Below are 45369 nucleotides of genomic sequence, written 5' to 3'. Positions count from 1 at the left end.
TTTTGACGTGCTCCCCGATCCTCGTTGTTTCGCCAATCACAATGCCGGTACCGTGGTCGATACAGAAATGACGCCCGATTTGCGCGGAAGGATGGATGTCGATTCCCGTTTTGCTGTGCGCGTTCGAGGAAATGATGCGCGCAATCAGGCTGAGGCCTTTGCCGGCGAGGCAGTTCGCAATCCGGTAGGAAGCAATGGCGTAGAAGCCGGGATAGGTGCGCACAACCTCGGTAAGGGTTTTGGCCGCCGGATCGCCCTCGTACATGGCTTCGATGTCTTCGAGAAGCATCTGCCGGATTTCGGGCAGACTGTCAAAAAAGTGCCTCAAAATGGCTTCGTCTTCTGCAGCATCGCGCTGCATGCGCCGGGAGAGGATGTAGCGGAAATCCGTTTCCAGCTTGCTGAAGGCTGCGCGGAAGGCGTCTTCATCCTGATAGGTGCTTGTGCTGATCTCCGGAAACAGGAAGCCGAGCAGGCGGTTGAAAAAATCGTTAACCAGCGCCGGCGACGGACACCGCCCTGCCTGCTGATGTTCGCTGTAAAGTTGGCTGAGGAAGCTTTCTGTCGGCATGGTCGTTTTTCCGAAGGGTTGAAACGCCGCGGGGTTTGTCCGGTGGCGTTTGGGGGGATGAGCTTAGTCTTCGAATACAACATCCCAGCTCACCGGGATGTTCGGATCGAGGCTTGCCCCGACTGAGCAGTATTTTTCGACCGCCAGACTCACGGCCCGCCGCGCTTTTTCCTGATTGAGCGCCCCCTTGAGCGTAAAGACGAGCTTGATCTCGGTGAAGGGCTTCACGTCGGCGCCTTCACCCCGCTTGCCGCGGGCACTGATTTGCACGTCTTCCAGCGGCTCACGCTGTTTTTGGAGGATGCTCACGATGTCGAAAACGCTGCACGAGGCTACGGCTGTGAGCAGCAGCTCCATCGGACGCATGCCCTTTCCTTCGCCGCCGATAGCCGGGGAGCCGTCGATGTGTACAGTGCTGCCGTCGGCATTGGTCGCTTCAAAATGGACGTTTTGGTTGAGTCGCTTAAGGATGATTTCCATGGTACTGACCGAAAGTTAAGCTTATGAATAAAAATTGTGGTTGCGCAAGGAGTTGGCGATGAAGTCCCCAAAAAGGGCCGGCCCCGCCGCTGAATTGTCCGGAGGGCACAGCAGCCATCACCCTGCACCTACTAATCGAATGATTCCTGAATGAGGCGGCTGACCAGCCGGCCGAAGTCGTCTTTCCGGCTTTCGGCGGTTTCTTTTACTTCGCTGTGATCGAGCTTGCCGCTGCTCACGCCGGTTGCCATGTTGGTGACCAGGGTGAGGCCGATGGTGAGGATGCCCAGGCGTGTGGCTTCAGCAAGCTCCGGGGCGGTGCTCATGCCCACAACATCGGCGCCCATGATGCGGAAAGCGCGGATTTCGGCCTTGGTTTCGTAGGTCGGCCCGCTCACGTAGAGGTAGGTGCCGTGCTGCAGCGTGATGCCCTCTGAGGCCGCAAGCTTCAGGATCCGGCTGCGCAGGGGCACATTGTCGAAGCGGCGCGTTACTTTCGGAGTGCCGCGCAGCCCGTAGCTCAGGTTCGGACCCATGCAGTCGGTAATCAGCAGCAGATCGCCGACCTGCAGGCGTGAGGTGATGCCGCCTGCCGCGTTGCTGATGATCAGCTTTTTAATGCCCAGCCGGTGGGTGATGTGCACCAGCGCGAGCGTTACTTCCTGCGGGTAGCCCTCATAGCTGTGGAAACGCCCGCCAAAAGCCAGCACCGTTTTGCCGCCGATGGTGCCGTAGTGGAAGGTCCCGGCGTGGCCGGCAACGCTTACGGTCGGCATGCCGTCGATTTCAGCGTACGGGATGTCCTGCCGGTTTTCGAGCATGGCAGCAAAGTCGCCCAGTCCTGAGCCTAAAATTACAGCGGCGTCAGCGCCTTTAATCCCCCGGTTTTGCAGTCCTTGAATAATAGTATCCAGCTTAACCTGCTTCATAGATAGGTTCAACGTTCGTGATATGGTAGCCTTTGTCGGCATCGTAGTCTGAAAGCCGGAACAAAGGATGTACAGTGTCGTGATAGGCCATGAGGATGGCGTTTTCGCGGTAAGCCCGCTCCTGAATTTCTTCGCGGAGGGCCATGCTTTTCTTGCCGTCGAAGTCGTATTTGGCCGCGTAGCGCCGGTTTATGGCACCCCGGGTGCCCAGAACGTCGCCGGCCATGATCAGCAGCTGCTTCCCGAGCCGCACTTCCGTTAGGCGGCTGAACTCGGTGTGTCCGCCAATGGTGTAGCTGCGGATGTATTCGTTGGGTTCGGCTTCATCGCCCATCAGCTCAAGGTCGCCGCGGGCTTCGATGAAGTTCACAAATTCGTCGTGCGGCACCTCTTCATCAGATGTCTGAAGCATTTTCGCCCACTCTTTTTCTGAGGCCCAGATGGTGGCATCGGGGAAGGTCAGCTCCCAGTAGCCGTTGGTTTGGTGCGCAAGCCCGCCGATGTGGTCGTAGTGGAGATGGCTGCAAAATACATCGGTGATGTCCCGCTCGCTAAGTCCCAGCTCGTCCAGGTTGTTGAGCAGAATTGCGGTGTGGTTTTCAAGCCCGAAGGTGCCCAGGCCGCAGTCGATGAGCATGTTGCGCTCAGGCGTCTGTATCAGGAACGGGTTGAGGGCAATTTTGAGGGATGCTTTCCCCGGCGGATCTTCCCGGCGGATGCGTTTGAACTGTTTGTCCCAGCCGACTGAAAAGACGCCTTCATGCAGGGGGATGACTTTATAGCTCATGAGCCGGGTTTCCCTTGTTCCCGCTGTTTCGCGGCAGCGATGCGCTCCTGTTCTGCTTTCTCAAGGCGCGCCTCTTCTTTTTGCTCGTGCCGCTCATAGGCCGAAATGATTTCGCGGATGAGCTTGTGCCGCACCACATCCCGCTGATCGAGGTACACGAACTCGATGCCGTCAATATTTTTGAGAATCTGCTGGATGGAAATCAGACCCGACTGCTTCAGGCGCGGCAGGTCGGTTTGGGTGATGTCACCCGTGATAATCGCCCGCGAGTTGAAGCCGAGGCGGGTGAGGAACATCTTCATCTGCATGTTCGTCGCGTTCTGCGCTTCATCCAGAATTACGAAGGCGTTGTTCAGGGTACGGCCGCGCATATAGGCGAGCGGGGCAATCTCAATCACGTTTTTGGTCATGTTGAGGTCGAGGCGGTCTTTGTCGATCATCTCTTCCAGCGCATCGTAGAGCGGACGCAGGTAGGGGTCGATTTTGTCTTTGAGGCCGCCGGGCAGGAAGCCCAGATTTTCGCCGGCCTCAACCGCGGGACGCACGAGCACAATTTTCTTGACTTTTTTCTCTTTCAGGGCCTTAACGGCTATGGCTACCGAGGTGTAGGTTTTGCCGGTACCGGCCGGACCAATCGCGAAAACGATGTCGTTTTTGGCGGAGGCTTCTACGATGCGCTTCTGATTCGGGGTTTTTGCGCGAACCACTTCGCCGGTGTGCGTGCGCACGATGGTTTCGCCGTCAGCCGGGGCCGTGGCGTTGTCGTCGGCGAGGCGCTCGCCCAGCTTCATGTTGAGCAGGGTGTTTACGTCCTGATCGGTCACGGCTTTGTTGCGGATGGCCAGCCGGATCAGCCGGTTCACCAGATCGTTGATTTCGGCAAAGTCTTCGCTCGAGCCGGAAATCTTAATTTTGTTTCCCCGTGCCGAGAGTGTAGCGCCAGGGTAGGCTGTTTCAATTTTTTTGAGGATGCGGTCCTGTATGCCGAATACCAGCACAGGCTCAACATCTTTAATTTCAATGGTTTGTTCTATCAAAAGAGGGCGATGGGAGAGAGGTTTGAAAGTTGGGTTGCTCTGTGAGAAATGATGCAGCAGTCGGAATCATTCCGCAGCGGCTCAGGCGAGATCGGTGCTGCCGATGATGCATTTCTGCGTGAGCCGCTGTATGCGCTCCTGCCGGTCTTCGGCGCCGAAAACGCTGCTGCCGGCCACCAGCACATCGGTACCGGCACGGGCAATCATTTCCGCATTATCAACACCAACACCGCCGTCAATTTCGATGAGGAAATTCAGGCCCATTTGCTTGCGCCAGGCAGCGAGCCGCTGAATTTTGGGGATGCTGCCGTTGATGAATTTCTGCCCGCCAAAGCCGGGATTCACGCTCATCACGCAAACGAGATCTACTTCGGGGAGCAGCTCTTCGATTTGGGTGAGCGGGGTGCCGGGGTTGATGGCGATACCGGCGTAAAGCCCGAGTTCCTTAATGGCGCTCAGGGTGCGGTGCGCGTGCGGGTCGGCTTCGGCGTGAATGCTGATAAGATTGGCGCCGGCTTTTTGGAAGGCTTCAAGATACTGCGCCGGGTTGTAAATCATCAGATGGGTGTCGAGGAAGGCATCCGGGGCGCTGCGCCGCGCGGCTTCCACAATCATAGGGCCGTAGCTGATGTTGGGCACAAAATGGCCGTCCATCACGTCGCAGTGTATCCATTTAATCCCGGATTTTGTGCAGCTCTCAATTTCAGCACCAAGTTTTGTGTAATCGGCAGCCAGGATGGAGGGCGCAATGGCGGGAAAATTGTAATGCTCGTGCAGGGAATGCCGGATGTTCACAGGTAAGATTTTTTTTAAGGTGATGGCTGCTGTGCCCTCATCAGAGGCAGGTGTAGGGCAGCATGTATTTTGTTTATTGCAGGGTGATGTGCCCCGAGTCCGGATCAGTCATCGGAGTTATCCGAACCGTTGTCGGTTTGCGGAATGATGAGGCTGTCGGGAACCACGCGGCCTAATTCGGTTTGGTCGTCGATTTCAACGCCCCGCTCTTCGGCTTCGCGCAGGTTGGAAAGCTCGGAGACCACGAGGTCGATGCGCTCGCCTTCAAACAGCGAATCGGCTTCTGCGGGGCTGAAGGAAATCACCAGGTTAGGCTCCATACCGCTCACCGGCTGAAACACAATCTGTCCGATTCTCAGGCCGCTTTGGCGGATTTCCCGCTGTGCGATGGCAAGGCGCTTGCCGATAATTTCGGGTACCGCCACGCGGTTCATGCCGAGGCCGTCGCTTACAACGAGGTTTATCGGCGTGCCCCGCCGTACCGATTCGCCGGCAGGCACGCTCTGCCCCATCACAATATTGGGGAAGCGGGAGGATACGTACTCCACAAACCCGGGCTCAAGCCCGTGGCTTTGCAGCTGTATCTGTGCGTTGCGCAGCGAAATATTCTGTACATCGGGCACGCTTACCATGGGTGTTTCGGCGGCGTTAACGGTGAGGTACACCTTTCGGTTGGGTTTAACCAGCATGTTGCCGCGCGGTGCCTGATCGAGCACAAAGTTCGGCGGGAAGGCTTCGTTGGAGCGCCTGTCGATGATTTCATAGCGTAAGCCTGCCTGCTGCAGCAGGCCGATAGCATCTTCGTAGGCAACTTTGGTTACATCCGGTACAGTTACACCCTGATTGTATTTGGTGTAGGCCGGCATAATGACCCTATCGGCAAGGAAAAGGATAACAAGGCCGGAAAACAGGAGCAGAAAAAAGCCGATGTACAGTCGCTTGTCGGTTATGAGATCTTTAAATGCGGACATGAATGGGAGTTGGGAAAAGGCAGAACGGCTTATTTGTTGTGCTGCTAAGCGTTAGCGGAACAAGCCTGTAAGATACTAAAAATTTAAGGATAGTTGAACCGAGGGCCGCCCGCCGGCAGTGAGCGCAGCCGTTGTTTCCAGCTGACTGCGGTGCATGCGCAGCTGTGATACGAAAAAGGCGTCGAAGGCAGCAAAAACATGGTTGGCAATCAGCAGCATGCCCATAGCACCGGAGAACCGCAGCGCATCGTTGAACTCCTCTTCCAGGGCCGCGTGATAGCGCCAGCTTGGCGGCATATCAGCAACGCCTCCGTCGATGATGCTGATATCGCGGTTCCAGTCGCGCCAGCCCGGCGCAAACTGAAAGTACTTGCTCGGCAGCTCGTAATACTGCTGCGAGCCGTAGGGATTCACCACGTGCGACAGCGGCCGGCCGGTTACGCGGGAGAGCGTGCCGAACTCAAACTCGTTCAGCCGGGCCAGGTCAATCATGGCCCAGTCGATCTCGGTGTTGAAGGTGGCGCGCACGAAGCCGTTATCGAGAAGTACCTGACGCCCCTCCGGGGTGAGTACGTCTTCCAGGCGCATATCCAGCTGTGTGTATTGTACCAGAAACTGCGCGTATTGTACCACGCTCCAGTGTGCATCAGCGAAATCGTTGTATTGCTGCTGTTTGCGGTCGCCGGTACGGCGGTAGTCGATCATCAGGTAGATAGAGCTGATTTCGATACCGGCAAACAGGGCTGTTTTCCACCACTGCTGGTTCGCGGCCTGACCCAGGCCCGGTACCAGAGCGGAGCTTAGAAAGGCAAGGCCGGGTGTTTCCGATATAGTGCGCATGATGCCGCGCGGTGCACGCGCCGTTTCTCCGGCAGCGAATGCGGCCTGCTCACGGAGGTGCAGCCCGAACTCGTTCCATGCCCGGTCGGCCTGTGCGTTGTAGCGGAGCTGAAGGGCCGGAGTTGATGCTTCAGCATCTTCATGCATGCGCAGCCAGGTGTCAAGCTCACCGGAGGTGAGCTGTGAGGCCAGGCTGAGACCGGGCAAAGTATTTCCGCTGAGTGTGTGAATACCGGCCTGATTTCCGGTGAAGTGCTGCGCGTTTGCTGCGGCAGGCAGCAGCGCAGTCAGGCAGGCAACTGACAGCAAGAGCAAGACAGATACGGAAAAGGAACGGGCTTTACACATGGGCAGTCAGGGTTTCAGGGTACTGGGAGGATATTGACGGGAACGCAGGCGCGCTGTTACTGCGCAGGATTTTCGGAGTGTTGATGAACCGAAGGATGAAGGGCAGGGCCTGATTTCATCATCCGATAACAAGCGATGCTTTTCGGAGCCGCTGTGGCGGATGGCCGCAGCCGGAGTGCTGTAAGGAGCAAGGCGTTCATCATCCATCGTTACTAAATTATAGGCGGTTTCAACAGGGGGTTAGAGTTCGAAATCGAAGAGCAGGCCAAAGTTAATGAGCACTTCGCCGCCGAAACGGACGGTTTCGCGCTGATCGGCGCTCACGAAGCCTTCGGGTACGCGCAGGTCGAACTGATTGAGGCCGTAGGCACCGCTGATGAAAAAGCGGCTCGGGAACAGGTAGAACGACTGAATGTTGATCCGCAGCTCGGCGCCGATGCCGGTTTTGAGGTTGTCGCCGATATCGAGGGGGCCGCCCCAGCCGTTGCCGGTTTCCGCAAAGAAGCGGGCGAAGACTTTATCGAGGGTGAAGGCGCCCCGCTGCCGGTTGATGTTGGTGAACAGCGGCTGCATTACCGACAGCTGCGCGAAGGCGGTGCGGTTGCCGCCCAGTGCGAAGAAAGGGTAGCTGCGCATGCCGTCGAAGCCGCCGATGTAATCGAGGAAAAAGTACTCGTCGGGGTTGTCGAAGTAGGTGAACATGCGGGTGCGCAGCTGCATTACACGGCTGAACGGCCCCCAAAAGCCGTAGCGGGCGTCGAGCTCGACGGAGTGGTTGCGGTAGGTGTTGTACACGGGGATGAGCGTGCCGTCGCGGATTTCGTAGCGGTCGAGCAGGCGGCCCGGCTGATAGTTGTAGCGGATGTGCCCGCGGAAGCCGATCGGGGAGATGTCGCCGTGCCGCCAGGGCAGGTAGGCATCTACCACGTAGGCCGCGGTGAGGGTGTTGCCGATGAAATAGCGCGCCGTGGAGCCGGGCACGAAGTCGTTGAATTCGTTCGAGAAAAACGACTGTGTGGATACGCGGTAGGGCGTGTGGTGCCAGCCCAGCTGCACCAGGCTGAAGCGGTTGAGCTTGCTGTAGAGGTTGATTTCCGCCTGCCAGATGTCGTAGGCGATGTCGATGGCGGTGGTATCGGGCAGACAGGCGGTGCAGGGGAATTCTTCGATTTCGAGGCCATTTTTGACGTTGCGGCGCAAATTGTACAGCCCGATTTCGACCGTGGGCGACCAGTGCCGCTCTATGAAGGGCAGGCCGGTGTATTCGGCGATGAGGAAGAGGTCGCGGTCGAGATCGACAAGCCGGCCGGGACGAAAGAAATCATTCACGGTTTCTGCATCGCGGGAGGCAGGCCCTACGAGCAGCCCGCCGAACAGGGAGAGGCGGTCGAGCATTTCCCGCGAGCTCATGTAGAAGCCCAGTTTTGTATCGCGGAGGATGTTGCGGCCCAGATCGCCGAAATTGCCGGCTTTTACGAGGGAGCTGTTGCGGCCGAATTCCTGCGAGTAGTTGTCGAAGCGGATGGTTGGCAGAAAGCTGAATGAGATGAAGGTGTCTTCGTACGAAATGAACTCGCGGGTGTCGGGCTGACCGCGGGTTTCGAGTTCAAATACGTGCGGCTCGCGCCTCACCTGCTGGTACTGCTCCTCTGAAAAAGGCTCGAGGTCGGTGTCGCTGAAGGTGTTGAGCGGGCTGAGATTGCGTACGCGCGGCTGCGGTCCGAAAGCGGGGCGTTCGGCCAGCCGGTGGCTCGCGTTGTGTGCGAGCAGGGTTTCGACATCTGCGCGGCGGATTTTGTAGCCGGTGGAGGTAAACTCGGAGTAGAGCAGCGCGCCGGCTTCGTTTACATGTGGCATGAAGGCTCCGCCGATGACGTCGGTGAGCTGAACGAGTGGACCCCCGTTTTCGAGATCGAAGCGGTAGATGTCGAATTTATGGTTGAAGTCCGCGGCAAGGTAGAGGTGGCGGCCGTCGGGGCTCACGAAGGGATCGCGGAAATCGGTGCCGGGCTGCTGCAGCACAACTTCGTGCGTGCCGGGATTTTGCGGGTCGAAGCTCACGATGTAACGGCCCCGCTGATGATCGCCTTTGGCGGCAAAAATGCGGCTGCCGTCGGGCGACCAGGCCGGGTTGAAGAGCTGTTCGCTTTGGGCGAAGCTGCTGAGCGTGGTGATATCGCCGGTTTTGGGATGGACGGTGACCAGGTTCAGGCTGCCGTCGGTGAGCTGAAGCGCGGCGATGCGGCTGCCGTCGGGCGACCATGCGGGTTCGTGCAGGCGGGCGTCGCGGGTGAGCTGCGTGCGGCGATTCGTTTCGGTGTCGAGCAGGTAGATGTCGCCGTAGGTTTCGCCGAAGCGGTTCTGCTCGATAAAGCTGTACGCAACCTGCGCGCCGTCGGGCGAGAAACTGTAGCCGCTGCTGATGCGGCTGATGAGCGGCCGGGAGTACATGCCGCAGCTGTGCCGGAAAGCGCCGCCCTGCGGGTCGGCCGTTGCGCGGCCGGGACCCGCAAGCTCGCGGGTGTTCCCGTTTTCATCGAGAACGACCAGCGCGGTACGGGCAAAGTCGAAGAACTGATTGCTGAGGAAGGCAACGCGTCCGTCGGGGGTGAAGGCAGGCTGCATGTTGATGAAGCCGAGATCGTAAACCGGCTCGGCGGGGCTTACGCGGATGTTGGCCGCGAAGTCGGCGTAGGCGGTGCGCAGGCTGTCAACCCAGCTTTGGTAGAGCTCTTCGCCGGGTATGCCGGTTGCGCGGCGCATGGCGTTGCGGATGTCGCGGCTGTTTTGGAGCTCTCGGGTGATGTCGGCGATTACCTGCTCGCCGAATCGGTCGGCCAGGTGCTGCGTGAAGGCAAAGCCCTGATTGTACGAAAGTTCGCGCTCCATGCTGTTTTTGGAGGCAAAATGACCTTTTTCGACCAGCCCCAGCTCGGTGCCGTCGAGAACGCGCGTGCGCAGCATCATATCGCGGTGGCTGTCCCAGTAGTCGTAGAGCAGATCGTTGGTCATGAACTGCGCGGTGCCTTCGGCAAACCAGGCCGGCACGTTAACGGTCGAAACCGGAAAGCTGATGATGCCTGAGGGGTAGCCGTAGAGCACGTCAGGGCGGCGCACGTTTTCGTAGGAGAGCCACTGCAGGTAGGTGATCGGCCGGGTGCGGGTGCCCCGCATGGAGGCCTGAATCTGCACGATGTGCACAAATTCGTGCGTGATTACGTTCCGGAGCCAGTTGTTGCTGCCGCGGAACGGCGTATCGAGGGAGGGGAGCCAGATCTCAATCTTGTTGTCGAAAAAATATGCGGCCCCGTTCGAGTAGTCTTCCCGGTCGATGAGTACGATGCTCAGCGGGATGTCGGGCTCGTAGTCGTAGAGGGTGGTGATTTCGGTCCAGACTTCTTCCGCAATGCGGGAAATGACCCGTGCCGGCCGGTCGTTGCCTTCCTGAAAGTGCACCAGAAAATGATCGCTGCGGATGGTGTACCAGTCCAGGTGGTTGTGCGGGTAGGTCAGAAAAGCGGGCCGCTGCTGCGCCTGAAGGCTGTTAAGAGCACCCATCCCCAAAAACAGAATGAGCAGGCTCAGCAGGATGGGAGTTGAAAAACGGGTGAGGGATCGGTTCATGCGGATAAAAAAACGGGGATGAGGGGGCGGCTAACGAATCACGGCGATACGGATGAGCTTGGTTTCTTCGCGTCCGTCGGCAGAGGCGCGTACGCGGGCGTAGTAGGCGCCGCTGCTCCAGCCGGAGGTGTCGATACGGATTTCTTCCGGGGTGCCGCCGCGTGCGCGCAAACGCTGCTCGAACAGGCGGGTACCGCTCATGCTGAGAACGGTGATGGTGATGTCGGCCTCCGTTTCAGTCTGATAGCGGATCCAGGTTTCGCTGCCTGCCGGGTTGGGCCAGTTGTAGGTTTCGGAGCTGTTGAGCAGACCGAATGCCGGGGCTGAGATGCCCGTTTCAGGCTGCGGCCCGCTTACTTTATTTTCAGGATTGTTGCCGTACACCGAGCGCCAGAAAATTTCACCTATGCCCTCAAGCTGCCAGATTTTGAGGTCGCCGCCGGGGCCGAGCGCGTAGAGCCGGTCGCCGGAAAGCAGCGGCTGAAGCGGGCGCTTGAGGTCATCTTCCGAAAGGGATCCCACATAAAGGGGGAAGCCGTCAATGGGCCGGAGTTCATTATCGAAGCCGTGAATGAGGTAGGAGAGGCTGTCGGCGGCAGGCACGAGCAGGTCGGGGCGGCCGTCGCCGGTGAGGTCCGCTACAATGGGCGTGCCCAAAAACTGCTGACCGCGCGGGGCTTCGAGGGGGAAGTTCCAGAGGTAGGCGCCGTTGGTGTTGCGAGCTTCGAGGCGGTTTTGCACGAAATCAACAAAAAGAAAATCGAGAGAGCCGTCCTGATCGAAATCGACCAGAGCCGGCCAGCTCACGCCGGGCCAGAGTTCGGTTTCGGCAATCACCACATCATCGCGCTCTTCAGCGGCAATCAGCCGCAGACCGGTTTGGGTGATGAGCAGCGGCTGAGGTGCCGCATCTTCAGAAACCTGCACCATGCTTGCATACCGCCGGGTAAAAAAGGGCTCGCGGCGCAGGTCGCGGGTGATGCGTCCGTCGCTCGTGCGCAGTATTTCGTTTTCGATGATGGCTTTGAAGCCGATAGAGACGCTTTCCTGATAGCCGCCCTCTGTGAGCTGCAGGCTGCCGTCGGCCGCTGTGAGCCGTACGGGCGTTGTGTCGAGATCTATGAGCTGCCCCTGCTGTATGCCCGAGGGCTTTCCTCCGGCAACTTCGGGTAAGGGCGTTTCCCAGCTTGCGGAAAACTGCTCCTGCTCATAGCGGAAAAAGCGGGCCGTGAAGCCGCTGTCGCCTTCCGACACCAAAAGCACGGCGTTTTGAGCGGCAGAGGCTGTGGTTTGGGTGTACAACGGCATTACGGTGCCGGGTGCTATTTCTGAGCGTTCAGAAAGGTTGATGCCGTCTTCTTCGCTGATCGGGAGAACGCTCACCGAAATATCGTCAGGGATGAGGAGGAACGCCTGCTCGTTGGGCGGCTCAAAAAGCGTGAGTGCACGCGGCCATGAGTAGTGCCTGCCGTCGAAAAGGCCGGTGCTTTTGCCGAGGTTTCCTTCAAACAGCAGGGTGATATTTTCGGGTGATGCGCGCCTTGCCCTGAACGATGCGGTGGGCAGATTACCGGAGAAATCGTAAAATTCGAAAAAGGAAGGGCTGCCGGTATTGCTGCGGTTGTTGGGGAAGGTGTCGTCGCCGAAGCGGTTCTCATAAATGATAATGCGTTGCCCGGAGGCGGTGATCACCGTAAAATCGTTGCCGCTCCACCAGAAGTCGAAGGGGCCGCCGCTCGAGAAGTTGCTCAGGCCGAATGCGGGGCGGCCGATATCCTGCGCGCCGTCGGCTTCCTGCAGGGCCACACCTCTGCGGGCCGGGTTGTTGTTGATAGCGTTGTTGGGCTTTTGGGCGCGGATCACCGCTTCATCGATGTGCCAGATGAGCATGCCGCCGTTGAGGAGGCGGTCGTCGTCGGTGCCGCTTTGCCCGTCCTGACCGATATCGAGGCCGCCGGGTACGGCCCAGTCGAAGTTGCTCACATTCACGAGCACGCCGGCCGGGAGGATTTCTTTGTACTTGCGCTGATCGTTGGGGCTGAAGCGTTCTTCCTCGTTGGTGAAATTTCGGGTTTCAAAACTGCCGTCGGGCAGGCGGAAGGTGAGCGCAACGCCGGTGCCGAAGGGGTCGCGGTGCCGGTTTTCAACCAGAAAATATTCGTCGGAGGAGATGCGGTGCCGGGCAATGCGCTGCGGCTGACCCAAAGAAACGGCTGGAAGCTCAAACGCGGTGCCGGCGCTGAGGCTGATGTCGAAGGGCGTATCCCATCCCATAAACTGACGTTCCCATGCAGAAGGCAGTGGCGGGATGAGGCCGTACCAGGCGAAGATGCCGGCGCCGTCCATCAGGCCGAACTGCCCGATACCTGAGCGACCGGTTTCGGTGTCGAATAAATCCGGCAGCCCGATAAAACTGCCGATATTGGCCGCCAGAATGCCGTTGATGGAGAGCTCGAGTACGAATTCTTCGCCGGTTACATCTTCGCCGCGGCGGCTTTGGGTTTGGGGGAGAATGGCCGAGTTGGTTACGCGAAGGCCGTCCTGCAGCGGAATGCCGCTGAAATTTGGGCCTGCAGCGGAGGAGAGCCGTTCAATCGCCCGCTGATTCAGAAATACGGAGGGGATGTCCTGCGGGGTGTTGTCGAGTGTGGTGCCTGTAAGCTCGATGTCGCGGCCAGCGCCCGCGTGGAAAATCACGAACATGGTGCGGTCCTGCGGCAGGTGGCTCAGGTCGGGGAGGTTCGAGTTGGCGACGAGTGTCCAGGTGTCGTAGAAGAGGTCGCCGAGGCGGAAGTTTTGGCTGTCGTCGGGGCCGGTGGGCGAGTACTCGCGCATGGGTTTGCTGAGCCGGTACACCTGCGGGAGCACGGTGTATTCGATGTCGAGCTGCCCGCCCGAGGCCTGCTGAAAGTAGTTGCGGGCAAACTGAAGGTGTGCTTCAAAATAGCCGCGGTCGTGCGGCAGCGGCCCGATGGTGATGTCGTCGCGCATGAGGTAGTCGAGCGCAAAGGTGCCGTTACCGGAGGTGAAGCGGTTTTCCTCAGGCTCAAACTCCACCATTACCGCGAGTATGTGAATGGTGCCTTCGCCAAGGTTTTGGGTTTGGCTTTGCGGAAAAGCATCCTGAAGGGCTGCTGCCTGTGCCTGAAAAGGCCGGAAGCGTTCGGCAAGCTCAGCCGCTGAAGGCAGCGTTTGTGCGGACAAACAGGGGGCTAAAAAAAACAGAAGAATACCCGCAAGGGATATTCTTCTGCCAAAGGTTGACTTCACAAACATGGAGGTTTGTTAAATATGGTCGGTAAGTTCGGAGAAAAAGGCCTGAACCGGTTTTCTCTGCGTGCTGAACAATCGGAGATACTTCATGGGGGCGTGATGCCTTCCACCGTTACCTTCCCCAAACCATTCAAAAAAAAGCAGATAGCAGGCGGCCGGAGGTCAGAAATTAAGCAGTACCGACAATCGGATGGTGTTTGCCAGCGGATGGTCTTCCCGAATGGTGTAGAGGTAGCTGAAGTCGACACCGAACATGTTGTAGCGCAGACCTGCCCCGAAAGTGATGAACTGACGGTCGCCGTTGTTGGGGGCTTCGTAGAAGTAGCCGGTACGGATGGCGAACTGCTGGTTGTACCAGTACTCAACACCTACTGCGTACATGAACTGCTCAACGAGGGGTACTTCCACGAAATCCTGACCGTCGAAGCGGGTGTAGGTATCCCATGAGCGGAACAGGGCTTCACCAACGCCCATGGCGCGGCCTGTGGTATCGTTACGCGCCATGATTTTGGATACGTCCCCGGCAAATGTGAGGGTGTTATACCCGTCGCTGTCGAGAGTGATATCGTAGGCGAATCCGGCACGAAGCAGGGTTGGCAGCGGATCGCGCTGCGCATCATCGGTGTACTGAATGGCAGGGCCGATGTTGGAAAGGTTCACACCGGCGCTGAAGCGGGAGGTGCGGTCGAACAAAACGAATTCGTTGCTGCGGTAAAGTGCGGCAACATCTACGCCGACACTCGTTCCGGCCTTGGCAGTCTGCCCGCCAACGTCGATGTTGGGTGTGAGGCGGCTGTAGATGAAGCGGAAACCGGTACCGATGGCCCAGTTTTGGTTCAGCCGGAAACCGTAGCTGAGGCCTGTTGCCAGCTCATAGCTCGAAAAGCTGCGCAGCTCACGGCCGATTTCATCGGTCTGAATTTGCTCGCCGAGGTTGAGATAGGTGATGTGCCCGCCTATGGTACCGATGCCTTCGATGTAGGTTTTGCCGACCAGATAGTTGTAGAAAAGGTCGGTGTTGAAATTCGGCAGCCAGTTGGCGTAGGTAAGGGCGATCTGAGTTTCCGGCTCCTGAAAGGCAAGACCGGCAGGATTCCAGAATACGGCTGAGGCATTATCGGCAATGGCAACGCCTGCGTTACCCATGCCCGGTGTGCGGGAGTCGGGTTCAATTTGCATGAAAGGTACAGCTGTGATGCCTACCTGAGCGATCGAATGACCGGCGCCGGCTACCAGCAATACAAAAGCAGCAAAAAGAGAGGTTGAAATTTTCTTCATAGAGATGTGAATGAATAGAGGGTGATGAATGAAAATGCAGTAGTGCTCAGGCGATAGGCTTGGAAATTTTCGGTTTTGTTGGTGAGATCAGATGGAAAGCTTTTTGGTTGGAACAATCATTCAGCTGTAACGCTGCAAACTAACGAATAATTACCAGACGCTCGATATGTTCTTGCGTTTGCCGGCCGTTCGGGCCGTCTGTTCTAACCCGTACATGGTAGAGGTAGGTGCCCGCTGCAAGACGGTTATTGTCGTCGTCGCGGCCGTTCCACTCAAACATTTCCAGGTTACCGTTGGCGATGCGGCTTTCCCTGATTTGTGCAACCGGCCTGCCGCTGAGCGTGTACACGCGGATGAAAACATCCAGCGGCTGACCCACTGCCTGATTGTGCTCGAAGGCAAAGCGTGTGAAGTTGTGCATCGGGTTGGGATAGTTGTACACATTGCGGATGGCGAGGTCATTGCCGCCGCTAACGTCAAAGAAAATTTCAGTTTCGCCCACATTGTTGAAAACGTCCCAGGCCCGCACGTACAGAGACCATGAGCCGTCTTCGAGATTATCGAGCGGGTATTCGATGCGGCCGCGGGTGAAGTCGTCGAGGGCGCTTGCGTAAAACTCGTTGAGGATGAAGGTATGCTCCTGCTGCGGCCGGTCGAGGTTTCGGAGCGTGCCTATAATTTCATGGCCCACGCCGGCCCCTGTTGTATTTACGCCGCCTTCACTGAAAACATCTACCAATAAAACGGGGTCTCTGTTAACGAGGCTGCCGTTTGCGAAGCTATCGTCGTTGAGGTAGGCATCGAGCTGCGGCCCTTCAAAAGTGTTTTGTGCATCAGGGTTGATGCCGTTGAGGAAGAAATTGGAAAATGAGCCAACAGCATCCGAAATCCCGGGGTTGATGCCGTACACGTGAATTCGGGCGAGTGAGTCAGAGTAGGCGATGTCTTTGGGGATGATGAATTCCGTGCTGAACTGCCCGTTGGTGATGCTCACCCGGCCGTTGAACAGGATGTCGTTTTGAACGCGGAAGCCGCAGTCGGTGAGCAGGTTACAGGTTACATCGGGGTTGGGAAGCAGTTCGAGGCGGGAGGCATCAAATACGCGGAGGATGCCCTCACCGTTGAAGCCCGAATCGGCAGTGCCGCCAGTGCCAAGCACCTTGCCTTCAACCGTTACCCGGTCGAGGGAGCGCAGCTGAAGCGGCGGGTTGCTGCCGCTAACCGGCAGCCCGTTGATGGCCGTGATCTGCATCTGCTGTTCCGGAAGCCCCATCGACATGGCCGGGTCGCCGAGCAGTACAAATTTCCTGTTATTGATGCTGTTGCGGTTGGCCGCTTCGTTGTTGGCAAGGATGAAGTTTTTGGTGCTTCGGTACACATCGCCTATGGTGCGGTTGCTGCCGTCGGGGTTGCGCATCACCATTTGGCGGGTAAGCTCGATGTGCAGCGCGAAATTGTTATCCTGACTCTCATTCGGGCTTGAGCTTGTAAATACTACGCGGGAGGTTGTCATGGCAGCGACCGAGCCGCCGTTGTCGTGAAGCATGAGTTTTTCTGCCCCGGAAAAATCAACATTATCGTCGTAACGGCCGAAAGAGCAGGTTGCGGTAACCATAATCATGGGCCGGCTGCGGTTGGTAAGCCGCGGAATATCAGATGATTGAAAAAGGCGTTGCTGAGTGAGCACCTGTTCTGCCCCGTGACCCGAAAAATGCAGGGTGAGTGTTCCGGCATTGATCTGATTCACCAGTGCATTGGTACCCTGTGGTACCCGGCGGCCTGCCGGCGTATTTTCCAGCGGGAAGCTGAACTGATACAGCTTGCGTACCCGTATGCCGGTCGCGTCTTCATCAATGGCTTCAGCAACAAAATCCGCATTGTAGGTGTGCAGGTCGCGGTCGTTGTTGTTGCTGTTAAGGTTGTCATCGGCGGTGAAGGTAAACAGCGTGCGCCAGTCGCCGGCCTGATCAAGGCTTTCAAAAGCTTCAATTTTATCGAGTATGATGTTTGCTTGCTGAGCCGTAACTACGGGTAGCCTGCCAATTTCGATATCGAGGCGGTTGTTACGGTCGCTTGCCAGCCAGGAGCCTTCATCATCCCCCAGAAAACCAAAGAAATCATCGCTGCCGTAGGTGCCCGTACGGGAAAGGTTGTCGAGATCAACGTAGTGCTGAAAATTAAATACGAGATTCTCAACCGGAGAATCCTCAATGCCTTTGTAATCGAAAGTTGCGTTTCCGAACAGCATGAGGTAGCGGGGCATCAGGTCGTCGTTGAGGCCGGCGCGGTCGTAGAGGAATTTCATGAAGTCGCGGATGGCAACCGGGTCGGGAACACCGCCGCTGAATTCGTGGAAAATCTGGTTTTGGGTTACAATAAGCGGGCTCAGGCCATTGCGGGACGCGCGGTAATCGGCCAGACGCTGTGCGGGCTCGAGCAGGCGTTCGTCGGTTACAATGATGTAATCGGGGAAGAAGTTGATGCCCCTCAGGTTTTGATTTTCAACAGCTGTGCCGGGTGCCGGGGTGTAAAACCGGGTTGCGGCAATAAGCTTGCGGCCCGCATTGTAGAAATAGCGCACCGACCAGTTGTTGCCGCTGCCCTCAGCGGGGATCAGCACCGGATTTACGGGGTTGGTTATATCCATCACCAGCGGTCGGGATGTGAAGCCGGTAAAGCTGTAACGGGCGAGCTGCGTAGTAGAGGTCGAAAGGTCAGGGGAAAAAAAATGGAGGATGCCGTTTTTTGGCGTCAGCAGCCGTTCTGCACGGATATTGATGAAATCAACCCAGCCCCTCGATTCCGGCGTATTGGTGAGGAAGCGCGCCCGGATCTCAAGCTGATTGTTGGTCAGGCTGATATTATTTAGCTGACGCACCACATTGGTTACGTTTGCCGCCCGCCCGGTTGAAGAACTCAAATCGTTAATCGGAGCAATGTTAACGGTTCCGAAAACGCTGTTGTCGTGGCTGAATTCAAAGGTCATGAGCGAGCGGGAGCGCCCGGCCATTCGGGCGTTAAATTCGATACTGCTGTTGGCAATGAAGCCGGGCAGCGTGTCGCGCACAATAACCTGATTGCTGAATTCCGGGGTGAAAAGCTGACCAAACCAAAGGGTGCCGGAGCGCTGCTGCGATTCGGGCATATAAAGCTCATCCTCAATAAAAATAAAATCACGGAAGCGGTCGATTTCCTGCGAAATACCACCCTGTGCCTGAAACGGGCTGAGCCGCATGCCGCGCTCATTGCCAACGGTCAGGTAAACGAAGTTTGTGGTGGCGAAGGCGTGCGTGTTGTGGCTCCAGCTGCGGGATGAGGGGTCGAAAATACGCTCATTTACTTCATTGCCATAAAAAATTACGGCATCGTTCGCACCAAAACTACCGTCGTTTTCGCCTTCTACAAGGATGGGAATCTGCGCGAAGCCCGGCCGCGGATCAGCATTGGGCAGCGGGAGCTCAAAGCCGGGTGTGCCCCAAAGCTGTATGTTACGCGGATCGATGGCTTCGGTATTGATACCCAGCTCGCGAAGGTAGCTGCGGTCGAGCCGGTAAATGCCGTTACGTGAAACAGGAATCTGATACCAGGTGCCGGAGCTAAGCGGATGATTTCCCTCATTTTGGATGCGCTGCGACAGGCGTTCGTAAGCAGCTACAGCCTGCGGGGTCCAGGTCTGATCGTTGTACACGCGTACACGCAGGCTGCGGGTTACGAGAAAATAATCGGGCTGTGCGGCATCCCGCCGGGCGAGGTTCAGCTGCAGCGCTGAGCGGTACTGTTTGCGGATCTCCCGGGGTGCAGAAGTCTGCGCGAGGGGCACACGGCTATTGGGTATCAGGGTGAAGATATCCTCTTCAGAGCCGTGCTGCGCTTCAGCAGAAGAAAGGCGCGGTGCACGTGTGCGCACAATATCCTGTTCAAGAATGCGGTAGCGGAACTCGCCGTCGCGATAGGGGATATCGAGAAAAGCGGGCGAAAAAACGCGCAGACTGTCGTTGGTGAAAGCATAATCCGTGAATTCGGATGTAGCCTGAATAACCTGCAAATGCTGGGCCTGAGCTGCATTTGCGGCTGTTAGCATCAAAAGAAACAGACAGAATACGCGGAATATCAGATGCACGTGTTTCAAAACTGGGCTGGTTGAACTGGAAAAAGACGTATGCCGGTACAGGCTTAAACTGCGCCAGGCGATGTCAAAACTAAGAATCAGTAGCGTATTGTGCGATATTACGGATCTTTTGATGAGATATTAAGGAGGGGCTAAAATACCTGTACCCGCTTTCATAAGCAAACGGACTTAGGATATACCCCACAGCCCCGTTTCGGGTTCCGCAGTACACAATTTATTTTTGCAATATCACAATCAGGCCTTCATCCCGGTTTGGGATGAAGGCCTGAATCAGATTGTTAGTGCATCAAAGATGTCAGATCATTTCGACCACAAGCGCGGATGCACCGCCGCCGCCGTTGCAGATGCCCGCACAGCCGGTTTTGCCGCCGGTACGCTTGAGGGCGTGCAGCAGGCTAACGATGATGCGCGCACCGGAGCAGCCGATCGGGTGACCAATGCTGACCGCGCCGCCGTGAATGTTCACTTTCTCCGGGTCGAGTTTGAGCAGCTGATTGTTGGCGATGGATACAACCGAGAAGGCTTCGTTGATCTCAAACAGGTCGATTTCCTCAGCGGTGCGGCCGGCGCGTTTGAGCGCACGCGGGATGGCATCTGCCGGGGCAATGGTGAACCACTCGGGCTCTTTGCCGGCACTTGCCTGCCCGGTGATGCGTGCAATCGGGGTGAGGCCGAGCTCAGCTGCTTTTTCCTCGCTCATCACGAGCAGGGCCGCGGCGCCGTCGTTGATGGAGCTCGCATTGGCCGCCGTGATGGTGCCGTCTTTCTGGAAAACCGGCCGAAGGCCCGGCAGTTTATCGAAATTGACGCGGTTTACTTCTTCATCTTCCTCAATTTTGGTGACGTTCCCTTTGCGGTCTTTCACGTTGATGGGGATGATTTCATCCTTAAACCAGCCTTCCGCGGTGGCTTTCTGCGCCCGCTTGTAGGAGCTGGTGGCGAAGGCATCCTGATCTTCGCGGCTGATGTTCATCTCTTTTGCAGTGATTTCGGCGGCATTGCCCATGTGGAAATCTTTGTACACATCCCACAGGCCGTCTTTGATGATGCCGTCCTGCGCCTGCACGTGGCCGAGTTTGGCACCGTAGCGCTGCTGCGGCAGGTAGTAGGGCACGTTGCTCATGCTTTCCATACCGCCGGCCACAATTACATCGGCTTCGCCGGTCTGTATTTGGTTTACCGCCATCATCACGGCTTTCATGCCGGAGGCGCACACTTTGTTGACGGTGGTGCAGGGGGTGTCGTAGCCGAGGCCCGCTTTCAGCGCGGCCTGACGCGCAGGGGCCTGACCAACGCCGGCCGTGAGCACACAGCCCATGATTACTTCCTGCACATCGTTGGGTTTACAGTTTGTTTTTTTGAGCAGTCCGGTGATGGCTGCCGCGCCGAGTTCCGGCGCTGTGAAGGAGGCGAGGCTTCCACCGAAGGATCCGATCGGGGTGCGGTAGGCACCAACAATCACTACATTTTTCATAATAACAGTGGTTTCTTTTTAGGGTTTATGAATTGTTTTCGGAGTCAATCAAATAGTAATAATTTCTCTAAAGGTCAGATTCGTCCCGCCAGGAGCGGAGCTGCCAGTTTTCGGTCGAATCGGGCCGTTCAAGTACAAAATTTACGGCACCATCGGTGCGGATCAGGTCTGAAGCTTCGAGTGCCACGGTGAGGTCGAAGCGCCGGATGACCTGACTCCGGGTGCGCTCGGCGTTGATATCCTGCGAGAGGATGTTGTTCCAGCGGATCCGGATATCCTGACTGTTGATGAACAGCCGGTAGGTGCTGTTCATCTCTTCGTTGCGCCCCCAGCTGATGTCCACATTGTTGTCGTAATCCCGGAAGGTGAACACGAAATCCCGCGCAATGAGCGGACCGTACAGGGTTGTATCCCGCAGCTGATACGCGTTTTGGAAGCGGGTGAAGAATCCCTCAATCGTTGAGGGATCGCCGAGCAGCCCGTCGGCACCGTCGCCTTCCCCGAGGCCGGGCGCGAACGGATTCCAGCAGCCGGCTGCAAAAAGCAGCATCAGTGTGCCGGCAAAAAATCCGAGGAGCCGGGGCGCTGAGTAAGCCGGAGATGTGCCGGGTTCGGGGTCGCTCATGAGGTCGGGTCAGGGTAGGTTGGAGCTGCTTACGTAAGGGCATTGAAGGCATTTCCGAGGTCTTCGACGAGGTCATCGCCGTCTTCAATGCCGCAGGAGAGCCGGATGAGGGAGTCGTTGAGGCCGGCTTTGTGCCGCACCTCTGCCGGAATGGAGCCGTGTGTCATACTCGCCGGATGGCTGATGAGCGACTCCACGCCGCCGAGGCTCTCAGCCAGGGTGAACAGCCGGGTGTGCTGCATGAACAAATGTGCGCTCGGGATGTCGTCCTGCTTCAGGGTGAAGGAAACCATGCCTCCGAAATCCTTCATCTGCTTTTTGGCAGTTTCGTGGCCGGGGTGGTCCTCAAAGCCGGGGTACCGCACATCTTTAACCAGCGGATGCTCCCGGAGGTAGTGCGCCACCTTGCGGGCGTTGTCGCAGCTGCGCTCAACACGCACGGAAAGCGTCTTGATGCCGCGCAGGGTAAGGTAGCAGTCCATAGGGCCGGGAACGGCCCCGGTGCATTTTACCTGAAAACGCAGGTTTTCGAGGATGGCTTTGTGGGATGTGGCCACAGCCCCGCCGATAACATCGGAGTGGCCCCCGAGATATTTTGTGGTGGAATGCAGAACGGCATCGGCGCCGAGCAGCAGCGGCTGCTGCAGGTAGGGCGAGGCGAAGGTGTTATCCACCACGGTGAGGATGCCCTTCGGTTTGGCGATACCGGTGAGCGCGCTGATATCCACGATGTTGAGCAGCGGATTGGTCGGGGTTTCGATCCACAGCATCTTGGTTTGCGGGCGGAGGGCGGCTTCCACGTTTTCGGTGCGCGTCATATCCACAAACGAATATTCAATGCCGAACGGCGCAAATACCTGTGTGAACAGCCGGTAGGTGCCGCCATACAGATCGTTGGAGGCCACCACATGGTCGCCGGGGCGCAGCATTTTCATGAGGGCATCCATAGCGGCGCAGCCGCTGGCGAATGCGGCACAGGCTTCGGCTTCTTCGATACCGGCGATGAGCTTCTCAAGGGCGGTACGGGTCGGGTTGCCGACCCGCGCATAGTCGTAGCCCTTGTGTACGTCAGGGGCCTGCTGCGCGTAGGTGGAGGTCTGGAAAATGGGCGGCATCACCGCGCCGGAAGTTTCTTCCGGTGCCTGACCCGCGTGAATAACTTTAGAATTGAATTTCATGCGTTGGGAATTGAAGAGGAAGCCTTGGTGGATTTCTGAGGGCATCAGCCCTGTTGAAAGCGCTTTTTACCTTCCTTCAAAGATACAAAGCGCCCGGCAAGGCTTCTATTTAATAATGTGAAATGATATTGTTGCCGGGCTGTGAGCGCATCACCCTTTTAAAAAAGACAGGCCCGCACTGAACTTACAGCTGCGGGCCTGTGCGAAAACGGACGCGGATAAAAAACCGGGGCGATTTAAAGGGTGCCGGCTTTGGAACGGGCCTGTTCGGCTTCTTCAAACATTTCGAGAGCGTCGTACACCTGAGCCATTGCAGCCCAGGTTTCGGCATCGTTCGGGCGCTGTTCGGTTACAAACTCGAGATAGGTAAGGCTTTGATAGAAGTGTTCCTCCAGCTGCTGCATCCGCTCGGTACCTGAAAGCCCGGGGTGCATGCTGTAAACCTCACGCAGCATAAAAGCCAGGTTCCGGTGGTACAGGCCGAAGGTTTTATTGGCGAGCAGATGATCCTGGTTCAGGGTATAGGCGGCATCAAGCTCGACCTCGGCACGGCTGAAGGTCTCCATAGCTGCACTGTAAAGCTCGCGGGCCTGCTCACTGCCTGCAGCACTGGCGAGTACCTCCTGAAGCTGAAGAAAACCTGTTTCGGCCAGTACGCGGCCGTAGGCAAGTTTGCTCTCAACGGTTTGGCCGTCTATGCGGCTGAGGCGTTCCAGGATTTCGGCGGCTTCGTCGCGGCGGTCAAGCTTCATCAGGCTGTTGGCCAGCCCCCGGCCGGAATTGATGAGGCCGGCACCGTCGTTCCAGGAGCGGCTGAGGAAGGGCAGTGCCTTCTCATAGTCACCGATTTGATAGTAAATGAAGCCGAGTGAGGCGATTTGCCGGGATGAGGCAAAACCCCGGTCGTACATGCGCGAGAGTGTTGCAGCTGCGGCTTCGAGATGGTTCATTTCGTAATACAGCTCGAACAGGGTTTCGTATATGCGGTTATCATCAGGGGACAGCACGCGGCTGTTTTCCAGGTGTGCGATTGCGGCCCCTCTGTTTTCTTCATCGAGCGTTTCTGAAGAGTTAAGAATGGTTTGGGCACCGTGATCTTCAACCTGTAAACGCTCATGGATGAGGTCGTTAATCCGGTTGTTTACCGCTTCGAGCTCTTCATCGGATGCGGCATTCCGGGCATCCTCAAACGAGCGAACCATATCTGTGTAGAGTTGGAGCCGGTCTTTTGGTGAATAGTTTTGGGAGATTTCGGCTATAATTTCGGCCTTGAAAAGGTGAATCTCCGCATTGTTCGGATCATTTACTGCGGCCTGATTGGCTGCGCGGAGGGCTTCTGTGAGGTTATTTTCGGCCCGAAGAGCTTCAGCCCGCTCAAAATGAGAGGTTGAAGAACAGGCAAAAAGAAACCCGAAGGCTACCACAAGGGCAGCCATTCGGGTGAATGAGAAAGTGATATTCACGTTAAGGGGTAAGTGAGTGTGAACAGAGGTAGTGTATAAACAAAAAAACGGATCAATCAGAAACCTGCGCGTTCAGCAGCTCTTTCAGCGTCATCCTGCATACCGAGGCGGGTGTAGAGCTGGAAAAGCTTCATCCAGTTATCAACTTCTTCGGGTTCGAGTTCGGCAGTTTTTTCGTAGAAGGGAAGAGCAGCGCGGAAGTAATCCATGGCACGGCGTTCCATGTCGCTGAAATCCATACTGTCATCGAACAGGTTGTTGATCTGATCAACCAGTGCAAGACCGCGGTTTTCGTTGATCGCGCCCAGGGTGTAAGTAGTGTTCGGCTCGTTGGGTTCTAATTCAAAGGAGATCATCAGTTGCTCTTCGGCCCGGTCGGCAATGTCAAAACGCTGTAAGTCTAATTCACGGATCTTATCCTGAACGGCATTAATCTGACCCTCAACTTCGCTAACACGCTGCTGGTTCGGGCGGCTTTGGCGGGCGAGTTCACGGAACTGCTGGTTCAGGTCGAAAAGCTCATCATAAAGGCCGGCTACTTCCTGAGTGAGGTTCAGATATTCCTGATAAATCTGTGAACCGAATACAAGGCGGTACTGTGCGTTGCTTTCATCACGGGCAATGAGATCTTCGAGAACCTGCATGGCCTTGTCGTTCTGACCGGTACGGAAGTAGATATTGGCCTGCTCCTGAACAAAGAAAATTTCGTCAGGGAAAACTTGTGCAGCCATTTCAAGCACTTCAAGGGTTCCTTCGTTGTTTTCCTGAAGCATGAAAAAATAGGTGAGGCGCTGATAGCGGGAGAGGTCAGCTTCATCAGCATGTTCAATGGCCTCACGCATGTATTTTGCAGCATTGTCGAGGTCGTCTGACATAAAATAGAGTTCGGCCAGAGCGTCGAGGTTCATAGTGCTGTCAGGCATTACAGTGTGTGCATTGTACACATGCTGAATGGCAAGCTGAAGTACTTCTGGCGGGTTGTCGCCTTCAAAGTCGATGCCGCCGATTCCCTGGGAGTACTCATCACGCCAGCGGTTCACCAGCAGCGGAATCGCAGTCTGCGCTTCGTTTGAGCTGATTTCCTGAGCACGGAAGAGTTCGTCGGCGCGGACCATGCTTTCACGGGCACTTTGAAGGGCGTCACGTCGCTGATCAACGGGCTGCTCTTCGGCAATTTCCAGCCATGCAGCTCCTTTGTAGTAAAATGCATCAGCATTTTCGGGATTTTCTTCGAGGGCACGCTCGGCTGAGTCAAGAACGCCCTGGAAATCAGCGTTACGGAGGCTCAGTTTGGCAGACTCAATGTTGGGGTCGCTTGCGCAGGCAATAAGAATGGAGCCAAGAAGCGCGGCAACGACCATTAATTTCACGGAAACTTTCATAATTTGCAGTTTAAATATTTGAATAAAGTCAAATTTTGGTACGTCGTCGAAGATAAGCGTACCATTATCTTTAAGCAACAAGCGGAAGGGTTTCCGCTTGTTTAGGCATAATTTGAGCTTGCGTGTACCACTTGACATCCTGCATGGTTTGAACAGAATACACATTGTTTTCAATTAACGCAGGCCACGCCTGTTTTCCTGCCATTTTAACTGATAAAAAAAATTATGATGAACCATACGATTGTAAATACCGGCATGGCTCCTGCAGCTATCGGGCCTTATTCGCAGGCAACTGTGTTCAACGGAATGATGTACACCTCCGGGCAAATCGGGCTTATTCCCGGCACAGGTGAGTTCGCCGGAGAGGATACCGCGACCCAGGCCCGGCAGGTGATGACCAACTTGCAGGCACTGCTTGAGGCCGGCGGCAGCTCTTTTGACAAAGTGCTGCGTTGCACTATTTTTCTGGCTGATATGGGCGATTTTGCGCAGGTTAATGAAATTTACGGTTCCTGTTTCGGGGCAAACCCGCCTGCAAGGGAAACGGTCGCAGTGAAAACACTGCCCAAAAATGCACGGGTAGAAATCAGCGCTATAGCTTATATATAGTATAGCCTGTATTCGGGCAGCGGTTTGTGCTAACGGTTCAGCTCAAAAGTATGTTCGCTCACATTTCCGGCATGATCGGGCACGCGTATTAACACGGTGTTGATACCCCGCTGCGGGCTGAAATCCGGGCGATGGTAGCGCAGGGTGTGGCTGAACGGGTCGTACTCTGCGATACCGCGCACACCGTTGACCTCAAAATGAACACGGTTGAAGTCAATGCCCGACTCCAGATCAACTGCGCGAACACTCACAAACCAGCGCCGGTCAGAACTTCGCTGCCACAAGCGGGGGCGTGTTACGGAAGGCGCTGTAGTGTCGGGGCGGATTACGTAAAGCCCGAAGCCGTTCAGGTTTGCGATGAGCTGATTGCCTTCAACGCGGGTGTTGTTTACAGCAACTTCGCGGTTGCGTCGCTCATCCACAAAGTAAAGCCCGATCTGCGGGTTGCCGCGCAGGGAATCAGGCAGGGTGATCATGGCCTGAAAGGGTGCCCGCATGGGGACCTCCTCGGGGGAGATGCGTACGAAATCCCGGCCGTTGCGTGCGAATCGGGTTGCGTGGATGTAGGTGGTATCGAAAGCGGCACCGGGCGGGAAGTGCAGCACCATACGGTAGGCAGGAAAACGCAGCGTGGTACGGGCCTCCCGCCGGATTTGATGCAGCCTGAAGTGATAGCCCTCGCCGGTGCTTATGCTCACGGTTTCACCCTGCAGGGTAGCGGCCTGAACCGGCATCATAGCCGTATAGGTACGCTGAGGCGCATTGAACCTGCCGTCTTCCCGCAAGCTTATTGTTTTGCCGGGATTGCCCCGGGGGCGAATCCAGCTGGCGGACCACTCAAAACTCCGGTGTGGTTCAAAACGGGATTCGCTGCCGTTCAAAACCGGTTTGGGATTTATTGCCGCTGCAGCTTTGAAGGCCAGCTGTTGCGCAGGGGGCTCAAGGCGCGGGGTTTCGGGTACATCTATTTGGAGGGTGGCACGGGCCCGGTTACCGCTGTAATCGAGCGCGGTAATTTCAACTGAATGCCGACCGGGTTCGAGGCGGAGGCTGCCGTCGCCCAGGCTGCGGTTGTAAAAGGGCAGGGTATTTCCAGGCAAAATATGCAGCCGCTGAAAACCCCCGCGCCGTTGTAACAACAGAGGATAAACGCGATCGATCAGCATCTGCCGGCCTTCAGCCATCGGGAAACTGTCTGCCCGCGAGTGGAACAGCAGCTGCCCGTTTACCCGCATTTGGAGTTCGTAAACTGCGTAAACGTTACGCCCGTTGTCGGATCGGTCACTGGCGTTTACCGCAAGGCCTATGGTTCCTTCTGCACTCACGCGGCCGAAGTCGAAGGTGTTTCCGCGCCGGGTGGGGCTGAGGGTGCGGGTTTCCTTGCTACCATTAACGAGTGCATCGGCACTTATGGGCAGCACGGCAAGCCCGGAAAAAGTAGGGGGCACATTGTCGGCAATGTCGATACCGACAAGTTTAGGGTTGTAGGCGTCGTTCCAGGGGGAGCGCAGCTCAAAATGCAGGTGTGGCGGCCCGATGCCCGTTGAGCCGGAAACGCCGATCAAATCCCCCTGTTTGAAACGGATACCGTAGTCGGCTACAATTTTATCGAAAGAATGGCGGTAGGTCTGAAAACGGTAGGAATCGACCAGCTCACGTATGCCCGGCTCGAAATCCTGCAGGTGGGCATACACCGAAAAGCTGCCGTCGTCGTGTTGCAGGTAGATCACGTTACCGTATCCGTGCGGACTAATGCCTACACGGTAAAGCAGTGCGTCGCGGGTGGCATACACTTCGAAGCCTTCCCTGCCCCAGGTTCCGATATCGGCTGCAGCGTGGAAATGGGCAGAACGTGTCTCGGCAAATGTGGCGGAGAAGTAATCACTGGCATTGGTAGGCCATAAAAAAACAGCGTTGCTGTCAATAAATTCAGGAAAACGAAGTTCCTGAGCTACTGAAACCTGAGGAATGAGGGAAAAATAGGCAAGAATGAAACAAATGAATCCTGATGAAAGTCTGCGGGAAGCCATGCGCATGAGTGCGGAAATGCTGTTTAGGGCTGAATGGGGTAGAAGGGCATCCTGTGGCGCGGTGAAAAAAAGCTGGTTTAAGGGCTGCTGTAAAGTTTAGGGGCCGGAAGCACATCACCCTAAAAAAAAGGCCCGCAAACCTAACGGATGCAGGCCTGAAATATACTGCAGAAGCCTTAGATTTCCCGAACAGTGAGGCGTAAGCTGCTTAAATTTTTCCCTAACATTGCGCTCACTTTGTCGCCGTGTATCAGAGGGCCTACGCCCTCCGGTGTACCTGTGAAAATCAGGTCGCCCTTGTGGAGGGTAACATATTGAGAAAGAAAGCTGATGAGCGCGGGCAGGCTGAAAATCATGTCAGAAGTATTGCCGTGCTGCCGCCGTTCGCCGTTAACAAACAGAGAGATGCTCAGGTCTGCCGGGTCTTCTACGACGGAAGCTTCCGCGAAATTGCCGATGGGGGCGAAGGTATCCATGCCTTTAGCGAGCGTCCATGGGTGTGCTTTTGCTTTTAGCGCCGATTGCAGATCGCGGGCCGTAACATCGATGCCGATGGCGTAACCCGAGATGTAGCTCATAGCCTCTGATTCCGGAACGAACCGGCCTGTTCGGCCAATACTGACAACCATTTCCGCTTCATGATGAACGTCGCGGGTGAGGTTTTTGGGAATGATGATTTCCCCGCCGTCAAAAGTAATGGCTGTAACGGGCTTGGTGAAAACAACCGGCAGGGCCGGAATCGGATTGTTGAGTTCTTTGGCATGTTCCGCATAATTTCGCCCAATACAGTAAACCGAGTTGATGGACTGCGTTTGGGCGAGGCCGGGTATTTTAATATTTCTCATGGAATAAGCACATTAAGCGTGAAAATGGCACATACGGGAAAAGCCCCAAACCTGAACGGTAAGGGGCTTTTAAGATTTTTTCAGAACTGGCAGGCTGTCAAAAAACCGGTAGGCTTTTTAAGACACTGCTACAACCGAAACGAATTTGCGGTTGTTACGGCCGGTTTTGAACTCAACCGTGCCCGGTGCAGTTGCAAAAATGGTGTAATCTTTGCCGAGACCAACATTTTCGCCCGGATGTACTTTGGTACCGCGCTGACGAATAATGATGTTGCCGGCCTGAACAAACTGACCACCAAACTTCTTGACACCAAGTCGTTTGCTTTCTGAATCGCGGCCGTTTCTACTGGAGCCTTGACCTTTCTTATGAGCCATTTTAGTGAGGTATTAAGAGTTAAACCGTAATGGAGTTGATGGTTAACTGGGTGAGATGCTGGCGGTGACCGTTGCTTTTTTGGTACCCTTTGCGGCGTTTCTTCTTGAAAACAATAACTTTATCGCCTTTGAGGTGCTTTTCAACAGTAGCTTCAATTTTGGCCGACTCAACAACGGGAGCACCAACGGTAACGTCGGCTTCGTTGGAGACGAGCAGTACTTTGTCAAAAGAAACAGATGCTTCCGCATCTTCTGCAAGGCGATCCACAAAAATGGTATCGTTTGCTCTTACTTTGTACTGATGACCGCCAATTTGGACAATTGCGAACATGATGGAAAAATTCTGTGGGTGGTTTTCTGATTAGCTTGCAAATATAATAACTCTACAGGTCATTATCAAAATGAATGCGTAACAACCTTATTTTATATCAGTGCTCTGGTACAGACCTGCGTGAAGCCTGCGGCTTTACGCTTAAGGCATGCCATTGCGGTTTTGCTATATATGAAAAAGCAGCCTAAACCCGGTCAGGCATTTCTTTTTGAAGCCTTTCGATTCATTGATTTTGGGTATATTTATGGCATATTAATTACAACCAACATCTTAATCTTCTGATTTACCATGAGTTTACCCGATCTGCATAAGCAGGCTATGGCCATGAAAAATAAACGCCGCCTGCGGCTCGACGGCGGCCGTGCCTGGATCAAAAACGGACAGCTGCATGATGCGGTGAAGTCTGCTTCTCTCAAAATTGAGCGCAATCCGGAACATAAGTTTGTTGATAACAAGGCGCTGCCAGCAGTAATAAAGTAATCCTTGCGTTCACCTGCGGTGAAACGCTCTAACAAAAAAGCCCGGCATGCCGGGCTTTTTTGTTTAATTGACGCGACTGTTTCGGAGCCAGTAAAGCTTAGTAAAGTGCCATTGAAAAGCGGCGGCGGTACTTCTTCGCTGAAGGATGCGCATCGGTAAGCAGTTTGAAAACTGCAACGCAGGCTTTGCGGGCACCGTCGTCTTCGAAGCTTCGGTCGGTCATCAGCACGCTGATGAAATTTTCGAGCGCCTGATCGTAATCATGGGCAAACAGCGCTGCGGCCCCTACTTTGTACTGCTCAGCAGCCTTGCCGGAACCGGAGATCCCGGTTTTGCCTGTAGCAATATCCTGAAGGGCTTTCAGGGTTTGAAGGCTTTCCCGCTCAATCTCGAATTTGCCTGAGTCAGCTACGGCAGCCAGAAGCTTTTCTGCGGTTGGGATGTCGTCAGGAAGCAGCAGCATGGCGAGATCGGTAATGGCGCTGTGGTCTTTTTGGTCTTTATCGTAAATCTGTTTTGCCAGGGCGAGCGCAGCTTCACGGTTGCCGGTTTCGATCAGTTTGGCGGTGTTCAGGTCGTCTTCCTCAGCTTCTTCTTCGCCGGTATCGGGCAGGTTTTCGCTGAGCCACTGTTTTACCTGTGCTTCGGAAAGGGAACCTTCAAAGGATCCCAGCAGCTTGCCCTGAAATAGCATCCTCACAGCGGGGATGCTTCGGATTTGAAACTGAGCCGCTATCTGCTGGTTTTCGGGCGCATCAACATTCACCTTCACAAATTTCCATTTGCCGTTTGCCTTGGCGGCAAGTTTTTCAAGAACCGGACCAAGAGTTCGGCAGGGTCCGCACCAGGGCGCCCAAAAATCGAGTACTACCGGAACAGTCTGGCTGGGCTCGAGGATGTCAGTGCGGATGTCTTTTAATTCGTAATCGGCCATATTCGTTGGTTAAGAGATCAGGATTTAAACGATGTTTGCTTCTTCTTAAGCAAAGATAAGGCCAAAGGCGAAGGGCTGTCAAAAGCGGTGGCTGTATCAGTCAGGCCGCTGCCGGTAAAAGCCTGAGCGGTTTACATGCCCGATGTATTTACCCAAAATGCGCACTTCTTCGAAAATATCAGGCTCAATCATGATGTTGCTGTAGGCATCGTTGGCCGGTTCAAGGCGCAGCCCGTTGGGGCCGTAATAAATTCTTTTAAGGCTTGTTTCGCCGTTGTAGAGTACGGCGCCAATATCTCCGTCTTTCACATCATCATCCATGAGGAGTACGAAATCTCCGTCCATAACGCCGGTATCCCGCATACTGTAGCCGCTCACGCGAAGAGCATAGATTTTGTCAAGGCCGGGTAGCAGGTGCTGCAGCGTTATTTTCCCAAGATTAGCTTCAACAGCCTCCTGCAAATATCCCGCTGCAATTATGCCGCGTACCGGAATCCCTTCCGCGCTGCCTTCATCCTGCCTTGAAAGTTCTTCCGGGAGCAGGTATTCACCATCATCACCCTTCACCAAAAAACCTTTGCGAACCAGCGCCTGCAGGTTCTGGGTTACGCTGTTTGGAGATTTGAACCCGAATTCATCCGCAATTTCACGATAGGTTGGCCAAATTCCGTTGTCCTGATAGTATTCGCGGATATACTCGAAGAATTGTTTTTGTTTTCGGGTGAGCTGCTTCAGATCCATAGGTACCTCGTTTAGACATAGGTTTTATATATGTGTGTAATATATGAATCGTGAACTAAACCACAAACCCAAAGCTGATTTTATCTGAAATAAAAACAACCTCCCCGCGGCAGCCTCTGCCATCCCGGCATCCGGCCGCTGATTCCAAAGCCCTTGCCCGTCCCAAAGCCTTTATTTTTTTTGGGGGGGGAACTCCGTGAGCATCACGGTCTTTCGTGCTTGTGAAAAATCCCAAATCGGCGGCCTGCCCCATGCTTTTGAGATTCAGGCGCTCCGCGGCCCCGCCCGGTAGCATGCTTCGGAAAATCAGCTGTTTACCGGCTATATCTTAGCAGTATCCGCGCAAAACGGACCTTGTTTCTCCAGGCTCACGCGCCATGAGCGGGGCCGGCATCGGCCCCCTCAAAAAACGTTACCGGATCACCGATTTTATTTCGTCCGCAATTTCATTAGCGCGAGCCATGCTGCTGCTTTCGGTGTAAATCCGGATAATGGGCTCGGTATTCGATTTCCTCAGATGCGCCCAGCCGTCCTCCAAAAGAATCTTGATGCCGTCGGTATCGTCGGGGTCGAGGTGTGCGTAGGCGTGCAGTACTTTGAGCAGCGCGGCCTCAGCGTTGATGTCGCCCAGCTGAATTTTGTTTTTGGAGATGAAATAATCCGGTAAGCTGTCGCGGTATTCCGCCGCAGTGAGGCCGGTATCGGCCAGGTGCTGCAGCATCATGGCGATGCCAACGAGGGCATCGCGGCCGGCGTGCAGCTCGGGCAAAATAACGCCTCCGTTGCCTTCACCCGATATGACCGCGCCGGTTTCCCGCATTTTGTTAACTACGTTTATTTCCCCTACGGCCGCCCGGTGACACTTCACCCCGTGTTTTTCTGCCACAAAATCGCAGATCATGGAAGAGGAAAGATTGGTGCACACATCACCTTTTTTGTAATTAAGGTAGAAATCGAAGGCCGCGGCCTGCGTGTATTCTTCCCCGAAAAGGCGGCCGTTGTTGTCCACAAGGGCAAGCCGGTCGGCATCGGGATCGGTCACTACGCCAAGATCAGCCCCTTTCTCTTTGATGAGATCGCAGATTTCACCCAAATGCTCGGGCAGCGGCTCGGGGTTGTGCGGGAAGAGTCCGTCGGGCGTGCAGTGCAGCTTGTGCACGGTATTTACGCCCAGCCGCTCCAGCAGGTAGGGGATGCTTTCTGAGCCGGCACCGTTTACGGCATCAACGGCTACGGTGAAATTACGCGAGGCAATTTTTTCCGCATCAATGTAGGGCAGCGCGAGGATGCTTTCCACATGCGAGTGCAGGGCTTCGGAATCGTGGGTTACGGCTCCGATTTTGTCCCAGGCTACGTAGCTGATGCCCTTCTCCGCAATGGCAAGCACCTCCGCGCCTTCTTGCGCATTCAGGAACTCGGACTTGTGGTTGAGCATCTTGAGCGCGTTCCATTCGGCCGGGTTGTGGCTGGCCGAGAGAATGATGCCTCCGGCTGCCCCGTGCTTGAGCACGGCCATGGCTACGGTTGGGGTGGGCACGATGCCGAGTTTTACCACATCGCAGCCGGCTGACTGCAGCGCGGCCACAACGACCTGCTCGCAGAGCTCGCCGGTAACGCGTGAATCGCGGCCAACTACGACTTTTTTGCCGCCGGTCCACTCACCAAAAGCGGCGCTGTAGCGTGCCAGATTTTCGGGATTCAGATCAGGACCGAAGATGCCCCGGATGCCTGATACAGATACCATAAGTGCCATAAGAAAGTTTTTTGTGTGTGATGGGATGTGATGAGAAGTAAGGTGCAGATACCCGGCCTAATTGCGGCTCAGGTGCCGGTTTAGCTGCTGCCGCCATGCCGCCGCACCCGGAAAATTCGGGTTGATGCGTTCGAGGCGCCGCAGGATGTCATCGGCTTTTTGAAAGTCGCGCTTCAGTCCGTAAGCGCCGGAAAGGTTGAAAAGGGCCTGCATGTCGTCAGGCTCAATTGCGAGGGATTCTTCAAGCAGGGCGATGCCGCGGTCCAGGTTGCCGGCATCTACTTCGATGGCGCCCAGCATGCGGGTTGTGAATGCACTTGCTTCTATTTGGTAGGCGCGCTCGAGCAGGGGGCGGGCTTCTTCAAAGTTATTGAGCCCCAGCCATATGCGGGCTGCAAAAATGAAGGGGCTGTCGTTGAACGGCTGCGCCCGCATCAGCCCGCGGTACTCGGCCAGGGCCAGCTCAAAACGGCCCTGATTTTCATAAAGTCCGGCCAGCTCAACCTTGCTTTGGTCCCAACGGCGGCCTTCATTCACCACCAGAAACGCCATGCTGTCGGCCTCCGAAGTGAAACGGTAATTTCGCGGGTAGCCCCTCGGGTCGCGCTGCTCTACAAATGGCCAGGCGTTCATCAGCAGCTTTACCCGGTGCTCGCCAACGCGGTGATCAAATTCGGTGAGTTCCATCCGCTGAATGTAGTGCTGCCAGCTTTGCAGCCGGTCGGTTTGCAGGCTTACAAAGGGGAGCCCGGCCTCTTTGAAGCTTTCCATGAAGGTGCGGGCCATCAGGTGGAAGCCGGGGATGTTCGGGTGCAGGTGCTCGGTCATGAGGTTGAAGCCGATCAGCCGGTGCTCACTTTCCCGCTTGAAGGCTTCGTGAACCGGCACGGCGAATACATTCGGGAAGCGGTCGGCCGTTGCGCGGATGAGCGTGTTGAACGATTCCGGGGCGCGGAAACGCAGGGCGTCAAGCTCTTTGGCATATACGAAGCGCTCAAACGCCAGCCCGAAATCACCCGCTTCATACGCCTGCAAGGCTTGAGCAAAAACCGCATCAGCGGGAGGATGATTTTCTGATTCAACCGAGAGAAAAGGGTGATGGTCTTTGAGGTTGCTCGTGAGGGTGCCGATAAACACGGGCACATCAGCCCGCTCAAAACGCCGCATGATGGCGTTCAGGTTGCTCTCAAACTGCAGGCGGCCAAGCTCATACAGCTGACTGTCGAGCGGGATGAGCTGTTCGCCAACCATCCGCTGCATCAGCGTGCCGCTGCCGGTAGCGGCTGAGCCGGAGGCAAAAACGCCGCTCAGGCGCACGATGCCGTCGCGCAGCAGCATGAAGGTGCGGTACCGCTGCAAGCGCAGGTACGCCCGCACAAAACCGGGGAAGGCCCCGAAGGTCTCTGCCGAGGCAACGCCAAGCGCGCCGTAGTACTCGTTGTGCCCGGCATAAATCAGAATGGCATCCGGCTCATATCTCAGAATCTCGGGAATCTGATCAAAAATGGAGTAGCTGTTGATGGCTGAGGTGGCAACGTTTACGACCTCAACGTGCCGGTCGGGTGCCATATCCTGCAGCATATCCCGGAATGAACGGCCGAAGCTGCCGTTGAAGCCATAGGGGTAGCCGTTGGCTGTTGAACCGCCCATCACAAAAACACGAAATCCGTTTTCCGGTTTTTGGGTGAGAAAAACATCGTCTGACGGACTCGGCAGCGTGCTCGTCTGGAAAAAATAGCGGCCGGTGAAATTCGGGTTGGGCACCGCGTAGCGGCCTTCGAGCGACTGCGGGTACACAAACAGGGAGAGATCGCCCCGGTAGTTGCCCATGCGCAGGCCGGCTTCCAGCAACACAAAAAAGAGTACCGGAATGGCAAGCATCACAGTGTAAAACAAGAGCCTGCGGCTTCCTGCCGGCTCAGATGGTGCGGATGTGGCCTCTTTCTCCTTCAGCTGAGTGAGGTAGGCGCTTACTTCCGCCTCATCTGCTTTCAGATCAGCCGCAATTCGTCTCGCAGATTTTGATGCGGCATTTTTTTGGATGTAGCTTTTTTGCTTGGTGGTTAGGGCCATATCAGCGAAGCTTAGCGGGCAATCCAGCGGGTTTCCGGGATGTTGGAGCGCTCATTTTCGAGCCGTGCCATCACAAAGAGCAAATCCGAAAGCCGGTTGAGGTAAATCACCACATCCTCAGAAATATCTTCGGTTTGGCGGGCTTCAATACAAATGCGCTCGGCCCTGCGGCAAACGGTGCGGGCGATGTGCAGGGCGGAAGCTGCCTGCGTGCCGGTGGGCAGCAGAAAGTTGGTCAGGGGCGCGAGTTCAGCCGAGACTTCATCAATAAAAGTCTCCAGCAGTTCAAAGTGGCTGCTGCCGATTCGTGCAATTTTTGCCTGTTTGGTCGGTGGCGTGGCAAGATCGGCCCCGAGTACAAAAAGATCGTTCTGTAGCTGAACTGCGATTTTCTCGTTTTGATCTGTGAGTGCGAAGCTGCGTGCAAGGCCGATAAAGGAGTTCAGTTCGTCAGCTGTGCCGTAGGTCTCAATTCTGATGTTCGTTTTTTTTACGCGCTGTCCGCCGAAAAGGGAAGTCTCGCCTTTGTCGCCGGTTTTGGTATAAATTTTCATGAAAATGGGGTGGGGCAAAAGTGTTTTGATTAGGGGTGTTAAAATTAGGGTTATGAGCAGGTAAAACCAACTTGATTAGAGAGGCTCTGTGATCAGCACCTCACCCGCTGTGCGGCAGCTTACGCCCAGGTAGTTCAGTTTCTCAAGCGCCAGCAGAAGGGCCGGCGCGGTGCCGGTTGCAGCATGTACCGTGTAGCTGACCTCCTCCGTGTAAACGGCATCTTCGATATGCGCGCCCGACTGCGTGACGAGGTAATCGACCTGCTTCTTCACGGGATATCCGCAGCTCATTTCGAGAATGATACCGGGCTGTAGCTGAAGCAGCCCGGCTTCATCGAGGCAAAGCGCGGCGCTGCGGCCGTAGGCATCGATCAGGCCCGGCTTGCCGAGTTTGGTGCCCCCGTAGTAGCGCACAACCACAACGGCGCAGTTGATGAGGCTGCGCGACCGCAGCTCGTTGAGGATCGGCAGCCCCGCCGTTCCGGACGGCTCCCCGTCGTCCTGCGAAAACTCCTCCGGCTCATGCGGATTCATGCGCCATGCGTAGCAATGATGCGTAGCGCTGTGATGCAGTTTTTTGATGGATGCGAGCTGTTCGGCAAACGTTTTGGCGCATTCACACGCAAAACCAAAGGCCAGAAATTTTGAGCCAAGAATGCGGTAATCAGCGGTGCAGCTGCCCGAAATGGTATTAAAATCAGTTGAATTCATAGATAGCAAAGTTAGCGAATATTCGCTTAATAGTTGGTGCCGAACGAGTTAAAGTTCTCATGCAAAAGTACCTTTTTTCTGAGTTTAGGACGAAAAAAAATGGCGCAAAAAAGTGTGTTCAGAACAGCAGCAGGGCCGCATTTGTTTTATATTTCGGCGTGGGAATATCTATTTCTCATAGCTGTATTAGATTATTCAGAAGAGATACAAATTAGCCATCCCTTTCAGAAACCAACAGCATAATCTAATACGATTGTTTATATTAGATTATCTCAACAACAGAAACTCATGAACTAAGCTAGTATTATTCGATGGCCTCATTCAGTAATTTGCTCCAAACAACGGTCGGCCGGAAAATCCTGACAGGGGTTACCGGTATCTTCCTCATACTATTTTTAGTAGCTCACCTTGCAGGTAACCTTACCCTCTTCGCAGGCGACGGTGGTGAAGCCTTTAACCTGTATGCCGTATTTCTTCACGACTTAGGCCCTCTGCTGTGGATTGCGGAGCTCGGGCTGATCATTCTTTTTGGTCTGCACGCCTACATTGGCATCAAAATTTATCTCGGCAAGAAAAAAGCCCGCCCCGTTGATTACACCTATTATCAGTCGCAGGGCGGCCCAAGCAAGCAGACCTTTGCATCCAAAACCATGCTTATTTCCGGCATGGTTATTTTGCTGTTTGTGATTCTGCACGTGCTGCACTTCAAATACAATTTCTTTATGCCGCAGATGATGGTCGATAACCCCGCTGGCGGCCAAATGATTGACCTTGCCGGACATGTGGAGCAGGCGTTCCTCAATCCGTGGATTATGCTCGCTTACACTGCCGTTATGCTGCTCATCGGCCTGCACCTGAAGCACGGTGTATGGAGCGCATTCATCTCTTTGGGAGCAAAAAATCCCAAGCTTGTACCGGTGCTCTACACCGTGGGCGGAATTGTGGCAGCATTGCTTGCTGTTGGGTTCTTAATCATTCCTGTTTTCATATTCTTTAATGGAGGATTACTATAATGGAAGTTGCATCAAAAAAATCAACCTTCAAGTGGGATTCCAAAATCCCGACCGGTCCGCTTACCGAAAAGTGGAAAACGCATAAAAATAACATCAAGCTTGTAAATCCGAGCAACAAGCGGAAGTACAACATTATTGTAGTAGGTACCGGTCTTGCGGGTGCATCAGCTGCAGCTTCTCTTGGTGAACTTGGCTACAACGTTAAAGCTTTCTGTATTCAGGATTCTGCCCGCCGCGCACACAGTATCGCGGCTCAGGGTGGTATCAACGCGGCTAAAAACTACGCCAACGACGGCGACAGTGTATGGCGCCTTTTTTATGACACCATCAAAGGCGGCGATTACCGCTCACGTGAAGCCAACGTGTACCGCCTTGCCGAAGTAAGTAACAGCATCATCGATCAGTGTGTGGCGCAGGGCGTACCTTTCGCCCGCGACTACGGCGGGATGCTCGTTAACCGCTCTTTCGGGGGTGCTCAGCTCTCCCGTACATTCTACGCCCGCGGTCAGACCGGGCAGCAGCTGCTTCTCGGTGCTTACAGCTCGCTGATGAAGACCATCAAAAGCGGAAAAGTGAAGATGTTCACCCGCGAAGAAATGCTCGACCTCGTAACGGTTGACGGCGTTTCAAAAGGCATTATCAGCCGCAACCTCGTTACCGGTAAAATCAACCGGCACGCCGCTGATGCGGTGCTGCTTTGTACCGGCGGCTACGGCAACGTGTTCTACCTTTCCACCAACGCCAAAAATTCCAACGTTACCGCGGCATGGCGCTGCTACCGCAAAGGTGCGCTTTTCGGAAACCCAAGCTTCACGCAAATTCACCCGACCTGTATCCCGGTTTCCGGCGAGTATCAGTCGAAGCTCACGCTTATGAGCGAGTCGCTGCGTAACGACGGCCGTGTTTGGGTGCCAAAAGCCAAAAACGACAAGCGCCATCCGAACGACATCCCCGAGGATGAGCGCGATTACTACCTCGAGCGCATCTATCCGAGTTTCGGAAACCTTGTGCCGCGCGATGTGGCCTCCCGCAACGCCAAAAATGTGTGTGATGAAGGCCGCGGTGTAGGCCCGAGCGGCCTTGCCGTTTACCTCGATTTCCGCGATGCCATCAAGCGCGACAGCGAGCAGGCCATCCGTGAGCGTTACGGTAACCTCTTCGAGATGTACGAGAAAATCACCGACGAAAACCCCTACAAAGTGCCGATGCGGATCTATCCCGCAGTTCACTATACCATGGGCGGACTTTGGGTAGATTACAACCTGATGACAACCGTACCCGGACTGTTCGCCCTCGGCGAAGCCAACTTCTCCGATCACGGTGCCAACCGTCTCGGCGCAAGCGCGCTGATGCAGGGTCTTGCCGACGGCTACTTCGTGATTCCCTACACCGTAGGCGACTACCTCTCAGGTATCACCCCCGGCGATGTAAATACCGATCACGAAGCTTTCGATCAGGCTGAAAAAGCCATCGTTGGTGAAATTGAAAAGCTGCTGAACATCAAAGGCGAGAAAACCATCCTCGATTTCCACCGTCAGCTCGGTAAAATCATGTGGGATAAAGTCGGCATGTCGCGCGACGAAAAAGGCCTTAATGAAGCTATTGCAGAAATCAGCGCGCTGCGCAAAGAGTTCTGGGAAAACGTGTTCGTACCCGGCGAGCCGGCTACCTACAATAAATATCTGGAGTACGCCATGCGCGTAGCCGACTTTATTGAACTGGGTGAGCTCATGGCCCGCGATGCACTTGCACGCCCCGAGTCATGCGGCGGTCACTTCCGTGAAGAATCCAAAACACCGGAAGGCGAAGCCAAACGCGACGACGAAAACTACGCGTACGTTTCCGCATGGGAATTCAAGGGCGTCGATACCCCGCCCGTTCATCATGAGGAGCCCCTCGTGTTCGAAAATGTCAAACTCACACAGCGCAGCTACAAATAAGAAACCCCGAAATTTATTATGAGCACACACGATCTTATAACCGTACATCTTAAAGTATGGCGCCAAAACGGCCCGAACGACAGAGGGCACTTTGAGGACTACACCCTCAAAGACATCACAACCCACATGTCCTTTCTGGAAATGCTGGATGTGCTGAACGAAAACCTGATGAAAGAAAAGAAAACACCGGTTGAGTTCGATCACGACTGCCGCGAAGGTATCTGTGGTTCCTGCAACCTGGTTATTAACGGCATCCCGCACGGTCCGCAAATGCGTACCGCCGCCTGTCAGCTGCACATGCGTCATTTCAAGGATAATGAAACCATTACAATCGAACCATGGCGCGCAAAAGCCTTCCCGATCATCAAAGATCTGGTGGTTGACCGCAACGCTTTCGACCGCATTATGGAAGCCGGTGGCTACGTAACCATGGCTACCGGTAATGCCCCCGATGCCAACGCAGTGCCCATTTCCAAAGTGGAAGCCGACAGCGCGATGGACTACGCCGTGTGTATCGGCTGCGGCGCCTGTGTCGCTTCCTGCCCGAACTCTTCCGCCTCGCTGTTTACCGGCGCGAAAATCGCTCAGCTCGCCAAGCTCCCGCAGGGTGCTCCCGAGCGCAAGAAGCGCGTTATCGCCATGGTCGAACAAATGGAAAAAGAAGGCTTCGGCGATTGCTCCAACTACGGTGAGTGCGAAGCGGTTTGCCCGGTGGGTATTTCCATCAGCGCCATCGCAACCATGCGCACCGAATACGTGAAAGCCCTCTTCTAAGCTTTCCGCGATTTAATTCAGAAAAAGGCCGTGCCCACAGGGTATGGCCTTTTTCCATTTAATCAAACCTCACAAAACCGCAGCCCTCAGGCGCAACCGGTGCAGCATTCCTCTTGCGGAAACAACCGCCCTGCCGGTTCCCCGTTTCGTAATTTTTTGGAGAAACTCCGTGCACATCACTGTCTGCGTTGCTTGTGAAAAACCCCAAATCGGCGGCATGTCCCGTGCTTTTTGATGCCGGCGCTCACAGACGGAAAAACGTCAATCCCAAAAGCGTCCGCACCCGGTCTCACCGCCATCTTTGCAGAGACGCAGCGCGGCTTGCAGCAGATGCACTTGGGGTTTGAGGCGGCGCTTCATACCTTATCAAGTTAGGCTAAACGCATGAAGAAATACTTCAAACCTGAATGGCATTCAAAGGCATCTGCCTTTCGCCAATTTCCATCCCAACACAAGCACCCCTGATGTCAGCCGACCCGCGATTTATTTTAGATGCCGAAACGCCCTTCCGTGAGCGGATGCTGCGCGTTGCACGGCATCAGTACGGGCGGGCCGGCACCTTGCAGCGCTTTTGGCAGGCCCTTGGCTGGCCGCCCGATGCCGCCCCGAAGTCCGAAGACTGGCCGCCCCTGCTGCCCGTCGAAGCCTTCCGCGAGCCGCTGTTCGATGACCTCACCGAAGCCCCGCTGGTGTTCCGGAGCAGCGGCACAACCGGCATGCAGCGCAGCATGCACCCGGTCGCTGACCCCGGGCTGTACCGGCAGGCCATTTTCGAAGCCATGCGGAGTTTTTATCCGCTGCAGGATTTCGTGATCCTCGCCTACACTCCGGGCTATAGCGAAAACCCGGACTCCTCCCTCATCTGGATGCTGCGCGAGCTCATCACCGCTGAAACCTCGGGCCTGAGCCGCTTCCTGCCGCTCAATACCGCGATTCCGCCAGATGATCTCCGCAACATCGAAGCCTCCGGCAAGCGGCTGCTGCTGTTCGGGGCGGCTTTCGGCCTCATCGACCTCGCCGAGCGTTTTCCGGTTCAGCTGCCGCAGGGCACCCTCATTATGGAAACCGGCGGCATGAAAACGCACCGCCGCGAAATGAGCCGCGATGAGCTCCATCACAAGCTCGCGGCCGCCTTTGGCCTGCCACCTGCACAGGTACACTCCGAGTACGGCATGACCGAGCTGCTCTCACAGGCCTATGCCGACGGCAGCGGCTGGTTCCGCTGCCCGCACTGGATGCAGATCAGCATCCGCAATCCGGAAAATCCGCTGCTGCCCGTACCGCCCGGCGGGCAGGGACTGATCGGCATCATCGATTTGGCCAACTTTCACTCGTGCAGCTTCATCCTCACCGGCGACCGCGGCGAGATGTTGCCCGACGGCCGCTTTCGGGTGCTGGGCCGCTACATCCCCGAGAACCTCCGGGGCTGCAATTTTCTTATTGACCGGGATTAGGTTTATGAACGCATCACCCGAAAACAAAACCCCGCTTTTAAAAAGAGCCGAAAAACTCGGAACCCTGGTTCAGGCCTGGGTGAGCGGCAAAACCGGCGACTGCGTGGCCGCCGCGCAGCGAACGGTGGATGAGGGCCTTTTTTTACAGGATGATGTGCGCTTCGCCCTTACTCACATCCGGGAAAGCGTAAGGCCGGAGTCGCTCGTCGGTTGGTCGGGGAAGCTGCCGGATCATGCTGAGCCCCTCAATGTGAAACCCGTACTATGCCTGCATGCCGGAAACCTGCCGATGGTAGGCCTGCAGGATGTGCTCGCCTGCATCATCGCCGGACTGCCGTACTGCGGCAAACTTTCGCGGAAAGATCCGCACCTGATGCGATCCCTGCTGGAAACGCTGGAAGAGCAGCTCCGTGAAGCGGAGCTTTCCTTCAGCACGGAAATCAGTTTTTTCAGCGGTCTCGAGGCCGGTGCCGTGCTGTTCAGCGGCTCGGAGAAGTCAGTGCCCGGTGTTTTTGAGCTGCTTGAAGCCTCACAGATTAAGCTCGCCGGTGCGCGCAAACTCATCCGCACGGCGCACAGCTCAGCGGCCTGGATTCCGGCGGCGGCTGTCTCTGACCGCGATCAGCTCGGGAGTCAGCTGGCTGAAGCCATTTTCCGGTACGGCGGGCGCGGCTGCCGCAGCCTCACGACCATCTTCACCGATGCGGAGCCTGTACAGCTGCTGCACCTGATCCGGCAGGCGGCTCAGGCGCAGTTCCCGAACGCAGCCACCCTCACCCTGAACCCGCAGCTGCGCTACCGCGAAGCTTTTTTCCGCGCCATGAAACGCGAAACCGAAGTGTTTGGCGGGCGCCTGCTGGCGGTTACGGAGCCCGATCCGCACACCGACGGGCTGTTGACCATTACGCCGGGTACCCTCGCTGATCTCAGCGCCTTTCTTGGAAAATACGGACCGCGCATCCAAAGCGTGTATGTTCCGGATGGTGCTATGCGCTCTGAAATTGCAGGCAAAAGATCTGAGCCGCTCTCCCGGGCCCAAACCCCGCCGGTACATTGGCAGCCGGACGGAACGGATGCGCTGGAGTGGCTTATGCGGCTGTGAAGTGCTGCTATTCTCATGAGTGCCAATAAGCAGAGAAATTTAGAATGATACTTTCACTCGTATTTTTGAAAATACAATCGGGATATCTTAGATTTCTGTTGTGAAGCTTGTTTTCTATGTTCTGATTTTTGTAGCTCGTTATGAAGAGTTAAAGTCCATCAAAAAGCAGGGGACAGGCCGCCGATTTGGGATTTTTAACAAGCAACGCACACAGTGATGTGCACGGAGTTTCCCCCAAAAATAATGGGGGCGGCAACGGCTTGCGGAGACGGGATCCGGTTGAGGATGTATTTACAGTGCGCGCAGCCCGGGTGGAAGCGGAACCTGAGGCGGGCAGCGGGGTTAAAGCAAAATGTGTTCATTTTGGGCTGAAAAGCCGAAGCCGTATATTGAACACATCCTTTTTTTAATTAAGCAGTTTTTCTCCTTGTTGAAGTTTCTTTCTCTCCTCAGTGCCTTGCTGCTCGGCTTTTTTGCCGCAACGGCCGAAGGCCAAAGCCTTGTGCGCGTTTCCTACGGCAATGATTTCATGTCGGTCGGCAGCGGCGCACGTGCCCTTGGCATGGGCTCGGCACATACCGCGTTCGCAGGCGACGTAACCGCCGCGTACTGGAACCCGGCCGGACTGGTGCGGTTGCAGGGTCTGGAGGCCGCCTACATGCACTCCGAGCGTTTCGGCGGCATTGTGGGCTACGATTACGGTGCCGTTGCCATGCCGCTGCCCGGCTCAGACGGCACGCTGGCGATCAGCTTTTTCCGGCAGGGCGTTGATAACATCAAGAATACCCTCAACGCCTGGGACCGCGAGCGGAACCGGCCGCGGGAAAATGTGAATGATTTTATTACCTCTTTCAGCGCTGCCGATCTCGCGGTGATGATTTCTTACGGTACGCCCGTAAACGAGCGCCTGAGCTGGGGCGCCTCGGTGAAGGTGCTCAACAGCAGCATCGGTCCCTTCGCCAACGCCTGGGGCTACAGCCTCGATCTGGGTGCACAGTACCGCACCGGCGACTACCTCATCGGCGTGAACCTCATGGATATCACCACCATGATGAAATTTTGGAGCGTTGATGCCAACGAACTCCGCGCCCTCGAAACCGAATTCGGGGACGAAATTCCGGTCGGTGAGAATGAGGTGATCCTGCCCACCATCAAAATCGGTGCGGCCCGTTTTTTCTCTTTCGGGGATTTCAGCCTGATTGCGGCCGCCGATACCGATTTACGCTTCGAAAACCGCCGCACCTACTATATTAATGTGGGCGGCATGAGCATAGAGCCGCACATCGGGCTTGAAGCCGGCTATATCGACACCGTTTTTCTGCGTTTCGGCCTTACCGATTTTTCCACAAACCGAAGCGGCCGCATCAACACTTCCCCCACCCTCGGTGCGGGGCTCCGGCTGGGGGCCTTCGATTTCGATTACGGCTTCAGCAGCTTTGCCGGGGCGGCTTCTGATCTGGGCTTCACGCACAGGCTCTCCCTGCGCTTCTCTCTCGATCGCCTGGGCAGTGCTTCCTGATTTAACAGGCAGGGGTCAGGCCAATGCCTCCCAACTCAGATTTTGCGATGTTTTATTCTGATGCTGTGAGCAAAAAGAGAAAGGTGAATCATGGCTGAAAGCAGCCTAAAACGGATTGTCATCATCGGCCCGACAGCTTCGGGCAAATCGGCGCTTGCGGCACAGCTTGCAAACCGGCTGGGCAGCATCGTTATTTCTGCGGATGCCCGGCAGTGCTACAAGCAGCTCGACATCGGCACAGCCAAGCCCGAACCCGAACTGCTGAAACTCGCCCCGCACTTCTATATCTCGCTGCTTGAACCCGATGAGCCCGAGAACGCATCCGCTTTCCGCAGGCGCTGTGACCATTGGGAGGAAGAACACTTCCGGAAATTACAGCAACCGGTTGTGTACGCCGGCGGATCTACCCTGTACCTGCAGGCGCTGTTGTTTGATTTGGATGATGTGCCGCCTTCGGATCCCGTAAATATGGCCCTGCTGCAGCGGCGGGCAGAGGAGGAAGGGCTTGAGCAGCTGTATGAGGAGCTCAAAGCGGCTGACCCCGCTTATGTGGCGCGAATTGACGGGATGAACCGGCACCGCATGTTCCGGGCATTGGATGTGTGGATGCAGACGGGCCGGCCGTTCAGCAGTTTCCACCGGCAGCAGGGCTTCGAAAGCCCGAGAGCCGGCAGCCTTGTCGTGATGCCCGACATCCCGCGGGAGCTGCTCCATGAGCGCATCAACAGCCGCGTTGACGCCATGCTTGAGACCGGTTTGGTTGAGGAGGTGAGCGGCCTGCTAAGCCGCTGGGATGCAAGCCTTCAGTCGCTGCAAACGGTTGGCTACCGGGAAGTTATCGCGCACCTCAAAGGGGAAATAAGCTACGGGCAAATGGCAGCCGACATCAAAACGAACACCCGCCGGTATGCAAAGCGGCAGCTCACCTGGTTCCGTCGCTGGCCGTT

Annotated in this window: 36 protein-coding genes; 9 read left to right on the top strand and 27 right to left on the bottom strand. The window is 55.8% G+C overall.

Annotated features, from left to right (window positions below):
* The 17 genes from LAT75_RS05530 to LAT75_RS05450 all read right to left on the bottom strand — a co-directional run.
* Positions 1-571, bottom strand: a 571-nt coding sequence (locus tag LAT75_RS05530; RefSeq protein WP_291481636.1) for a serine acetyltransferase, incomplete at its 3' end; no start/stop codon positions are given.
* Positions 572-634: 63 nt separating this feature from the next.
* Complete coding sequence (locus LAT75_RS05525; RefSeq protein ID WP_291481635.1) at positions 635-1051, bottom strand: OsmC family protein; 417 nt, start codon at positions 1049-1051, stop codon at positions 635-637.
* Between the two features lie 131 nt (positions 1052-1182).
* Complete coding sequence (locus tag LAT75_RS05520; protein WP_291481634.1) at positions 1183-1980, bottom strand: purine-nucleoside phosphorylase; 798 nt, start codon at positions 1978-1980, stop codon at positions 1183-1185.
* Positions 1967-2767 carry an MBL fold metallo-hydrolase gene (locus tag LAT75_RS05515; RefSeq protein ID WP_291481633.1) on the bottom strand — a complete coding sequence of 267 codons (801 nt, stop codon included), beginning with the start codon at positions 2765-2767 and terminating at the stop codon, positions 1967-1969. Before LAT75_RS05515 ends, LAT75_RS05520 begins: the two co-directional genes overlap by 14 nt.
* Positions 2764-3804 carry a PhoH family protein gene (locus LAT75_RS05510; protein ID WP_291481632.1) on the bottom strand — a complete coding sequence of 347 codons (1041 nt, stop codon included), beginning with the start codon at positions 3802-3804 and terminating at the stop codon, positions 2764-2766. The genes LAT75_RS05515 and LAT75_RS05510 overlap by 4 nt, the downstream gene beginning before the upstream one ends.
* 81 nt (positions 3805-3885) lie before the next feature.
* Positions 3886-4599, bottom strand: coding sequence for a ribulose-phosphate 3-epimerase (gene rpe, locus LAT75_RS05505; protein ID WP_291481631.1), 714 nt, complete (start codon positions 4597-4599; stop codon positions 3886-3888).
* A gap of 104 nt (positions 4600-4703) precedes the next feature.
* On the bottom strand, positions 4704-5570 hold the full coding sequence (locus LAT75_RS05500; RefSeq protein WP_291481630.1) for a PASTA domain-containing protein: 867 nt from the start codon (positions 5568-5570) through the stop codon (positions 4704-4706).
* A gap of 75 nt (positions 5571-5645) precedes the next feature.
* Positions 5646-6725, bottom strand: coding sequence for a DUF5683 domain-containing protein (locus tag LAT75_RS05495; RefSeq protein WP_291481629.1), 1080 nt, complete (start codon positions 6723-6725; stop codon positions 5646-5648).
* Positions 6726-6998: 273 nt separating this feature from the next.
* Positions 6999-10382, bottom strand: a complete 3384-nt coding sequence (locus LAT75_RS05490) for a hypothetical protein (RefSeq protein ID WP_291481628.1) — start codon at positions 10380-10382, stop codon at positions 6999-7001.
* Between the two features lie 30 nt (positions 10383-10412).
* Positions 10413-13586 (bottom strand): FG-GAP-like repeat-containing protein, encoded by a 3174-nt coding sequence (locus tag LAT75_RS05485; RefSeq protein WP_291481627.1) that lies wholly within the window; start codon positions 13584-13586, stop codon positions 10413-10415.
* A 231-nt stretch (positions 13587-13817) separates the two neighbouring features.
* Positions 13818-14933 (bottom strand): type IX secretion system outer membrane channel protein PorV, encoded by a 1116-nt coding sequence (porV, locus tag LAT75_RS05480; protein ID WP_291481626.1) that lies wholly within the window; start codon positions 14931-14933, stop codon positions 13818-13820.
* A gap of 139 nt (positions 14934-15072) precedes the next feature.
* Complete coding sequence (gene porU / locus LAT75_RS05475; RefSeq protein ID WP_291481625.1) at positions 15073-19014, bottom strand: type IX secretion system sortase PorU; 3942 nt, start codon at positions 19012-19014, stop codon at positions 15073-15075.
* Positions 19015-19357: 343 nt separating this feature from the next.
* Positions 19358-20536, bottom strand: a complete 1179-nt coding sequence (locus tag LAT75_RS05470; protein ID WP_291481624.1) for an acetyl-CoA C-acyltransferase — start codon at positions 20534-20536, stop codon at positions 19358-19360.
* Positions 20537-20603: 67 nt separating this feature from the next.
* Positions 20604-21161 (bottom strand): hypothetical protein, encoded by a 558-nt coding sequence (locus tag LAT75_RS05465; protein ID WP_291481623.1) that lies wholly within the window; start codon positions 21159-21161, stop codon positions 20604-20606.
* 29 nt (positions 21162-21190) lie between these two features.
* Complete coding sequence (locus LAT75_RS05460; protein WP_291481622.1) at positions 21191-22339, bottom strand: cystathionine gamma-synthase; 1149 nt, start codon at positions 22337-22339, stop codon at positions 21191-21193.
* 236 nt (positions 22340-22575) lie between these two features.
* Complete coding sequence (locus tag LAT75_RS05455) at positions 22576-23802, bottom strand: hypothetical protein (protein ID WP_291481621.1); 1227 nt, start codon at positions 23800-23802, stop codon at positions 22576-22578.
* Positions 23803-23858: 56 nt separating this feature from the next.
* A complete protein-coding gene (locus LAT75_RS05450; protein WP_291481620.1) occupies positions 23859-25184 on the bottom strand; it encodes a hypothetical protein in 1326 nt (441 codons plus the stop codon).
* Between the two features lie 228 nt (positions 25185-25412).
* Between LAT75_RS05450 and LAT75_RS05445 the strand changes: the two genes are divergently transcribed.
* On the top strand, positions 25413-25793 hold the full coding sequence (locus LAT75_RS05445; RefSeq protein WP_363320522.1) for a RidA family protein: 381 nt from the start codon (positions 25413-25415) through the stop codon (positions 25791-25793).
* Positions 25794-25822: 29 nt separating this feature from the next.
* Here the strand turns inward: LAT75_RS05445 and LAT75_RS05440 are convergent, their stop codons facing one another.
* The 4 genes from LAT75_RS05440 to rplU all read right to left on the bottom strand — a co-directional run bounded on the left by LAT75_RS05440 (position 25823) and on the right by rplU (position 29374).
* Complete coding sequence (locus LAT75_RS05440) at positions 25823-27829, bottom strand: M23 family metallopeptidase (RefSeq protein WP_291481618.1); 2007 nt, start codon at positions 27827-27829, stop codon at positions 25823-25825.
* A 170-nt stretch (positions 27830-27999) separates the two neighbouring features.
* On the bottom strand, positions 28000-28668 hold the full coding sequence (locus LAT75_RS05435) for a fumarylacetoacetate hydrolase family protein (RefSeq protein WP_291481617.1): 669 nt from the start codon (positions 28666-28668) through the stop codon (positions 28000-28002).
* A 117-nt stretch (positions 28669-28785) separates the two neighbouring features.
* Positions 28786-29043 (bottom strand): 50S ribosomal protein L27, encoded by a 258-nt coding sequence (gene rpmA / locus LAT75_RS05430; protein ID WP_291481616.1) that lies wholly within the window; start codon positions 29041-29043, stop codon positions 28786-28788.
* Positions 29044-29062: 19 nt separating this feature from the next.
* Positions 29063-29374, bottom strand: a complete 312-nt coding sequence (rplU, locus tag LAT75_RS05425; protein ID WP_291481615.1) for a 50S ribosomal protein L21 — start codon at positions 29372-29374, stop codon at positions 29063-29065.
* A 288-nt stretch (positions 29375-29662) separates the two neighbouring features.
* Here rplU and LAT75_RS05420 point away from each other — a divergent pair, with 288 nt between their 5' ends.
* Entirely contained in the window at positions 29663-29854 is a 192-nt protein-coding gene (locus tag LAT75_RS05420; protein WP_291481614.1) for a hypothetical protein, read from the top strand.
* Positions 29855-29951: 97 nt separating this feature from the next.
* On the opposite strand, the gene LAT75_RS05415 is transcribed toward LAT75_RS05420, so the two are convergent.
* The 6 genes from LAT75_RS05415 to LAT75_RS05390 form a co-directional block, all read right to left on the bottom strand.
* The gene (locus LAT75_RS05415) at positions 29952-30788 is read right to left on the bottom strand and encodes a tetratricopeptide repeat protein (RefSeq protein WP_291481613.1); all 837 of its coding nucleotides are present in this window, start codon (positions 30786-30788) and stop codon (positions 29952-29954) included.
* Between the two features lie 96 nt (positions 30789-30884).
* A complete protein-coding gene (lexA, locus tag LAT75_RS05410; protein WP_291481612.1) occupies positions 30885-31529 on the bottom strand; it encodes a transcriptional repressor LexA in 645 nt (214 codons plus the stop codon).
* A gap of 412 nt (positions 31530-31941) precedes the next feature.
* On the bottom strand, positions 31942-33282 hold the full coding sequence (glmM, locus tag LAT75_RS05405) for a phosphoglucosamine mutase (RefSeq protein ID WP_291481611.1): 1341 nt from the start codon (positions 33280-33282) through the stop codon (positions 31942-31944).
* 57 nt (positions 33283-33339) lie between these two features.
* Positions 33340-35355, bottom strand: a complete 2016-nt coding sequence (locus LAT75_RS05400) for a hypothetical protein (RefSeq protein ID WP_291481610.1) — start codon at positions 35353-35355, stop codon at positions 33340-33342.
* Between the two features lie 11 nt (positions 35356-35366).
* Positions 35367-35909 carry a cob(I)yrinic acid a,c-diamide adenosyltransferase gene (locus LAT75_RS05395; protein WP_291481609.1) on the bottom strand — a complete coding sequence of 181 codons (543 nt, stop codon included), beginning with the start codon at positions 35907-35909 and terminating at the stop codon, positions 35367-35369.
* Between the two features lie 75 nt (positions 35910-35984).
* Complete coding sequence (locus LAT75_RS05390; protein WP_291481608.1) at positions 35985-36620, bottom strand: YigZ family protein; 636 nt, start codon at positions 36618-36620, stop codon at positions 35985-35987.
* Between the two features lie 329 nt (positions 36621-36949).
* Here LAT75_RS05390 and LAT75_RS05385 point away from each other — a divergent pair, with 329 nt between their 5' ends.
* From LAT75_RS05385 to miaA, 7 genes are all read left to right on the top strand, one after another.
* The gene (locus tag LAT75_RS05385) at positions 36950-37633 is read left to right on the top strand and encodes a succinate dehydrogenase cytochrome b subunit (protein WP_291481607.1); all 684 of its coding nucleotides are present in this window, start codon (positions 36950-36952) and stop codon (positions 37631-37633) included.
* Positions 37633-39573 (top strand): fumarate reductase/succinate dehydrogenase flavoprotein subunit, encoded by a 1941-nt coding sequence (locus LAT75_RS05380; protein WP_291481606.1) that lies wholly within the window; start codon positions 37633-37635, stop codon positions 39571-39573. The genes LAT75_RS05385 and LAT75_RS05380 overlap by 1 nt, the downstream gene beginning before the upstream one ends.
* An 18-nt stretch (positions 39574-39591) precedes the next feature.
* A complete protein-coding gene (locus tag LAT75_RS05375; RefSeq protein ID WP_291481605.1) occupies positions 39592-40347 on the top strand; it encodes a succinate dehydrogenase/fumarate reductase iron-sulfur subunit in 756 nt (251 codons plus the stop codon).
* A gap of 407 nt (positions 40348-40754) precedes the next feature.
* Positions 40755-41801, top strand: coding sequence for a hypothetical protein (locus LAT75_RS05370; RefSeq protein ID WP_291481604.1), 1047 nt, complete (start codon positions 40755-40757; stop codon positions 41799-41801).
* A gap of 4 nt (positions 41802-41805) precedes the next feature.
* The gene (locus LAT75_RS05365; protein WP_291481603.1) at positions 41806-42903 is read left to right on the top strand and encodes a hypothetical protein; all 1098 of its coding nucleotides are present in this window, start codon (positions 41806-41808) and stop codon (positions 42901-42903) included.
* Positions 42904-43333: 430 nt separating this feature from the next.
* A complete protein-coding gene (locus LAT75_RS05360) occupies positions 43334-44422 on the top strand; it encodes a PorV/PorQ family protein (RefSeq protein WP_291481602.1) in 1089 nt (362 codons plus the stop codon).
* 90 nt (positions 44423-44512) lie between these two features.
* The coding region (gene miaA, locus LAT75_RS05355) for a tRNA (adenosine(37)-N6)-dimethylallyltransferase MiaA (protein WP_291481601.1) at positions 44513-45369 on the top strand (857 nt) is incomplete at its 3' end.

The sequence above is a fragment of the Cyclonatronum sp. genome, from assembly GCF_022565315.1.
Classification (GTDB): Bacteria; Bacteroidota; Rhodothermia; order Balneolales; family Cyclonatronaceae; genus Cyclonatronum.
The sequence above is the reverse complement of the archived record's forward strand: the minus strand, read 5'-3'. Positions and strand labels throughout refer to the sequence as shown.

Excerpts from the sequence above, each read along its gene's own strand:
- LAT75_RS05370 (WP_291481604.1), top strand. The coding sequence starts at position 40,755 with ATGGCATTCAAAGGCATCTGCCTTTCGCCAATTTCCATCCCAACACAA.
- rplU (WP_291481615.1), bottom strand. The coding sequence starts at position 29,374 with ATGTTCGCAATTGTCCAAATTGGCGGTCATCAGTACAAAGTAAGAGCA.
- LAT75_RS05465 (WP_291481623.1), bottom strand. The coding sequence starts at position 21,161 with ATGAGCGACCCCGAACCCGGCACATCTCCGGCTTACTCAGCGCCCCGG.
- LAT75_RS05450 (WP_291481620.1), bottom strand. The coding sequence starts at position 25,184 with ATGAAAGTTTCCGTGAAATTAATGGTCGTTGCCGCGCTTCTTGGCTCC.
- LAT75_RS05380 (WP_291481606.1), top strand. The coding sequence starts at position 37,633 with ATGGAAGTTGCATCAAAAAAATCAACCTTCAAGTGGGATTCCAAAATC.
- LAT75_RS05445 (WP_363320522.1), top strand. The coding sequence starts at position 25,413 with ATGAACCATACGATTGTAAATACCGGCATGGCTCCTGCAGCTATCGGG.
- LAT75_RS05460 (WP_291481622.1), bottom strand. The coding sequence starts at position 22,339 with ATGAAATTCAATTCTAAAGTTATTCACGCGGGTCAGGCACCGGAAGAA.
- LAT75_RS05390 (WP_291481608.1), bottom strand. The coding sequence starts at position 36,620 with ATGAATTCAACTGATTTTAATACCATTTCGGGCAGCTGCACCGCTGAT.
- LAT75_RS05520 (WP_291481634.1), bottom strand. The coding sequence starts at position 1,980 with ATGAAGCAGGTTAAGCTGGATACTATTATTCAAGGACTGCAAAACCGG.
- LAT75_RS05525 (WP_291481635.1), bottom strand. The coding sequence starts at position 1,051 with ATGGAAATCATCCTTAAGCGACTCAACCAAAACGTCCATTTTGAAGCG.
- LAT75_RS05400 (WP_291481610.1), bottom strand. The coding sequence starts at position 35,355 with ATGGCCCTAACCACCAAGCAAAAAAGCTACATCCAAAAAAATGCCGCA.
- LAT75_RS05435 (WP_291481617.1), bottom strand. The coding sequence starts at position 28,668 with ATGAGAAATATTAAAATACCCGGCCTCGCCCAAACGCAGTCCATCAAC.
- porV (WP_291481626.1), bottom strand. The coding sequence starts at position 14,933 with ATGAAGAAAATTTCAACCTCTCTTTTTGCTGCTTTTGTATTGCTGGTA.
- LAT75_RS05490 (WP_291481628.1), bottom strand. The coding sequence starts at position 10,382 with ATGAACCGATCCCTCACCCGTTTTTCAACTCCCATCCTGCTGAGCCTG.
- LAT75_RS05415 (WP_291481613.1), bottom strand. The coding sequence starts at position 30,788 with ATGGCCGATTACGAATTAAAAGACATCCGCACTGACATCCTCGAGCCC.
- LAT75_RS05500 (WP_291481630.1), bottom strand. The coding sequence starts at position 5,570 with ATGTCCGCATTTAAAGATCTCATAACCGACAAGCGACTGTACATCGGC.
- porU (WP_291481625.1), bottom strand. The coding sequence starts at position 19,014 with ATGCTAACAGCCGCAAATGCAGCTCAGGCCCAGCATTTGCAGGTTATT.
- LAT75_RS05420 (WP_291481614.1), top strand. The coding sequence starts at position 29,663 with ATGAGTTTACCCGATCTGCATAAGCAGGCTATGGCCATGAAAAATAAA.
- LAT75_RS05440 (WP_291481618.1), bottom strand. The coding sequence starts at position 27,829 with ATGCGCATGGCTTCCCGCAGACTTTCATCAGGATTCATTTGTTTCATT.
- lexA (WP_291481612.1), bottom strand. The coding sequence starts at position 31,529 with ATGGATCTGAAGCAGCTCACCCGAAAACAAAAACAATTCTTCGAGTAT.
- LAT75_RS05395 (WP_291481609.1), bottom strand. The coding sequence starts at position 35,909 with ATGAAAATTTATACCAAAACCGGCGACAAAGGCGAGACTTCCCTTTTC.
- LAT75_RS05375 (WP_291481605.1), top strand. The coding sequence starts at position 39,592 with ATGAGCACACACGATCTTATAACCGTACATCTTAAAGTATGGCGCCAA.
- LAT75_RS05515 (WP_291481633.1), bottom strand. The coding sequence starts at position 2,767 with ATGAGCTATAAAGTCATCCCCCTGCATGAAGGCGTCTTTTCAGTCGGC.
- LAT75_RS05470 (WP_291481624.1), bottom strand. The coding sequence starts at position 20,536 with ATGAAAAATGTAGTGATTGTTGGTGCCTACCGCACCCCGATCGGATCC.
- glmM (WP_291481611.1), bottom strand. The coding sequence starts at position 33,282 with ATGGCACTTATGGTATCTGTATCAGGCATCCGGGGCATCTTCGGTCCT.
- LAT75_RS05365 (WP_291481603.1), top strand. The coding sequence starts at position 41,806 with ATGAACGCATCACCCGAAAACAAAACCCCGCTTTTAAAAAGAGCCGAA.
- rpmA (WP_291481616.1), bottom strand. The coding sequence starts at position 29,043 with ATGGCTCATAAGAAAGGTCAAGGCTCCAGTAGAAACGGCCGCGATTCA.